A 57671-nucleotide genomic window follows, 5' to 3' on the forward strand; every position below is an offset into this window, starting at 1 on the left:
TGGAGGTTTTTCTCTACACTTTTAGATTATTTCTCGGATTAAACCGTGAAAGTACATCCTTCTTCCGTTCAACAGACACTTCTGTGTATATTTGGGTCGTGCTGACATTGGTATGTCCGAGAATTTCTTGGACTGATCGTAAATCTGCACCATTATTCAGCAGATGTGTAGCAAAGCTGTGCCTGAGATAGTGCGGTGTTGATTTTTTGCTAACCTTAGATAAGTCCCTGTATTTAGAATAAATATCCTCAATGGAGTAAATGGAGAGTCGATCACCATATTTGTTAAGGAACAGAGCATCAGATTGGGGGTCGAAATGTTCGCGAGCATGCAACCATGTTTTAATTTTATGGATGACTTCGCTACTTGAAATGTAGAGCAGCCGCTCCTTACGACCTTTTCCAAAAATCAATACGGTTTTCTCTTCGAGATCGATGTGCTCCATATCAATATTCACTAGTTCTCCAATACGAATTCCAATCACATAGAGCAGTTCAATAATAGCATCGTTGCGAAGGTTGATTCTTCTTCTAAAACTCGTGTGTAATTGTTTCATGTGCTCTTGAGGTGCATTTAATAACTTCTCAACCTCATTGACAGAGAGTGTCTTTGGAATACGTCTTGCCGTTTTGAATTTTTTTCCGAAACCAATAATTGGGGACTCGATTATATCTCCGCTTTGAACCAAATAATTAAAAAATGCTTTGAAGCATATGTACTTTCTTTTAATGGTCGAGTCTTTAAGTGTGTGTTCACTGTTTAATTGTTCCAGATACATTCGTAAATTTTCTCTGGTTACATCATGAATATGTTTAGTATCAAGCCATTCTACAAGTCTGTTGAGATCAGACAGATAGGCTTTAATGGATTTAAGGGATAGATTACGCTCCACGCTTAAATAAGTCTCATATTGCTTAATATAGCTGTTTAGGTTACTTGTACTAAGTCTCATGATGCCTCCTGATGTCGATTTCATATGTTGCCAATGGCCCGACCTACATTATTACGCATTGAACTCCATTTGTGAAGATGCCCAAAGGCATATATGCAATATCCGAAATTAGAAAACACAAAAAAGAGCCGGATTCCCTCCGACTCGATACGCTCGCACTTATATTATTTTGCGGAACAGCTCCATCACTTCATCCTTGGATGGTTGATAGGGATTGCCTGGTGCACAGGCATCTTTCATCGCGTTATCGGCAAGCAGTTCCACATCGGGATCTTTTACACCCAGTTCAGACAGTTTCTCAGGAATGCCTACTTCCTTCGATAGCTGACGTATGGCCTCAATAACGTAATCGGAACACTCCTCATCACTTCTACCCTTCACATCCATACCAATTGCCTTAGCAATATGACGGAATTTTCCGGGTACATGCTTGGCGTTTAACTCTTCCACATAGGGGAGTAACATTGCGTTACAGACACCGTGCGGCAGATCATATACGCCACCCAGTTGATGCGCCATCGCATGGACATAACCTAATCCTGCATTATTAAAAGCAATCCCGCCAAGGAAACACGCATACGTCATATGTTCCCGCGCTTCCAGATCACTGCCGTCTCTCACGGCTCTAGGCAAATATTCAAAGATCAATTCAACAGCTGCTGCAGCTGTCGCACTTGTCACTGTAAATCCACCCGGTGTAACCATCGCTTCTACGGCATGGGTCAACGCATCCATTCCTGTGGCCGCTGTGAGACTTGCAGGTTTGCTGAGCATCAACTCTGGATCATTAACCGACAGGGAGACCAGACTGTTGCGGTCCACCATCACCATCTTCACTTTACGTTCCTCATCTGTAATCACGTAGTTAATTGTCACCTCGCTCGATGTGCCCGCTGTTGTGTTAAAAGCCACAAGTGGTACGGACTTATGTTTCGATTGATGCAGTCCTTCATATTCACGGATATGCCCACCGTTCGTAGCTACAATACCAATCCCTTTGGCAGCATCCTGCGGTGAACCTCCGCCTATCGATATAATGGCGTCACAGCCATGATCCTGGAATACTTGAAGTCCATCATGTACATTCTGACATGTTGGATTAGGCTGAACCTCATCATATACAACATATTCTAACCCTGATTTTCTTAGTATAGACAGTACCTGTTCAGCAACGCCTGAAGTAATCAATTGACGATCACTTACAACCAGCGCCTTGCGGATACCCATCTGTTCAATCATCTGACCTGCTTCCTGTAAACAGCCTCTACCCATCAAGTTCACGGGCGGAACATAATATGCATGTGTTGCCATTTGAACCAGCCTCCTGTAACCCCTGATTTACTATCTCCATTGTAACTGAATCCGTTTTCAGATATAGTGAAATAAATCACAATGAGTCCGATAAATGTTACACTGAAGGTTGATTTTTACCTATAATGAAAAAGACGACCCAGACACCCGAAGGTCTCCAAGCCGTCTTACTTATCTATCTTAAAGCTTTATCCACAACTTATACCTTACTGAAGGTACTATTACTAAAAGCATCCTGACGAAGGCTTACAGCGCCTTATCGTTCACGCCGTCAAGCCATGCCTCAATATCGCCAATTACGGAGGATACACAGCCATCCTCGAATGGTGAGTTCAATCCAGCCAGTTCAACCAATCCGGTGAAGGACAGGCTTCCTCCCGCTTTGCACAATGTCAGATAGTCGGCCCATGCGGACTTCATGTCCTCATTGCTGCGTTTCCAGAACTGGAATGCACAGATTTGTGCCAACGTGTAGTCAATGTAGTAGAACGGCGATGAGAAAATGTGACCTTGCTTATGCCAGAAACCACCCTGCTCCAGATACGCATTATCTTTGTAATTGATGTGTGGCAGATAGGTCTTCTCAATGTTGCGCCATGCCTGCTTACGCTCCGTTGGAGTTGCATCCGGATTCGCATACACAAAATGCTGGAATTCATCCACAGCTACACCATACGGAATGAACAACAGACCGGAAGACAGGTGATCAAACTTGTACTTGTCCGTATCTTCTTTGAAGAACAACTGCATCCACGGCCATGTGAAGAACTCCATACTCATGGAATGAATCTCAGCAGATTCATATGTCGGCCAGTTGTATTCAGGCACTGCAAAATCACGGCTCTCATACACTTGGAAAGCATGACCTGCTTCATGTGTCAATACATCAATATCACCGGATGTACCGTTGAAGTTAGAGAAGATAAACGGCACTTTGTAATCGTTCAGGAACGTACAATATCCGCCGCCCTGTTTACCTTTTTTGCTTACCAGATCCATAAGCTCGTTTTCAGTCATCATCTGGAAAAATGCATCCGTCTCTGGTGATAATTCAGCGTACATTTTTTTACCATTATCGATAATCCAGTCCGCGTCACCTTTAGGTGTCGGGTTACCCGTCTTGAAGCTGAAACCCTGATCGTAATAATACAGCGTATCCACATCAATCCGATTACGCTGGCGCTCTCTGAGCTTGGTCGCCACAGGTACGATATAATCACGAACTTGCGCCCGGAAGTTAGCTACCATCTCTGCATTGTAATCCGTACGGTTCATGCGATCATAACCGAGTTCCACATAGCTTGGATAACCCAGTTTCTTCGCGATTTGTGTACGCACTTTAACCAGTTCATCGTAAATGCGATCGAATTCAGCTTCATGTTCAGCCATGAAAGTGTATCTGGCTTCCGAAGCACGCTCCCGCATGGAGCGATCCGTGGACAGTTCAAATGGATGAAGCTGTGGCAACGTGCGCTCTTCACCTTCGAACGGAATTTTGGCAGATGCGATCAATTGATTGTATTCTGTGGAAAGTTTGTTCTCCTTCTGGAGTTCTTCAATAATTTCCGGACTGAATGTTTTCAGTGAAAGATCCGCCAGTTGGAACAGCTGTGAACCCCATTTTTGTTCCAACTCGTTGCGGAATTTGGAGTTAACCAGTGCACGGTAAAAATCTGTAATATATTCCTGCACAATTGGTGCATTCTCATCCAAAAATTCGTTCTCCGCCTTGTAAAACTCATCATTGGTATCAATGGAATGACGGATGTAGACCAATTGGGCTTGTGTCTCAAAATCACTGCGCAGCGCGTTAATCTGATCCATGAACCCACTCTGTTCTTCAACCGTTGCCGCAGCTTCAAAACCGCTCAACAGCTCACGGAAAGATGTCTTGATGTGTTCCAGATTCGGACGTGTATACGTATACTCACTAAATTTCATTTATGTACACCCTTTCCTGTTTGGCAGAATTTCGGGAGTATCCCGAGTTAAACTACCCCCTATTATACAAAAAAGCAGCTAAAAAATCCCATAATTACGAAAAATATTTGTCCATCGGTCAAATTGTAAAACATGAATGGTTACATATATTACGTACTTATGTAAGGTCAGTGCCTCACAATTTTCCCCACACAAATAAGCCCGCCTCGCGTTAGCGAAGCCAGCTTATAGGTTGTCTCTCTTCTTTTCACATTTAAACAATACTAGCTTTGGTCTTTATCCATAATCTGATAGAACCAGCCCATTCCGACCATGCCCACGACCATAATAACAGCCATAATAATGATATATGTCATGAATGTAACCTCCCTGCTTCCGTATATTCATCACACTACTACTAGTGTACACGGTGAAGCGCCGTTTGAATTGACCGAACATTGACAAAAATACGAAATCTTTAATTTTAATAAATGGATTATTTCCCCGATCACACTAAATCATACGTACCTCGCTGCACGGTGCAAAGTTTCATCCGCCATGCTTACGGTGTATACTATACTTCTATGAAATGGAATTTGGATTTTTACGCAGAAAGGTTGAAAGACATGTCAACTCGCATCCCCTTACGTCAGCTATTTCTTACTGTTTTATTAGCCCTTATGTTATCTGTTTTAACCGCCTGTGCTGATGGAGAAGCCCATCTAACGGTAAATATGGATGGATCAACGGATCTGGATCTCAATCTCAACGTAAAGGACTCCGCTCTTGGAAAAATTGGACAAGACAATCTCATGCCTCTGATCGCAGATGCATTGAATCGAAATAACTTCCAGGCAGAGGTTTCGGAACAGGGGGATCAGAAGCAGCTCACAGCGACCACCCATTATGAAAAAAGCAATAAAACCAGCTTTGATACGTCCAAGTTACCACAAGGGATCAAGGTTGAACAATCAACTTCACCCGGCTTCTTCACTTCCAAGATGCACATTACAGCAGAAGCCGACCTCATGGAGTCCATGCCCGATGGTGAGATCAAAAATCAAATTAACAAGGTGCCTAGCTTTCTTAAAAACCTCTTGTTAAAAGATGTTAACCTTGACTTCAAGTTGTCTTTGCCCATCAAGGCAGCCGATTCCAATGCCGATCAGGTGGAGGATGGCGGAAAAACGCTCATTTGGCACGTTTCACCCCTCCAGATGAATAAACTGGATCTGACTGTACAGGTTCCCAATATTCGGAATATCATCATAATTGCAGTCATTGGCCTATTATGTATCGCTGCTCTGCTCATTTGGTTTTTTGTTCGTCGCAGACGGGCCAGACAGCGCCATAGTGCAAGATCACATCGCGGAAAAAATTAATTCTTCACACCAATTTTATTTGTGACTTGCCAAACGGTGTTATGGATAGTAGAATACATCCGTACTGTGTGAACGGTTAATTTTTTATTAAGCAAAGCTAAAGAGGTGACAGGTTTCATGAATATCCGCGAATGCCCACTACCTGGTATCGGAGTAAAGTACCAGTTTGATACAAAGGGCGGCCATCAGTTAGTCATTATTGTGCATGAGGACGGACGCCGTGAATTATTCTCCGTTGATCCACAAGACAACGAAGAACTCACTCTGATTGCAGATTTGGAAGATGACGAATGTGTGACTCTCTCCGGTTTAATCGGAGGCTGGTCGTAAATGACAGAATAACCTGTACCTTGAATTTCAAGGCGCAGGTTATTTTTCTGTTACGTTACCCTTTGAGAGCGAATATATGGAACCCAAGTATTCAGTACGCGGCTAATCTCCGTGGAATGAAACGGTTTGCTGATAAAGTCCTGCATCCCGCATTTCAGACACTCCTCACGGTCACCGGCGCCTGCAAAAGCTGTAATCGCTGCAATAACCGGTATTTCTGGGTGGCTCTGTCTGATGTGGCAGGTCGCTTCAATCCCATCCATAACTGGCATTTGAATATCCATAAACACCAGGTCATATTGAACCTTGTTCAATGAATCAACGGCCTGTGCACCATTCTCAACGATATCACATACTCCGCCAAACTTGCGCAGCATCTCCTCCAACAGATGACTGTTGACCGCTTGATCCTCAGCAATCAAAATTTTGATGTCATGGGCAAGACTAGCTCGATCCAATTGCAGTTCATCATTCGCGGTGATGTCAATCGGGTCATTACTTTCCTCTAACCACCGCTCCACTACGAGGGTGAACTGGAATTCTGCCCCCTCACCGATCTCACTCTGTACGCCAATCGCTCCGCCCATTAACTCCACCAGTTTTTTGCTGATCGCAAGCCCCAGACCTGTCCCGCCAAACTTGCGATTGATGGCCGGATCAAGCTGTGAGAAGGATTGGAACAATTGATGCTGCTTTTCTATTGGAATGCCGATCCCTGTATCTCTCACCTTAAAGGTCAACATCAGGTTATCCTGACCATGCTCATCTGAGAAATCAGCACCTACGCTTACCATAATACGGCCCTGCTCTGTGAATTTAACGGCATTACCCACCAGATTAATCAAAATCTGCCGGATTCGTGTCTCATCCCCTCTAATGCGTTCAGGAATGTGATCCGACACTTCATAATAGAGTTCAATATTTTTCTCTGATGCCTTCAGTGCAAACAGCTCGATCACCCCACCCAGCATCGCCTTAATATCTACAGGTGCGCGCTCAAGATCCATTTTGCCTGCTTCGATTTTGCTGAAATCCAAAATTTCGTTCAAAATGTATAAAAGGGATTCGCCGCTATCAATCATGATTTCCGCAAAGACTTTCTGTTCATCATCCAGCTCGGTTTCCATTAACAGATGGGCCATGCCCATGATGCCGTTTAATGGCGTACGAAGCTCATGACTCATGATGGCGAGAAACTCGGACTTTGCCCGGTCTGCATGCTCTGCTGCTTCCTTGGCACGTATGATGTCCTTAACAGATGTCATATCACGGAAAACCAACACTGCCCCGCGGGTTCTACCCTGATCCATAATCGGCTTCAATTGGAACTCCGCCAGGAAACTGGATCCATCCTGTCTCCAGAATACGGATTCGGTACGCGGCAGACCTCGTCCCTCACGAACAGCCTGTAGAATTGGTGTATCCTTGGATGGGTAGGGGATGCCTTCGCTCTGCATTTGGATCATCAACTGTTCTAGTGCTTTGCCATTCATTTCACTTGGACAGAAGTTCATGATCTCCGCAGCGGCCGGATTGGCAAAGTTCAGATTCCCTTCCAGGTCCAGTCCAATAACCCCCTCAGACATGCCATTCAAAATCAATGCCCGTTCATAACTAAGATTCTCGATTTCCTCGACGTAACGTTTGGACTCAGTAATGTCACTCGTAATCCCGTAGACCCCAACAACTTTGTCCTCAAGTATAATAGGAACATTAATCACATTTGTTTCAATCCGCTGCCCATTTTTGTGAATTAAACCTATCTCGTAGCTCTGTGCATTGCCCTTCACCGTTTCCTCAAAATGATATCGAGTCTTCTCCAGATCCACAGGATCAATGAGGTGATCAAAAGGCCGACTCAGCAGCTCCTCCTTGGTGTGTCCTGTCAACTGTTCCTGACCCATATTGGCTTTCAGCAGATTGCCTTCCAGATCAAGAGAAGCCACACCTAGGGGATTACAGTCAAATAACGATCTGTACTCCTGCATACTTAACTGTTGTTGCTGGCTGGCTGTGATATCCCGGGTTACGGCGACCATCTCCATTAATTCACCTGAATCGTCATATACATAGTGCGTAATCGTATCTGCCCATACCGTAGATCCATCCTTATGTAACAGGCGATAATTGAGCCGTTTGGGAGCCAGACCCTTTCTCTGCTCTTCTACGTACGCTTCAACCAAAGGCACATCCTCCGGATAGATAACGAATGTTCCCGGCTTACCTATGACTTCTTCCAACTCATAGCCCAACATGCTTTTACATGCATTTGATACATATTTAAATGTACGACTTGAATCGACATCATGTATTGCAATCAGGTCTAGTGAAGACTCCGCCAGCAGCCGAGAGATGCGACTGCTCTCTTCCAATTGTTTACGTTGCACAATGAGGATTTCCTCTGCATCTTTTTGTTTCGTAATATCAGCAGCTTGTACCAGCAAATACAAGGGCTCACCATTCGTTTCATCCCTAACAATACAAGCTCTAATGGTTGCCCATAATAACGAACCGTCCTTTCGTTTCAGACGAACCTCCGTCTCGTACATCGGACTTGTTTCATGGGTCATTTCCCAAAACTTGCTGCGGAATTCCTCCATATGCAGATCTTCTTCGTAGATCATATGTATGACCGAAGTATCGATCAGTTCATCTTCACTGTATGCAAGCATCTCGCAAAATGCAGGATTAAGCTGCAACCACCGTCCATTTACATGCGATGCGACAGCAATGCCGATTGGTGCGTACGTATACAATTGTTCGAACAGATATCGGCTCTCTGTAATGGATTTCGACATTACATGTCCTCCTTTATGAGAATCTGAATGTATTCCGTATGAATAGATCGACCTGAACATAACTTCATCTATAGAGTACTACCCCAAATGCCATGATTGATAAACGAGATCGGACAAAATTGCTGCATGAATCGACATATACTACACAATACCCGTGCTCTCCCGATTATACAATGTTGAATATTCGAATAGGAACGGAGGTTATGGATCATGATCATTGTTGCTAATCAACCCGCCCAGCTGAACCGCTCGGAATGGTCTGATTTTGAATGGTATTGGTTACAGCAACTACAGAATCGTCCTACAAGGTATGTGTACCAATCCATGGATCATCTTCGTTTTGAGTGGGACCTGAGGGGCTCTCTCGTGGATGCAGCGGAAGGATTGGATCGAAGTGGTGTGAGTTTTGCATCCTTTGAAAAATCCAGATGTAATCCTGCCTACTGGAATCGTAATGCGGAAGGTGGGTTCGAACTAAGATCAAACGTGTCCCCCGCCGACGGTATCCGGGATATCTGGAGGAATGGACAGTTATATGCCTTTGAATGTGCAACAGCTACCGTTATTGTGCTGTATGGTGGCGTGCTGGGGAGCATTCGCGAAGACGCCTTTAATTCCCTGTTTCGAAATCTGTTGCTCTTTGACTGGCATTATGACAGTGACCTGCGATTAACTGAAAAAAACGGTAGTGAAACCGCCCTGCCAGGAGATGTGCTGTATTTCAAAAATCCGGATGTTTCTCCGGAAACCCCCGAGTGGCAGGGAGAGAATACGTTCATGTTGCGCGAGAACTTGTATTATGGTCATGGCATTGGTATTGCAAGTGGCGAAGAGATTATACGAACCCTGAATCAGTTCCGCGTTCCAGGTAGCCGGGTCTCCGCCTACTTAATGGATATGGTGATCTATCCGGACTTCTTTTATTTATCCCGATTCGCCAAAAACAGCCAGAATAATATTGCCGCTGGTTCTACGCCTGTATTACCCGGACAGTTATATGTACGACTTGGTGGCAGCCGTTATTTACGCAGCTGAACTACTAATGATGACAAACAAGCCCAATACAGCAGCAGTTAACCTGCCACCTCATTGGGCTTTTTTTACATTCAAAAGATCATTACGGTATCAATATTCGCCTTACCTTTGTGCTACATCGAGGATCTCTCCTGTCAGTTTAAGCAATCGGGTCCAGTTGCACAACAACCTGTTTACCACTTACCTGAACACCTGTCGTTTTGCTACCGAATTCAGCCAGCGATTTGCTCAGTTGCTCAGCCCACTCCTTGCCTACAACTCCTTCTTTGGCTCCATGCACCTGGATGACGAGTTTTACCGAATCACCCTTCTTCAGAATGCGCTCCGCTTGAGATTGCTTCGTCTCCCGGTCATGATCCTCCATCGCAAGGTTCAAGCGAATTTCCTTTACTTTACGTTTATCGGGGGATTTACTCGCTTTTTTCTTCGCCTGCTGCGCTTCCGCTTTGGCCGCTCCAGCTCCAATCAGCTTGCACGGTGGCGGACTCGTCATCAAGGACAGGCACACTAGATCTACCTTATGCTGCTTCGCAAGTAGAAGTGCTTCCTGCGTGGACATCACACCCAGATCTTCACCATTCAGACCCGTAAGCTGCACTTCGGCTGCTTTGATCTTTTCATTTTTGATCATGATTCTTCCTCCTCTACATCAAAAGCCTGTCCTGACCATTTACGGATCAGAGCAGGCTAGGATGGTGTTGCTACTTATTTGTAATACATATCAGCGTACAAATACGCCAATCGGTTTGATTTACAGTGTGTTGAATGCTTCCGTCAGAACCGGTACAATTTGTGATTTGCGTGATACTACGCCTTTCAAGATAGCTCTGCTATCAGACAGCGTCACATTGTAGGCTTTCTCCACAGCTTTAGTGGATGTACCATATGCCAAAGCTACGGAATCGTTGTTCAGAATGTCTGTTACGACAAATACAAACAGGTCGAGACCTTTGCTGGAAATGATCGCTTCAATAGCTGCTTCAAGCTCAGGTTGCTTCACGAGAACATCATTCACGTCAACGGCATTAACCTGTGCAATTTCCACTTTGGATTGACCCATTACGAATTCTTTGGCATCCAGGGAAATTAGTTCAGCAATTGTTTTTTGGCTCAGATCCGCGCCGGCTTTCAGCATGTCCAGACCATAAGTGTCTGCATCTACACCAGCAATGGTAGCCAGTTCACGTGCAGCGGCTACGTCCTGCTCTGTGCAAGTCGGGGATTTGAACAACAGGGAATCGGAGATAATTGCAGACAGCATCAGGCCAGCAATCGGTGCACTCACTTCGATGCCATTTTCTTTGTACATTTTATTCAAAATGGTTGCTGTACAACCTACAGGCTCTGCACGGAAATACAGAGGTCCGCTTGTCTCAAAGTTAGCAATACGGTGATGGTCGATAACTTCAACAACAGTCACTTCCTCAATATCGCTTACACTTTGCTGACGCTCGTTGTGGTCAACCAGAATAACTTTGTTTACTTCATTTGCAGCTGTTTTAATCAGACGTGGTGCTGCAATTTTGAATTGATCCAGTGCAAACTGGGTTTCACCATTGACTTCGCCGAGACGAACAGCTTCAACGTCCTGACCCAATTTTGTTTTGAGATCCGCATAGGCAATTGCCGAACAGATGGTATCCGTATCGGGATTTTTGTGACCGAAGATTAACGCTTTTTCCATATTCATAGCCCTCCGTCAATTCTGATTTAGAATAATACATGTCATATTTCAATCATACCCTACTGATTATAGCGCTAATAAGGCTAAATTCCAATCCCTTTACAGCGAATTAATTGCAAATCATTCTCAGGCAAGTCATTTTGGAAAATAACCAAACTTGGTCATTCCCCTCAAGTCGATATGGTATGTATCCTATTTATTCCATCGTACAACCTTATAAATTAGCATACAAAACTCTGATACGCAACGAAAATATTAAATCTCAGGCTCTTCCGCGCTCTGCCCTTGCCGTACAAAAAAGGTCTGTAGACTGCCGTCCTCGCTAATCTCCAGCAGGTTCAATTGTGCTCCGTAGGCACAACCACCATCAATGCCAATTTTGTCTCCGCTCGGGTCAAACCAAATGCCTGTCTCATCATGCAAATGCTTCACGGGGGTGTGTCCAAATACGACCGTCTCTCTAATCGTCGTTGGTCTGGAATAGAATGATTCACGAATCCAGATGAAGTCCCGCTCGGACTGGCTTCTCCAATCCTCGATATCCGGGTTGATCCCGGCATGCACAAAAATATAACCCGGAATTTCGTACACCAGCGGAAGCTGTTCCAGAAAACGAAGATGGTGTTCATAGTGTGTACGTATCCACTTTTTGGCTTCAGCATAAGCTTCCCAATCTATCTGTTGCTCATCATAAGTAAGCTCCAAATCCAGATAACTTGCCATCGTCTGTAATCCACCATTACGGATCCAGTGTTGATCATATTGCTCAACATCTTGGGTTAACGCCTTGACCATCATGGCATCGTGATTGCCTTTGATCACCATAATATGGTGCTGTTGTTGAAGCTGCATAATCTGTTCGATGACCTGTTTGCTGCTTGGACCTCGATCCACATAATCACCGAGTAAAATCAATTCATCCTGCTGCGGATTATAATCTGCAAGCTTAAGCAATGCATTAAATTCATCGTAACAGCCATGAATATCACTAATGACACATCTGCGCATGTGAATCTCTCCTCTCCCTGATCACGCAAGAGTATAACCGGAACCTTGCATGAGCAAAGTTCCAGTCTGTTTAGAGTAGTTATTCCCGCTTGCTCACCATTAGTCCTGCTTGAGTCCAAAGGCTTCTGCAATCAAGCCGAATGAGCGCAGACGTGCTTCAAACGAATGGACCGCTGATGCAATAATGACTTCATTTGCTTCATGGCGTTCAGCCATTGCGGTAATTTTGTCTTTCACCTGATCCGGTGTTCCCACGATGGAAAAAGAACGACGTTGACGAATCTGTTCCATCTCCATCGCTGTGTATGGATAGTTGTTCACCGTCTCCAGAGATGGGAATGAACTTTGTTCAAGACCTCGTCCAAGACGTAAGAAGAAAAGCTCATTGCTGCGTGCAAGTTCAGCAGCTTCTTCCTCTGTCTCCGCGCAGAATGCCGAGACAGCAATCATTGAATGTGGTTTGTCATTCAGGATGGACGGCTTGAAATGTCTGCGGTAATGTTTCATCGCTTCTTCGCCGCCTGGTGTTCCGAAGAATTGGGCAAACGCATACGATGTCCCTTGTGCCGCAGCAATTCTTGCACCTTCGGAGCTGGAACCCAGCAACCACACTTCTGGTACCGTGGGAACCGATGGTCCGGCTACCAGAGATGCAAACCGATGATCCTCGGGCAACTGCTCGTGGAAGTATCCGCCCAGATCCGCGATCTGTTGTGGAAAGAATTGTACATTCGATGATTTCCCTTCATTCAGAGCTCTGCTGGCAATTGGCATGCCGCCCGGTGCTCTGCCAATCCCTAGGTCAATCCGCCCCGGATGCAAAGCTTCCAGCAGACGGAAATTCTCTGCAACCTTATAAGCACTATAATGAGGTAACATAACGCCACCGGAACCTACGCGAATTCGATCCGTATGTGCAGCCACATGTGCAATCATAACTTCAGGACTGGAGAAAGACAGCGCACCACTACCGTGATGCTCCGACATCCAGAAACGGGAGTACCCCAATTGATCCGCATGTTGTGCGAGTTTCACCGTTTCCTGCAACGTATCCTGCACACTTCGTCCTTCATTGATATGTCCATGTTCGAGTACACTCAGTTTCATATATATTCAATCCTCTCGTCTGTTAGGTTCATAAGTACTGTGAATATGAGATCTGCAAATATTACGCGCTTTTGCACACTTCATTCTCGCTCATTCCATTGTAACATTAATTATTACAGTTTCAAACTTTAGTTATTCTCTTTATTACCACACTTGTGCAAGAAACATGCAAAAAAAACGCCACCAGCTTTTGAACTGGTGACGTTTTTGATCTGACCTATTGCAGAAAATTGATTTATGGTGCACGTTTTGGTAACAACTTCACATACTCGTCAGACAGTTTCATCAAGCTGAGCACATGTTCATAATCGGCACGATACGGTTCCAAATTCGTTACCGGTTCATATGTCTTCAACGAATAGGCTGTTCCATCGTCAAAGCCCGCACCCGGGATAAACATAATGTCATCGTTGACAAATGAACCCGTCGGCAAGTAATACCGGATACCGAAGGCATTGTGGTCCATGTTGAGCAGATCATGTCCGAAGGCAGTGAACTTCTCATCTTGAAGGGAAACACCCATCAAGTTCATGATCGTTGGCAACATATCCAACTGACCGCCTGGCTGCTCAATCACTTGTCCTTTGGTCTGTTTCGGCGTATGAATCATTAACGGAATGTTGAATCGACTTACTTTACCGTCATAAGTGACGCCAAGATTGGCCTGAATCTGCTGTGTAATCTCTTCATCAGCAGGCAGACCGAAGTGGTCTCCGTAGAGCACCAACGTTGTGTTATCCCACAAACCGTTCGCCTTCAACTCATTAATGAGCTGACCGACCGCGTAGTCCGTATAGTTGATCGCTTGCAGATAATCGTAAAGCAGTTTATTCGTGATGTTCGCTGGAATCGTGATCCGTGCACGATCAGCGGGAACCGTAAACGGTGAGTGGCTTGATGCCGTAATGAACTGAGCATAGAACGGCTGATTCGCAGTCTGATGCGCAGTCATTTTTTCCACACCTACACGGTACAACTCTTCATCCGATGGTCCAAAGTCATTGAATCTGTCGTTCTCAAAGCTGGGCTTGTCGAAGTAACGAGTGAATCCGAGTGCCGGATACATCTTGTTCCGGTTCCAGAAAGTAACGTCATTCCCATGGAACGTCTCTGACTCATATCCCTTTTCCGCCAGTACCTTGGGAAGACTCGGCAGTTCACGGTCACTATACCCTGCTGACATGGGAACAACTCCGGTTGGATAGATAGACGTGTTCGACATGAACTCCGCGTCTGATGTGTTTCCCTGTCCGATCTGTTGGAAAAAATGAGAGAAATAATAGCTTTCTTTGGCCAGATCATTCAGTACCGGTGTTAACTCCTGACCGTCTAATGAAGCATTAATCGGGAAATTCTGAAAGGACTCCAGTTGCAGTACAATCAGATTACTGCCTTTGGCCTGACCAAAATATTTGGCTTTCACGGCTGAGCCGTTACTTGGTTTATCCTGATACGGATACTTGCTAACCAGCTCATTGATCTTGGCAATTGTTTCGTTAATGTTGCCATTGGCAATGGCCTCATTCTCTTTGCTCGTCAGAATGGCAGACGATACCTGATAGTTCAGGAAACCGAGGTTCTCGGCCCGCACCAGCTCGTTATCAATCGTTTCACCTTTGACAATAAAACTGCCTGACAGCACGATGCAGAATGCAGCGGTAAGCGCAACGCCGAGCTTGCCCCAGTAACGTCTGCGAATTCTGCCAAACGTCAAACCGCTATCGCGATAACTGCTGTAGTTACGCCCGCCCGCACGTCTGCGCATAATCAACCATACTGGCAATGCCAGTACGATGTCTGCAAAAAACAGAAAGTGCGTTGGTCGTACAAGAGGCCCTATACTTCCCCGCACTTGAGCAACTTGCCCCAGTTCACTAAGCACAGTATAGGTGGGTACCGAACTGAAATGAACGTTATACAGCGTAGCCGCGAACAGCACCAGAGAAAACAGAACATTGAATCCTCCGTATACTGCTCGCTTCCAGCCTTTGGGCACGATCAGATCCAGCAGGCATACCACAGTTAGTGCGCCTAATGCGTCAGTTAACAGACCGATGCCAGACAGACCCTGGAAAAAGAAATACCGCAGCAGTGACAGCTTCAACAGCATAAGAATGAATAACACGGTGAATAAGGTCCGTGTTGGAGTTCGTTCATTTTTGGAATTATACATGGTCGCTTTCAACCCTTACCCTGAAATTTTACGTTCATTTTACAAAACGCATATTTCAGTATAACAGTTTTCTGGTTGCTATTCCATGGAAGTTCCGTGTAAGACAGGGTGAGCGTTACGCAATTGTAGAGATATCCGTGTTCTGCGTGTCCGCTCCCTCTCTCTGTCCCTTAATGGCTGCTTGTGCAGCAGCAATTCGTGCATAAGGGATCTGTTCAGGCAAACAGCTTACGTAATCCAGACCAATGCGGTGGCAGAACGTAATCGACTCCAGATCTATAACATTTTCTCCACAGATCCCTGTCTTCAGATGAGGTTTTCGAATTCGACCTTGGACTACAGCCATCTCCACCAGTTGTCCGACTCCCTCAATGTCCAGCACATGAAATGGATTATTCGTTACCGTACGAGAGTCCGTATCACGTTGAAGGAATCGCTTCTCGGCTTCTTGGCGACTATATCCAAACGTCATCTCTGTCAGCTCATCCGCGCCAAACGTGAAAAAGTCTGCCTGGCGAGCAATGTGATTCGCCGTCAGCGCTGCTCTCGGAGCTTCGATCATCGCTCCCACTCTATAGAGACAATGCCGCTTCTCCTCACCAAGTACTTGGTCAGCCACATGATCCACCAAATCTCTCATCACCTGAAGTTCATGTACATGACCGATCTGCGGGATCATAATCTCGGGACGCACCCACCAGCCTTGCCGGATCCCTTTCACCGCTGCGCGGAATATCGCTTCCAGCTGCATATCAACGATCTCCGGGAACACCGTACTCAGCCGACAAGCCTGTTGCCCCAATGTCGGATTATGTTCATACAATTCACAGACTCTGCGAATGACACGCTCCAGTTCCTCCAGTTCTTTCTGATGGTCTTTTTTCTCCTGCCACTCCTCTGCTTGTAACCACTCACGTCGTTTCTCCAACACTCCCAGATCCGGTAACAGTTCATGCAACGGCAAATCGAGCAAACGTATCGTTACCGGGTATCCATCCATCGCTTCAAATATCTGTTCAAAATCAGACTGCTGCATCGGCAACAGACGCTCCAACCCACGCCTGCGTTCGGATTCGCTGTCAGCCAAGATCATTTTTTGTACAAATGGTAACCGCGCAGGTGATAACAGCATGTTCTCCGTCCTGCACAGACCTAGCCCCTCTGCCCCCAGTAGCCGTGCTGTCAGGGCATCCTGTGGTCGATCAGCATTGGCCAGTACCTTCAGCTCTTTCACATCATCAGCCCAAGCGAGCAGTAGTTGCAGATATGCTGATAAAGGTGGACCTGAGTTGTTATAAGCTGGACATTCATCATTAGTTACTGGCTGGATCTGTATGGGCAGATGTCCATTGCTCGCTTCGCTGTTAGAATCTGTGTAGTGTTGCTCCAACACTTCCGTGATATGTCCAGGCTCAATGCGTAACAGTGCATCTTCCTTGGTGATGAGTCCTTCATGGACAAAATCCACAGTACTCCTCAGTGTGGCTGTGGAGGATAATCGTGCGGGCTGGATATGCACAACATACAACGCGCCGGCAACAATCACAAAGGTGATTTCCTGCACTTCTCCATTACGCGTCTCCAACTGGTCTCCAATCTCTAGCAAACTTGTGTACAGCTCAGGTTCGTTCCGTAAACGCTCCAGGCCGTGATCTGTTTGGCTCGCGTTCCCGGTTGGGACGTATCGTCCTGTAATTCCCTTTTCTCCTGTAAGTGGGCTACACGTATATATTGTTCCGGTCCCGCTTGATTCTCCACATTTTCCATGCATCATCGTTTGTATAAGAACAGGAGCGCTTTGCTCCGAAGAGATGTAATATGATTTACGCACGATCTCGTCCTGAGATCTGGATACTATAATACGCTGTGAATGATATACCGCACGTACTGCTTCTTTAAATTGAATTTGAACATCTTGAGGAAAAGGGTTACGCCCCTCCCCTTCAATTAAATATTTAAACTTGGTAATGGTTAATTCAAGTTCCTTTTCATCCCGACTCTTGACATGACTCGATATTTCTGTGAAAAATTCAGACGGAATTGCATGTACCAGCTGTCCATATTCCTTTAAGTAATCTAGATAACATTGGAGTGCATACAACCGGTCACCGGTTTGATGTGCGAGTCCTTCCACAGTAACATCATTCAGACCAACATTGAGCAGTGATCGTGTCGCAGTTGCTGATGCTCGATCCTGGTCCTTACGTACCGCGAGTAGTAGCGGGTTCTCCGAATGTCCGATGAACTTGCCGGTTTGCTGTTCCAGATGCCGGATCGCGTTAATAATCTCTTCCTCTCCTTCACTGGAAAGATGTCCAAGACGGGTACAGAACTCGCGACAGCATTCCGTTGTGACTACAAATCCGGCCGGGACAGACCACCCTGCATGGATTAGCTCTGCAAGATCAGCCCCTGTACTGCCCATTAGCCCTTTCATCTCTGCCGTACCTTCTTCCAACAGAATTACCCGTTTTGTCATTACAGCTCTCCCATCCGCCATTCATGGCTATGCTTGAAGACTTCAAACTCTGCGTTACAGATCAGCCTTCATTCTAATGGTATGTCGCAATCGTTCAGTCAAGGACATTCGCTTTTGCATTTTGTGCTCGTTATCCAGTTTTTTTGTAAACGCTACACTAAAATAAGATGAAACAAGCCTTTCGAGTAGTTGCATTGGCTCATTCATCAAAGTAAACAACAAAGAAGCCCCTTCAGCTAAGCTGGAGGAACTTCACATTTTCTAGTATTCACTTACCTCAAACGTCAGCACCCGATCAAACAGGATATAATCCTTCCGACTCTTAAAAGGTCCTTTGTTATTGTCATGTTTATCAATGGCATACGATGCCTTGCCACTTCCAGCTTGCTTGGCTTCATACCAGTCGATAAAATCATTTACTTCTTTCATGCTTAGGTCGAATTCCTTCTCCAAGCCTGTTGTCATGGTAACGACAAAGATGGCACGGTTAGTGGAAGGTTCCTCTGGTTGTTCCGGAGTTGTAGGTTCTTCTGGTTCTGGTGTGGTTGGTTGCTCTGGTTCAGAAGTATATGCATTAAATTCAAAAACTTTTAACGGTGCACTGGCGTTTGTGTTAACTAGACTAATTTTACTTACACCCGATGCAATCTCAGGTAAAGTTACTAAAGAACCATCGGTCGTACTAACTGTAAAATATCTAACGTACTGTCCTTTACTATCTAACAGTTCAATTACGATATTTGTATTTCTATCTGCTTTCAAACGATAAGATATAACAGTCTGTGGGGATTCAAAATCATAATAGATATGATCTAAAGTTCCTGTAGGTCCCGGGGTACTCTTATCAACAGAAAAAAACGTTTCCTCATTATTGTCAGTAGCTTCTGTACCTATTAAATATCCTCCAGTAAATCCTCCACTGTTATAGAGCCTCTTCCCATCAAGCAGTCCACCACTGTAATCTACTGCAGCTTTCACAGTTTGATTGGGTGCAAGTACAAACAGCAAAACAATTGCTCCAATAAATAAACTAATATTCTTAAAAAATGTTGTTTTCACATGAATCCTCCTAAAGTGTTTATGTACAAACTCACTTTAGTGTACATAGGTTCATGTGTCTAAACATAAACTTGCTCATCTATAAAATTCAGCTAAATTCTTGAAATTTTATTTTTTTATTGGATATAAATCTTCCTAGCGCTCCTAAATTATAAATTAATGAATTTCCTATTCCCATTCACCTTTTTTGACGTAAGTTGCATCATAAGCAACAATTACATTCGTTTTATCTGTTACCTTTTGCATATCATCGAACACAACTTCTTCTTCGCCGTAATCTACTAAACTCGAATCAACTTTCTCGAAGACCCCACAATCCTTCACATAAATTATATCTGGATGGTTAGAATCATATCGTAAGCTTTCAGGAAGATCTTCATCCAAAATTTCATACGATTCGGCGACCGTAGTCGTTGATATTGCTGTAACAGGGGCCATTCCAATAACAGCTATTACTAAAAGCGAGGCCCAGATTTTTTTCTTCATAGGATGTCTATTCTCCAGTTCATTTTTCCTATATTATACAATAAATCAGATTAGTAGAATATTTTTTTATTTTTCTTCGAGTTTAATTTAATATTGAAACCAGCTAGTTTGTAGTTTTAACTCCCACCCCACACGCCATAAATCTCAGTACATCCTCAATCTTCTTCCCATGAGAGATCACACCGTAGTTCATCCACGGCATACGGCATGTTCTATCTATATTCTCATGCATTTTCCTTGAATCGTTTAGGCTGATTTTCACTGTTATTTAGCAGGTTCATCATACTTTAAAGTCGTATGAATTCACCAGCATTCGCAGAGATTGTTATTTTTTCGTGATTTTTTTGTAGTTGTGTTACTCTGGCCTTAAAGGCTAGAGTACTTTTTTAGTTCCCGGCTGAAATAATTTCTTCTAATTTGATCCAACTGTAATCCTCATCACCTCTTACAAGCTTAATTCTCCTGTTGGTTTTTTCAATCGATGTAACAACCCCGCGCATAACTTCATCGTCGAACGAATTGAATACAGTCAAAGTGATAGATCTACGAAAACACGTTACATGCAATTTTAGTCAGCTATTTAAAAGCTCGACTTATTTTAAATTTCAGGATAATTTTGTAATTCTCTTGATCTTCAGATGAAGAGAATTGTCCTAGCATCCGATGCATAATTTTTTCTATGATTTTTTCACCCAATTTATAACTTTCTACAGATTCATTATTTATTTTTAATTTGTTTTCTACACAAATCACAAAATGATTATCTTCTATATAAGTAAATAAATTAATTTTCTGCTCTCGATCTGCATATTTCAGTATGTTCGACAGAAAATTATCAAATACACGCCCAATATTTTCCATATCTATAGTAATCATGACATCCGTAGGGGAACCATTTACAAGCACCTGAAATCCTTCCGCTCTGAGTACAGTTGTAATATCTGACAATACATCATGAATTGATTCCCGAACGGAAAGGGTTACTAAGTCTGCCTCCCTCTCTTTATCTAATAAAAAATATGAAAACAGATCGTCTGTACGATTCTTAAGTTGGAGAGCCTTTTGATACGCACTCTCGATTTGAGACCTTGTTTCTACACATAAATCTTCTGGTGTATTACGGGCAAACTCTAAATACATGATGAGAGATGTCAGTGGCGTACGCATATCGTGAGACATTTCGGTTGCAAGATTTCTACTCTCATTTTGCAAATTGTCTATCCTTTCTAACCTGCCTAAAAATGCTTTACGTAGTTCCTCTATACTTTCCGCAATCATCGCCAATTCATCATACCCTCGTACCGTTATAGAGTAGTCTAATGAGCCGCCTTCAAGGATATGAATTTCATTATTAATTGTGCGCAAATATTTGATCCCTCTACGTATTCCAAATAAAACAATGGTTATAAATAACATTGCGGACAGCAATATTTCAAGCATGTAGGCCACATTATAGTAGTGGGAAAAATAAAATCCATAGATTGAAACGTTACCTGTCCCATCCTTAAATTGTACTGGGTAAGAGTTCCGTCGATCATAATCAGTTTCAGGCTGACTTCCATATGCTCCTTCGTCATCAGCATGGTACAAGGAATCATATTGAAGCACCTGGTTCTGAAATACGTATAAAAATAAATTGCTCTTCTGACTCTTAATCCAGTCTGAAAATGCAATACGATCTGTCGTTGACAGATCGTTTGCTGAAACATATTCTGAAAATTTTTGGACGTAAACTTGAGATTCGGACTTTAAACGCTCATCAGAAGTAAAATAATGATCCATAACCCGATTGCTTATGGACTGCAAAAGTAAAAAACAAAGAACACTTATGGTGAGAGCAATAATTATTAAAATTGTCAACTTTTTAGATATAGTAAGTTTATGAGTGGCCAAAACGGTAACCTCTTCCCCATTCTGTTAAGATATACGCAGGTTTTGCTGGATCGTCTTCGATTTTCAATCGTAATTTTCGGATGTGTACTACTACCGTATTATTTGAACTGTAGAAATAAGGTTCCTTCCAAATACTCTCATAAATATTTTGGGCAGAGAAAATTTTATTTCTTCTGGTCATCAACAGTTTGAGTAGACCGTACTCCAGATCGGAAAGCTCAATCTTCTGACTGCCTTTCCATACATCGTTAAATTGTTCACTTACTTTTAAGCGTCCTCCGATAAGAAATGTTTCGCCATAATCCTTTTTATCTTGATAAATCGTATACCTACGCAACAAAGCAATAACTCTTGCCAGAAGCTCCTGTTCAGAAAAAGGTTTAGTTAAGTAATCATCTCCACCAGCAAGCAAACCTTCCGTTTTGTCCAAAGTTCCGGATTTAGCAGTTAGAAAAAGAATAGGAACATTGTATCGTTCTCTGATTCGTATACAAGCCTCCAGTCCGTTTATTCCAGGCATCATAATATCCAGAATTACCAAATCCAATGACTCATTTACTAATTCAATTCCCTGTTCTCCATCTTTAGCTGTTGTTACTTCATAACCTTCACGGACAAGAGACATACGTAATAGATCACGAATTTCCTGATCATCTTCAACCACTAAAATCCGGCTTGTCATAGTTCACCTCATACTTGATTTAACTTTTAGCTATCCGTGCGAAGCAATGGCTGTGTACTGCAACGGAAAGCTCCGCCGAAAGAACGAGAAATTTCGTAATCAATATATTCTACTTTGATTCCTCTTTTCTCAAGCTCTTTTCCAATTGTATTTTTGAATGCAATGTCCGTAACATATACTTCGCTACTGATTGGCAATCCATTTACCGCCAAATCTTGAGCATCCTTGTAACTCACTTCGATTTTGTCCCAATTTTTAAGTTCTTCTGGGAGCCCATTGGCTAACGAATCCATGCTAACAATCATTAATCCATCTCTTACAAAACTGATAGCACAATCCAGGTGCAATGTGCCAGGCTCTAGCTTCACCTCAACCACCTTATACCCTGATGGTGTCAAATAGTTTCTGAGCCAATCAATACCGGCTTTGTTTGAAGCTAGACCAGAATTACCGACGAATACAGTCTTTCCATACACGAGAATATCTCCACCTTCAAGGTAAGGACCGGCAGCAGAGTTGATTCCTTTAGAAACGTCTGGTTGTGGGACAGCTACATGCGGAACGTTATTTTGGGCTGCTTCCTTATCCAGAATACTTCTAACAGGTAAAACCTCAAGTCTCCGGTAAGCCGATTTAAATGAACCTTCAATTAGATGATTTCCGATTGTGAAGAATGGATCTCTGACAAAGAAATTAGTTACTCCTTCGCCACCTGTAATGCCATCTTTCACAGCCCCTAGTTGTTTTTCCTTTTCAGTTAAAAGGCGTGGACGTTGAACCTCAACCCCGTATTTTTCAAGAATCTTTTTAAGGTCTTCACGCTCTTTCTCCCACTTTTTCTGTGCCTCTACCGGATCCGTATTCATAGACATGCCTCCTTCAGGCATAGGCATGTCTCCTTCTGGAAAATCATCAAAATTGAAGTGCATAAAAGCTTCAGATTGTGTCAATACAACTCTTTTTAGCGTGGCGAATTCACTCTCTACATATACATTGTTTTTCTCACTTTTTGTAGTCACAGTTCCATTCACTTCCGTAACTCTATTAACTTTAGACACACCAGTCGCCCCTGCCACTGGTAATATGCTAGCTACCAGTACAAGTGATAATGCTGTTGATCCAACCCACTTCAAACTCTTTTTTTTCATATTAATGCCCTCCTAATAATTTGTTTTAATGCTTACAGTTTGAATTATAGAGAGCAATTCTTAACAGTTTATGAAGGCATACTATTTTAATTTAAGCAGATGAGATTCGGATATATTGCTTCTAATGGTACTTATAACTTTCTTAACTAATATTAACAAACAAAAAAGATACTGTGGGTGTTATGCCAATAGCGTCATCTTTGACCGAAGCTTTCGGTTCAAATCTTTAGTGCCACAATTATCCCTCTCCTTCAATCTTCTTCACTCGTGGCATGAACATAGATGAACTTGCACAGCTCTTATTTTATAAGCCCGAGCGCATTACAGACTTTATAGATAAGAAGCGAATCATGCCTTTTAAAATTGCAATATCTATCGCCGACACAATTGAATGTAATGTGAAGACACTGTATGAATTAATTTCAATTGAGCTAATTTGAAGCTGTCTGTTTCAACAATCAAAAAGGATATAGAGTCTTATCTTAACTAAGAAAAGTCCTATATCCTTTAATATTTGTTCCGTGTATATTTAAAATCACATGTTCGTGGAACCATCATCTTAACTAAACTGCCAAGTAATCCCGAATTTATCTGTTAAGCCACCGTATAATTTGGACCAAAAGGTTTCTTGAAGCTCCATGACTACAGTGCCGCCTACTTTAAGTTTATCGAATGCAGCTTTAATTCCATCCATGTCAGCATTAACTAAGGAAAGGCTTATATTATTTCCAGCAATAAATGGCGAACCTTGAAAAACATCAGAGAACATTACATTGCTTCCATCAATATTAAGTCTTAAGAGCATAACTAAATTTTTGGCTTCTTCAGGAAGCGGATAGTCTGGATAAGGAGCATAGCCAGAAACTCTACTACAGGAAGTTATGCTTATAGGAACTGGTGGTTTCAGTGAACATACTGACGGAACGCTAATGACATCCATCTCTACTACAAATTAACATATCTCTCATATATTTCATCATTTAGCCCATATACCGCAGTATATCGTCGATTTTCTTCCCATGAGAGATCACACCGTAGTTCATCCAGCTCATAAAATCCACCTCATACACATTGCCACTCTTCACCGCAGGCAGACATTTCCATTCATCCCTTTCGAGCAGTTCGCGCTCATCTCCAGGTTTGGCCGAGTTTCCAGTGTCAAATGTAATCAACAAGTGATCCGCATGAAGCTGACTTAACAGCTCCAATCCAATGAAAATCCTCCGCTCGTGTCTTGTCCATTGCTGCACACGGGAGTGCGGAGTCAGTCCAAGATCCTGATAAATTACAGGTCCGACGTAGCCCTGCTGATCCCCATAGAGAGTAATATCCGAAGCGGATATGCGTAAAAAAGCTACAGTCTGACCACGCATATAACGTGCTAACCGACTCTTACCTTCCATTGCCTTGTCCTCATACGCACCAATTACATCTTGGACCCGATTCGCCTTTCCCAATACATCGGCTGTCGATCTCAGAATGGAGCGCCAATCTTCTCCCAGATGTTCTACGTAAAACGTAGGTGCTACCTGTTCGAAGCGGTCCAGATTCCATCGATCATATCCCTTGTTCAATATGATAAAGTCCGGTATATTGCCCACATTAAATTGAGCATCCTGCTGGCTTACATCGAATTCGGGTACATCATCCAATCCCAAATAATGCTGTCTCCCCCAAGAATGATGGGAGCATTGCAGTACAGGTTTTACGCCAAGAGCCAACACAAAGTCCTCCAGGTAAGGAGCAAAGACACGAACCTCTTGACGGTGATGACGGCGGTATAACCCAGGTGAAATACCAGCATATTGCTTAAATCGGCGGCCAAAATAATACTCGCTGCTAAATCCCACATTCTGTGCAATTTCATGGATGCGATCATCCGTCAGCTGCAATAGTTGCTTCGAGCGTTCAAGCCGAACCGCATTTACATATTCAAGCGGGAGTTTGCCCGTAATCCTTTTGAATTGCCGAGTGTAGCTGGCTCTGGTAAGACCAATATCTGCCGCGAGCTCATCCACGGTTATCGTCTGATCGTAGTGGTCGCCAATATAACGAATTGAACTTTGAAGACGGGCACGGTCATCGGGTACTTCTGTTTCGGGGGCACTCTGGCGAAGCAAGGCACGGAACCACTCTTGGAAACGAAGCTGTACCTCCCATTGCTCCAGCCAATCGCCAGTGACCTGTTGACGCAGTATTTGTTCCAAGGCTTCCAGACAGGAACTCCACGGAATGTAACTGAGTTGCATAAGCGGTAATAATGTCGGAGAATCCGGACTTTGGGAAAGTTCCTGCTGCTCCTCCGTGTTTCTTCTCGACAAAGCGTTCGAAGTCTCTTCGCTTAACTCAGCCACCATCAGATCAAGCTTATAGTATTGCAATTCACTTCCTGTCCCAGGAGAACCTTCTATTCTGACGGATGTTCCAGCCGGAACAAACATAATCATTCCTTTTTCCAGATGAGATTCCCGATCTGAGCAAACTATTGAACCTTTCCCAGACGTTACAACAAATATAGCGTGTGAAGTCGACATTCTGTATAACAAACGTTTATCGATATGAGATTGATGGTGATCTACGTATTCCATATGCTGAAGTGAGCATAGCCAGGGCTTGGGGATCAGTTGTATTATCGTGGGGCACATGTTCATCTTCCTTAACTGAGAATTATTATCATTTAAAATAGTGTATACGAAAAAAGAAAGCTCTTCAACCCTGGCTGAAGAACTTTCTTTAAGTAATCGATTCAATTATGGAGTCAATTTTTCCAAGAGATCATCAATTTTCATGGAATTTGCTGTAATCGCACCTGATTGCCATTGTGATCTTTCCATGATGTACACCTGATTGTTTTTAACGGCCGAAAGAGATTTCCACAATTTGCTGTCAAGTACCTTCAAGGCTTCCTTGTTCTCAGGAGAAGACCATTCACCATTGGATGGGAACACAATAAGATGATCTGCATCAAGTTGCGGCACGGCCTCTTCAGACAGAATTTCCTGATATTCTTCCATCTTGTTAACCAGAGGATGAGGTGTTAGACCAAGCTCGGAATAAATAAATCCGGTAAATCGATTCTTCACACCGAACAGTGCCAGTGTATCATCGTTAACATTCAGTCGGACAACTGCGACAGTCTCGTCTCCAACCGCTTCCTGCAACTTCGCCTTAGCATCTGCAATCTTGGCCTTAAATGCCGCAGCAACTTCTTCACCCTTGTCCGGTTTCCCTACAACATCGGCAATGGTTTTCAAAATTTGATTCGAATCCTGCAGTACGCTCTCAGGCAGACGATATGTCGGTGCCACCTTGGAGTACATCTCATATTTCTCCATATCTACCCCACCATCTACAATGATGAGATCCGGATCATATTCCAACAAAGCTTCAATACTCCCCGTAGTATCAAATTGAGGAACATCCAGTCCTAAATAATCCTGTACACCCCACATCGGGTTATACCACTGCACTACAGGTGTAATATCGAGCGCCTTCAAATAATCTTCCACATATATTCCAGCAATCCGCTGTGGTTGAACCGGAATCGTCACATCTCCAAATTCATCCTGTACAACTCGTGTCGCAGGCTCTGTCTCGTTTCCAGAAGTATTTTCTCCAGAAGCCGCACTTTCAGTTGCAGTTGCAGGAGTCTGTTCCGCATTCGTAGCGGTATTTGTACTACATCCTGAAACAACCAGACCCATGAGCAGTAATGTAATCGTCCACCCTTTGAAACCTTTAACTAAACCTACCATGTTACCCTTCACCCCTATGTGATCTGTTGATGTAACCGTGAGAATATCTCACATATAATGATTATCATTCTCATCGATTGCTTAGGTGAATTGTACCTTATGCCTCAGCCGACCCACAATGTACATTTGATGCTGTTTTTTTATACAAACGAAAACAACCCTGTTGGTCCTCCCCCGCTTATCGCAGGGGCAACCTGCCTTGACGATAACTTTCCAACAACTGATCCACAAAGAAATCGTTCGCCGTACCCTGTAACAATGCAGCACCAATTAAACCCATATCATCACTCACATACCCCGCTAACTCAGGTTCGCCGGTGAGAGCCAAGGTTTGTTTAAACGCCTGTTCCCTGCATGCGCGCAGCACCTCTTCTTCAGCTACTGCGTTATCTTGAGCCCATCGTACAAAAGCTTGCATCCACTCGTCAGCAAATGCAGAAGCATCCCTTTCATCCAAGTAAATTTCCACATCCAATCCTTCGAATGTCTGCTGGGTCAGAATCCGTCCCTCGTTAAGATCCAACAGTAGCTTCTCCACATCCGTTTTGCTCATTGATCTCTCCTCCAGTTCCTCGTCAAGTCAGATACATCTCTGGTATAACAAAACGTTTCATCATCTGCTTTGGATCGGCTGTAAAATGATCCAATTGAAGTTCCTCATATTCGCTAAGGATACTTTCAAAGATACCAGCGATCACACCACAATCTGCCAAAGCATTGTGCCTGTGAATTCCATCTGTATTCAGATCGTAATACCGAATCAGAAAATCTGTAGAAACGACCTCGTTAACCTCAGGATGAATGTAGGTGAACATCGCTTTTGTATCGAGCACCGGGTTGGTCAACATCGGAAGCCCATACTCATCACAATGCCGCTTCAAGATGGGTAGGTCATACTCATATCCAGCTTGTGTCACAAGAACGTTATCACCAATAAATTTCTGAAATTCCTGAAATGCTTCTACGAACGACGGAGCCTCCAACATTTCCTCATTCGAAATTCCTGTTAATTTCGCCACAGGTTCTGGTATTGGTTTGTTCGCGCGTGTAAGTGAAGAAAATGTTGTCTTGCATTGATGACCTCTTTGGTAATGCATCGCACCAAATTGAGTCACACTCTCCACCACAGGATTAATACCTGTACCTTCGAGATCAAATATGCAGTACATTCTATCCTGTAATGAAGATACGCTTAGATTTTCAATAAAGTATGTATCCGGCAACAACGTAATTTTCATCCGTCCCACTCTCTCCTCTCAACTATCATCCTGGCTAATGCCTGTCTCATATATAACTCCGTCACTCCCACAATCGGGTGACCTGGACCAACTTGCGCGTTCCATCAAACTGCAACTTATAGATATCCGGCATTGTAGTCTTCTCCCAGAAATCATAACCGTAGGAAGAGTCATAATGTTGTAAAATAAGCGTCATTACATCTCCATGGGTTCCGATGACTACCTTGTGACCCGCATGTTTATCCAAAATTTTCTCGATCACCGCTACTGCCCTTGAGCGAGCCTGTTCACCAGACTCTCCTCCAGGATACGCATACGTAGGATCACGGTACAATCGTTGCTTGGCTTCACGAAAATTATGATGCTTCACATCCGAACTCGACAACTGGCGTTCACGCAAATCTTCCTCTGTAACCACAATTCCACCTGACTGATCTGCCAGAATCTGAATCGTATCCACCGCGCGCCTGTAAGGGCTAGAATAGAACAGTTGAATCTGCTCCCCATGGAGCAGACTGGCAACCGTTCCCGCATCTTGATGACCTTGCCCTGTCAGTCCACGCTCGCGTTCCTGTCCTTCAACATATCGAGACTCCGCATGTCTGACAAAATACAAAAACGTACTGGCCCCATTCATCATCCAGCCGCCAACCCTTTTTTCTTCTCAATGACAATCAGGCAGGTACTGTCTGGCAAAGGCGCAGGTTCACCATTTTCCTTCATGAAGATCATTCGTTCTCCAAGTGCTTCCGTGTACCCCTTCTGAAGGAAATGTTCGAAAGTGATAATCTCGGCTTGTTCACCCAGTGCTTCTCGAATACAGTTCTCATAGGCTGTCGGCGTGAATATACCGAACTGTTCCTGAATTTCATGCACATAGGCCTCTTCGCCCCACGTATACGTGTAGAGAAATTCCATCGCATCGTTGATCGGCAATACGGCCTCATTGTCTGAGATCCGCTCATATTGAATTGCACGTCCCTGAAAATCCTCTGCATACCGCTCCAGCCAGCGCATCCCATCCGGTTCCTGGAAACGAATCCGGCGCTTCTGTGCCTCCGGTTCACTCATGATCCCATCCCGAATCAGAATTCTTCCTCCAGGTGACAGCACACGGAATGAACTTCTCAGCGCTGCTACAACCGTATCTGAATTAAATCTTCGACCGTCCAGTTCAATATAGGAATATAATTCATGCAGAATGGATGAAAAAATAACCGTATCTACTGTGCCCGGCTGCACATATTGCTCCAGTTGCAGGGCATCCCCCTTCATAACTTGCCAGCGATGTCCCTCGCGCTGTTTTTTGCGTTCCAACGCTTCAATGACATTGGCTGAGATATCGATACCAATCGGCTCCACTTCCGGTTTTTCCTGCTCAATCAGATCCAGTAGAATCCCTCCACCTGGACCGATATCCAGTACCCGTTTACCAACGATATAGTTGAGCAGTACTTTTTTATAATCACCGGAGCTGTTCATATCGGACAAATACGTCTCTTCGTTGTGGAAACGATCATACGCATCCCGGCGCAATCCGAACAGGTCAAATAACAGCAGTACAGCCTTCTCGTATAATGGTGACTTTTCCGCTTCAATACAGAATGCAATCAGCTTCTCAGCCGCTGGGGAAAATTCGAAGGTCACAAACAGTGTATCGGGCAGATCCGTATGACGTTCAATGCGATGGGTTAGATGGGGATAGACGATCTGCTCCCCTGCCGTAATCTGTTCCCATGTATACTGTTCCAAATATTTTTCAATCATTCGTTTCTTGTAAATATTGAGCTTCTTGACACCCTTGTAGTCGTAATACATCGTATTCATCAATGGTTCGAAGCTAATATGGCGAACGATTTCAGATCGACTCTCCTTGGATGTGGGGTTCATACTTTCGCTGCGAAGCGTCAACAGGAACACCTTTACCATCTCCTGCAACGAAAAATCCTGCATGGCAGACTCCACATACCACAGAGTACGATGAGCCAGCGGAGCCAGCGCCTGTTCTACATCCAGTTCCGTTTGGAGCTTGGCGTAAGCCTTATCCATAGCTTCTCCCTGCCGAATGGATGAACTTCTTAAGCGAGATAACCGTTCCTTCACGCTCCAGTCCTCATGATTCGGTCCAGTGATAATCCAGCCTACAATTCGCTGTACCTCAGCCTGAACCTGATTCCATAACGCTGAATCAACTCCTGCGATAATGCACTCATTTAGTGCCATCAGTATGGTGTGCAACTCATCTGTAGTAAGCCATCCTTTGACGATCAAGGCGTGGAGCGAAGCATTCTCGGCAAATGGAATCTCGCCGCGTATGTATTGACCAATAAGTCCATGCGTAGCAATCAGAGTACGAATAACCTCATGTCTTGGTGTGTGTGAATTCAGCGCATCATGCTCGTTTATATCCGCATTTTTACTTAAGGCATCGCCCGGAGATCCAAGTTGATTTAAACTCGTCTCCCTGCTCTTACCGATGTCATTATCCAGGTGGTCTGCCTCTGCGTATAGATCATATAACTGAGCGGACCCCAAATTATGTACAAACAAGTTAACGCCCTGCTTTTGCCATACCCGCCGCTGCTCCAATGATCCGGCCTTCGCCGTCTCTGACCAGATTAATACGTCCTCCATAATTTCTCGCACCCAAAAAGAAACCTGAAGCTCCTCCAGCACGTGAAGTGTACGCTCTGTGTAGTCCAGCACCGGATTTGTTCCCTCAAGTTCGGCAATGGAATGAATGCGTTCGAGGTTAATATGGGGCTTCTCTGCTGCTGCCAGCAGTTGCAGCCATAATGGCTGGGCTTCCGGCGTGTTTCCTGACTTGTATGATTGTATGGCCTTTAATGAATGCAGCATGAATATGTCCCCTCTCTTTATCTATCCTTTTTATATAATATAGTTAGATTCGTCTAACCGACGGATACGTTCCTGAACAAACTTGAGCAGCTGTTCCACCTCTTGAGCGGGCAAATCCTCGTCAAGACGCGCGGCAGCAACTGGCAGCATCCAGGACTCTATTGCTTCACGTGTAATCCCGGAAAGTTGCATATAATGATGGATATAAAATTCGACCAGCGATTCACGAGCCTTTTCAAAACCCATTCGTATAACTGGCTCTGTATCTTCCGGCAATGTGGCACTCATTAATATTACCCAGCTTCGAGCCACATCACCCGCAGGATCACCGGACATTCCAGTCATCCAATCAATGACCCAGTATTGATCGCCAGCCTCACTGAGCATAACATTATCAGGGTGAAAATCGCCATGACAGATCTGCTTTTGATCAGGCAATGTTGTTAAGTAAGAAAGGACTTGCGCTTGATCGTCCTCCGACAATAATCGAACATTGCGAATCGCTCCCGATAAAATCTGCTTCTGTAAGGGAAGTGTCCCTTCATCATCTCGCTCGTAATGAAGTCTGTAATGGCAGTCAGCCATTTTAAACGCCAGCTGCTCTAGTAACTCCGGTTGCTGAATGATAAGTGATAACAGGGTAATCCCCTGGATTCGCTCAAAAACAATGCCAGCACGCGACGTAGTATATTCTATCAAGGATACTGCCTGTGGGACGGGGAGTCCTTTTTTGTATGCCAACTCACTTATTCTAAATTCATTCTGGACGGCTTCGTGAGGAAAATCCATTCGATATAACTTCATAATGTGCTCGTTCGAATACGCATAGATTTCCGCAGTTCTTCCTTGACCGATTCGCTCCATATCTACCCTCCCTTTACTCGAACTCACTGCCGCCATCCCCCCACTGTGGTGCTCGAATTGTGAGGCGTTCCGTATGGAAGCTCTCGGGTATCGTTAACATGATCGGATTAAATGAAGACGATTCTGGCATCGTTATACCTACTCCTCCACTTGAAAAATAGAATCAATGATCAGCGGCAAATTATCCCTTACGGACACTGCACCGAACACTGAACGAGCGTGTACCCCCTGATCCCCAAATACCTCCATCATCAGATCCGAGAATCCATTCAGCACTTTATGATGCTCCTGATACGAAGCGGACGCATTGATAAAGCCCTGCACTTTAACCACTCTCTTCACCCGATCCAGTGAAACCAGCACGTCTCGAACGACAGCGAGTACCTCCAGTCCGGCATTTCGGGCAAAATCATATCCCTGTTCTGTTGTGAAGTCTGCTCCCAGTTTGCCACGTTCGGAGGTATCCGGTCCTTTCCCGGATACATACATAATTCCATTCACAATAACGGCATTGGCGTATTTCGCTGCGGGGGCACTGGCCTGTGGCAAAATGATCCCCAGTTCATTTAATCTCGCTTCAATCATCGTATATTCTCTCCCTCTTTTATGGTCCTCACGGAACCCGATTCCTTGTATTCCTGCCTATAAACTCTTGGTGATACCTGAACGGTACGTTTGAACATCTTGCCAAAATGAGAGAAGTTACTGAACCCCGCAAGCCAGGCGATGTCTGTAATGGATTCTTCACTTTCTCGCAGTAAACGCTGTGCTTCCTTCACCCGTAACAGATTCAGATAATCACTGAAGGTAAACCCCGTCGTTTGTTTGAACAATCGACTCAGATAATGCGGACTAATGCGAAACATGGCCGCCACCTCCGGTAATGTCAGTGGTTTCTGATAGTTCTCATTCAGGTAACGTACAACTGCCTGTGTCTTGGGATGAAGAACCGGCTCACGATCATCGGAGCTTAACCTGCCCAAGTGTTGATTACGATAGGCATGCAGCAACAATTCAATAGCCCGGTGACGGAGCAACAGGTTGCTTCCAGGTTGAGGACAAAGCATTTCATCCACCATTTCGCTAACCATCCGTTCCAGAACCTCAGTGACTTGAGATGGAAACCTTACAATAGGAATCTCCCAGCAAAAGGGTTCCTTCAAGCCTTCAACTAACTCCCCGGAAATAGCCATGGTTGCAAAAAGCTCAGGCTTCATATAGAGTACCATCCGTTCATGGTCAGGCATGCCACTCTCCAATGTTTTATGAACCGTATTTCGGTCAACAAACACCAGATCACCAGCCTTTACCCGGTAGGTCCGGTCCTTAATGAAATAGATACGCTCACCAGACAACAGGTAATATAACTCATAATGATCATGCAGGTGGTCATCCGTCATCGAGAAATATCCAATGCGACGATCATATTCGATGTGCAGTAAGTCCGAGGGATCATGAAAATCTGCACTGAAAGGTTCTGTCATATCGCCCTCTCTCCTTTTCATAAATTATAGCAAAATATGCGGCATTTGAAAGCGGTTACGCATAAAATGCGGCGAAAGAAGTACTCCCTTGTTATAGTCTAGAGCTATATTCAAGGAGGCGATAGACATGAGTAACAAGAAACGTTATGTTTTAGTCGGAACCGGCGGCCGCGCCGAATTTTTTTATGGTGCTTTGACCCGGGATTACAGGGATACATCCGAGCTTGTCGGCTTTTGTGATATAAATCAAGTCCGTATGAACTACGCGAATCAACTGTTGAGGGAAAAGTACGAGTATCCTGAGGTACCCACTTATCCTGCAGATCAGTTTGATCAGATGATTGAGAACGAGAAGCCTGACTATGTCATCATAACGAGTGTTGACCGCACCCATCACAAGTACATCATTCGTGCGATGGAACTTGGTTGTGACGTTGTCACCGAAAAACCGATGACCATCGATGAGGAGAAATGTCAGGAGATTCTGGATGCTGTCAAGCGGACTGGCCAGAACGTAAGAGTCACCTTTAACTACCGTTATGCACCGCACCATACTAAGATTCGGGAACTTATTCTGAATGATACCATCGGGAAAGTTACTGCCGTTCACTTTGAATGGCTGCTGAATACCCGCCACGGGGCAGATTATTTCCGCCGTTGGCATCGGGACAAGCGTAATAGCGGCGGATTACTCGTGCACAAATCCACCCATCACTTCGATTTGGTGAATTTCTGGATTGGCTCGCAACCGGATACCGTGTTTGCATTTGGTGATCTGATGTATTACGGCAGAGAAAACGCAGAAGAACGCGGTGTAACGCAATTCTACAACCGGGCAACCGGCAACCCGATCGCAAAGGATGACCCTTTTGCACTGCATTTGGATTCAGACGCACATATGAAGTCCATGTATCTGGATGCCGAATCGGAAGATGGTTACCAGCGCGATCAGAGTGTATTTGGGGATGGCATCAACATTGAGGATACAATGGGTGTTCTTGTGAAGTATCGGAACAAAGCCATTCTGACCTACTCCCTCGTTGCCTACCAGCCATGGGAGGGTTATCGCATTGCCATTAATGGCACCAAAGGCCGGATTGAAATGAACATTGTGGAGCAATCCTATGTCAATTCATTGGGTGACAAAAGTAAAGAAGGTGCTTTAATCGGTAAAACGTTGCGGGTTCTTCCAATGTTTGATGCGCCATATGAGGTTGAAGTGGAAGAGAAAGCAGGTGGACATGGCGGAGGTGACCCGGTTCTGCTGAATGATCTGTTTGGAGAGCCTGTTGAAGATCCGTTCCATCGCGCTGCTAACCACGTGGACGGTGCCAGATCCATTCTGACTGGGATTGCTGCCAATCGCGCCATCGCGACAGGCTTGCCTGTCAACGTCAATAATCTGGTTCGTTTCTAAGTCTCCCAGGTCTGCACTATATAAGTTGAACTAAACATTTACACGAAACGGAGAGGACAGAAAGGACCTGAAGAAGCGGAGCGTTCGCCTTTATCCCCGGATTTCCCCTTTATAAAAGGAATCAAAAAAATCTGGGGATAACAGCGATCGGAAGGTTGTTCTGTCATCGGAGTGTGCAGTGTAAATATTCTTTAGTTCAATTTATATAGATTATTAATTTCATTTAAAGGCTGCGCATATCACGCAGTCTTTTTTTATATTTCTATAATTAATACTGCACGCAAGCTGACTCGGTAAGAACCTTGTCTCCGACTTCTATAACGGGACCGTTCGTATCTTTGAATCGAATCAATAAGCAGACACTGTGAGGAGGAACATATGACAGAAGAGATACTGGATCGGCTGCGCAACATTTCGATGATGGATCAAGTTCAGCCAGTTAAACCGGAAGATCAGCAGTTATTACAAGAATGGCATGCGTCGGGTATCCGGTTTGCGGCATCGGGCGGACAACTGGAAGCTACGTATTATGCAGCAGTAGAGAAATTGCTTGCTTGCATCCTGCCCATGGGAGACAGTAATCCTATTTTACAAGAAGGTGGCATCTATCTGGGATGTTGGTTAGAGAGTACAGGTACCATCAATGCGGAGCTGCTGTCTCGCCTGCTTCCTTCCGTGTCCGAAACAACGTACCTCGCATTTGCCAAGCAGCAAAGAGCAGATGGATTGCTCCCGTATAAACTCACGGCAAACGGACCCTCTTTCCGGCAAATCCAGTTGGTCACTCCGCTGGCACGCAGTGTATGGAACCACTATCAGCTTCATAGCAATCATGGCAAGCAGTCGCCTTTCCTGAACACGATGTATAAGGCTATGGTTCGTTACGATGAGTGGATTGCACGCAACCGTAATACCCGAGGAACCGGCTGTGTAGAGGCCTTCAGTACGTTTGACACCGGACATGACTTATCCCCGCGTTTCTGGCATGTTCCGGATACACCTTATATGAATGATGCTTCTGCCTATCACCCGGATTCTCCGATTCTGCCTTTTCTGGCACCAGATCTGACTGCCAATATCTATTGTCAGCGCATGTATCTGTCCCGTATGGCGGAAGAACTGGGAGAATCGGGAACGGATTGGAAAGCAAAAGCCGAGTCCAGTCTGGAAAGTCTCTTCCGTTATTGTTACGACGAACAGGATAGGTTCTTCTATGATCGGGACCGTAATGACGAATTGGTCAGAGTCCAATCCGATGTGCTGCTCCGCGTGATGGCATGCGAGGTGGGCGACCGTGAATTGTTCGATAACCTACTGCGTCGGTACCTGTTGAATACAAGCAAGTTTTTCGCTAAATACCCGTTTACATCGATTTCAATGGATGATCCCAGATTTGATCCCTTTTCCTCCTATAACAGCTGGGGAGGGGCATCCAATTTTCTGAGTCTGATTCGGGCACCACACGCATTCGAGTATCATCATCGATATGTAGAACTGACTTGGGTAATGCAGCCTATCTTGTCCGCTCTATCCAAAGATAAGCGATTTGGTCAGGTACTAAGCCCGTGGACCGGAGAACAAGGTTTTACCGAGACTTACTCCCCCTCTATCCTCTGTCTCCTTGATTATGTGGAGCGATTATGCGGAATTATGCCTGTTGGATCGAATGAGCTCTGGTTTACCGGACTGCTCCCCATCGACATGGATCATGGTGAGATCGTGTCTGGCAATACGGCTTATAGCCGAAAAGTCAACGGAGTAGGATATGAATTGGTCAACACGCCTGATCGCATGACGGTATATCTGGACGGCAAGGTTCATCTGGATGGCCCGTCAGGGATTCGACTGGTGACGGATCATAGTGGACATCTGGAAGGCATCATTGGAATGAGCGTCCGCACCGTCGAGGGGGAACTTTTCTATCAAGGAGAGTGCATCCCGATTCGGATCAAAGGAAATGAAATGCAGCGTTACGCCGATGGAAATTTGAAAACTGAACGCGATATTGGCATCATCCATCCTACGTATCGATAATTGTTTGTATACAAAAAGCGCAAGTTGCAGAGGTTTACTGCCCCTGCACTTGCGCTTTTCCCTTTTGCGCGTTTATATTTCTTTATTTCTTATTCATAAGGACACAAGATAGAAATTGACTACCACTGCGGAAATCATTCTCTCTCTGGTTACAGAGGAGATGAGTTTCGCCTTACACCTTCCGGTTCCACGCCGGGTGACGATAAAATTCAATCGTATCAATATAATTTACCGTGAACTGCTGTTCCACATCCGATAAGTTCAACAGCTTGCGGTCGATTTGCTTCATCCCCATGACCACATCGTGCCTTAGCAGGTCCATCGCAATTTTGCCTACAAACCCGCCTTCCATCTCTTTATGTTTGGCACGGAACTCTTCATTGTAGATCAGTTCAGGCGTGAACGCCGCTTCAACGAATGCATTAACAAGCGTAAGCTCATTGCCATCCATCTGTACTGCCAGATAATAATTGCCACGCTCATCCTTAATGAGGTCTTTATACATTTCTACGATCATGTGAATCACTCCTCTATTATAAAAGAAACCCCGTTAGACTTAACGAACATGGGCTATCAAACGTACACCTTCCGACCCCGTGCCTTCATATACTAGGTACAAATGGCGAACGGAGGAATACTTATGAGCTGGCAGCATCTCCATACCGGAAAAACACTTCAGCAGCGCCTGGCAGAACTCCAGGGGCACCTTGCAGAACTGAATACTCCACTCTCCGGGTTGGAACCGGGACGTATTCGTCGTGTCTATCCAAGGCAGTTTATCAAAGTAAACCGTCAGTTATTCATTCCTCTCAGTCTGAATTCCATTCGGGTATTTGATATTCCTCGAACACGGCGAGGCGTCAGAGTGGGAATCCGCACGACTTTCCCTTCCAAGAATGCATTTAACAATATCAGACTTGTGGGCGTGGGACTGGATTATCTTGAACTCCAGGGAAAAGGCAGAGTCCCTTCCCGTATATTATTTCCTCTCTCCAGCGTCGAGTCGATCTATCGGCCAACCACCGGAAGAAAAAACCTGAAACGGCCTTGTAGGCGGAAGTAAAGCTGGTTCTTTTCGCAATCCATGCAATGGTTCCCAAATGTCTGCATACGGGTGCTCCCTTCCAATATATAATTATAACCCATGCAACCACTTATCTGCTGAAGAATCATTTTATGTCAAAAAGCGGTGAGAACAGAACTGCTTCTGTATCTCACCGCTCAGCCAGTTACGGATCAAGCTGACCCTTCACATGTGTATATCAGATGCCTGTCCATACATCCTTGGCATAACGACCTTCCTGCTGAAGCTGATTAAGCCAATCTTCTGCTTCCTTCGCGGACTTGCCATGAATATCAGCGTATGCCTGCTGGAGTGTAGCTTCCACATCAGGTGCCATCTTGCTACCATCACCGCAGATATACAGATGCGCACCCTCTTCAAACAAAGGAATCAGATGACGGGCATCGTCTCTCATCAGATGCTGTACATAACATTTCTCCTCCCCGTCTACACGGGAGAAGGCCGTATGAAGTTTCACAAGCCCTTCTTGCTGGGCTGCTTCCAATTCATTTTTGTACAAATAATCATGCTCGGGATTCCGGCATCCAAAGTACAGATGGGCTTCGCCAACCTCTTGACCTTGTTCCTTCAATACATGCCTTGCCTGCAAGAAACCTCGGAATGGAGCAACACCTGTACCAGGCCCTACCATGATAACGGGAACCTGTGCATCCTCCGGCAATTGGAACCCGGATTCCGGTGTCCGCGTGAACATGACGATCTCGTCACCCGACTTCAGGTTAGCCAGATAGTTGGACGCAATACCTTTGTATTCTCCCTGTCCACTCCATGCCGGGGCGCTCACAACACTGACCGTAATACTCGCTTGATCGGGCTGAACACGCGGTGAGCTGGAGATCGAATAATATCTGGCTTTTAATGAAGGCAGTAATTCAAGGAAGCGCTCAAACGGCAGTTCACATGCTTCATATTTCACCAGATAATCCAGCATGGAGATTCGTTTGTTCCGCACTTCGTCCATATACACAGATTCATCAAGCAGCGCTTCAAGTTCTTTCTTATGCGGTGGACATACGGTGTATGCTGCCATTTCTCTCAACTGCGCACGCGTTGCAGCTTCCTGAAGCTCAACGCTATGACTGAGCAGATCATACAGGTTCACCGGTTGATGCAGCGGCAGATGCGCGGCACTGCGACCGGATGCATCCAGAACGAGATGCTCCGTTCCGGTGAATCCATAACGACGCAATACACGTTCCACAAGTTCCGGTGGATTCTGCGGCAGAATGCCCAGGTGATCCCCTTCCTTGTAGGTTATGCCTTCAGGCAATTTGATCTCCAGGTGACGTGTGCTTCGTTCACTGCCCGCGTCGTGAAGCTCCCTGTTCTCAAGTACTTCTGCCACATGAGCATCATACGTATCCGCAAGCGGTGTTACGGCGAGTCCACTGACAAACTGTACAGACAGTGAGCTGCGTTCGCTATTGGAGCTTGTGTTTAGCTTCAGTCCCATCGTTCGTGCGAGATCCGGCCATAATTGCTCTGTCCAATCACCCACCTGTTTCTCAAAATCTCCGCTAGCATCTGACTCACCCAGCGGTGATAACCGCTCTGCTCCTCTGGAAGATAACTGTTCATCTATTAAACGAGGAATACGCTGATAGGTGCTGGCCCAGTTGTGGTCACCACATCCAAGAACGGCGAAACGCACACCTTTGAATTCATTGGCATCCGCATGTTCAATCCACTCGACAAACATCTTGGCATTACTTGGCGGCTGACCGTTATAGGATGCACTGACAATAATGACGGCACCCTCCTTTGGCAGTTTGCCAACACGATCATCCAACGCAGCGACCTCACTCCGGAAACCCTGATATCTGGCGGTATCCGCAATTTCACGTGCAATGCCTTCAGCTGTACCCAGATTGGAACCGTACAGAACAAGCATCGGTGTGTGGTGGGCATTGGCTGCATCCGGCTCCGTTCTTTTGGCAACCGGCTTTGGTTCTTCGACCGCTACACCCGGAACAGCCATGACTGGCTGCCCGCCACGCGCACGTACACGAATTGTGAAGTTATCCGGTTTAAGCGTCAGCGTTTCTTTCACTTTTAACTGATAATCCGAATGATCTATGAAGTCAAAATGCTTCAACACCATGCCCAGTACCAGCGTTGCTTCCTGAAGTGCAAACTGCTGACCAATGCAGGCCCGTTGACCATTACCAAAAGGTTTATAGGCATCATGCGGCACTTTGCTCGGATCTTCAAACCGTTCCGGGCGGAATTCCTCTACGTCGTCTCCCCATGCTTCGCGGTCACGATGCAGCTTGGGAATAAGTACACTGACGCTGTCTCCTTTTTGCAAAGGATATTGACCCGCAAGTACCGTGTCCTCTTTTGCATACAGGGAAAATGCCGGGGCCGTTGGCCATAACCGCAATGCTTCGTTCAAAACCATGCGAACGTACTTCAGATTGCGAACCTGGTTGTACGTGGGAACCGGATCTTTCAGAATCTGATCCACTTCTGCTTGGGCCTTAGCCAGCGTATCCGGATTCTTCATCAGATAATAAACGGCGAAGGATAACAGTCCACTTGTGGTCTCATGTCCAGCGATCAGGAATGTAATAATCTGATAACGGATGTTCTCATCATCCAGCGTTTCTCCTGTCTCCGGGTCCTTGCCGCTGAGCATGTGGGACAACAGATCATCTGCGCCTTCCTGCGGTTTCTCTTTACGCTCGGCAATAATGTGATCCACCAAGGAGAACATGGAACGGATATCCTGTTCAAACTGTTTCTTTTTGGTGATCATCAGCTTGTCTTGCAGACGCAGTCGCTGCAATGAACTCATGGATTCATCCAGCGCACGAACCATACTCGTAATGAATGGATGTGGTTCTTCCCGATAGAAGCTGTTAAACCGATAGTTGAACCCACACAGGCCAATCGTGTCGAGCGTAAGACGTGTCATATCATCCGGAACGTTAACCGTCTCATCCGGGTTCAACCGTGACCATTTCTGAACCAGCTGCACAGCCAGATCAATCATTTTGTTGTGATATCCCTGCATCGCACGTTGACTGAAACTTGGCAGCAGTACGTTATGGGCTTTTTTCCAATTCGGCTCCTCGGTCCAACTCGTAAAGAGTCCATCTCCTGCAAAAGCACGAACCTTCGCAAGAGGTGCCCACACACGTTTGTCGAATTTGGATTCATCCGTTACCTCGGCGACCAGTTTGTGACCTGAAATATACAATTCACTTCGCCCAGGGTACTCCATTCGAAAGATCGGCCCATATTCCTCAGCAAGTTTCACCAAAGATTGCACCGGCTCTTCAAAGTTCAATTGCGGCAAATTGCCCAGTGGGCCAAATGTCTTCGGTTGAGGCACTGAAATTGGTGGCATGACGCTCACTCCTTCTTCCCAAGTTAAGAGTTCTACAACTAAAAATAATGACTTGATTTACAGACGCGATTACACTTACTCTTCAGATCAACAGATTCAAGTTATTTTTTGCACATTTTCATATTTCATCCAGATAACGATAAAACCATCAAAGAACCAACTGACCGAAATGGTATATTGGTCATTTTTGATTAAAAAAAATGGAGCCCTTCGTTATCTTCTTTTACCCTAACATTTCCAGTTCTAATCTTCAACAGTCCCAAAGTCATAGGACCTCAGGACAGGGATTACGGTATACTTATGATTTCTTCAACAGAATCTGAATAGCCGACTCCATCTCTAATGGAGCAACTGTCGTTTCATAACGGCCATGGACGTTCCCACTGCGGTCAATCAGGAATTTGGTGAAATTCCATTTGATGCCGTCACCTTGATACAATTCTGGATGCTTCTCCTTCACAAAGGTGTCCATCCACTGACCTTCCTGCGTGTCCAGATCATAACCTTCAAACGGCGCTTCTTCAATCAGATAACGGAACAACGGATGCATGGATTGCCCAACGACCTCAACCTTCTCGAGGATCGGAAAGGATATCTGAAACTGACTCCTACAATACTCGGCAATCTCAACGCTACTGCCAGGTTCTTTCTCGTTAAACTGGTTGCATGGGAACGCCAGAATCTCCAGCCCCTGATCACCATATTTCTCATACATTTGCTGAAGTTCACTGAACTGGCGGGAGTAGCTACACCGACTTGCTGTATTCACAATGAGCAGAACCTTCCCTTTTAAAGAAGAAAAATCACCGTTGTGTCCATCCATAAACGGATCTTGGTAAGAAAATATACTCATCTGTATTCATCCTCCTCTTTCTCTTCTGTATCTCATATGAATTCTCTCTTGAGATGGATTATACACCTCCATTATTAATAGGTGAAATATATAATTAATATAATTTTAATAGTTTTTAACTATAGTAGACAAAATAAAAAACTGCCCTCAGCAGTCAAATACTGCATCTTGGACAGTTATCAAAATCATAATGTGCCATCACACTCAGCACACCTTTAACCCATAATTAAACCATATACAATGCCTGGTCCGTGTACCCCAATGGTTAAATCATTTTCAATATCGGAAGATCGGCTTGGCCCCGAAATAAAGTGAATGCCTGCTGGAAGATTTTCTCTTCCCGCTTCATCAAATCGATCCAGCGTCTCACCCAGTCTGGTGTACAGTCGATCTACTGGAATAATGATGATGAGTACCGTAGGCAGCAGACTGACTGAACGACCTTTTTCCGGTGAAGAAAGCACAGTGACCGAGCCTGTGTATGCAGTCGCATAATCCGCCATGACCACACCGATATCCGCCTCAGCTGCCCGGGCCTTCCAGTTCTCATCCGCTTGACTATTCCACACTGAGATCTGTACATCCGGTAACTGCTCTTCCAATCCGAGATCCTGTAACGCCTGTTCATTCTGCCGAATGATATATCTGGCACTCAGTTCATGAGATTTGCTCGCAATAAATTGAGATACTTCTTCCATGTTCTGAACCCGGGCAATGTGGGCGCCTACACTCACAAAGTTATCCGTAAATGCTTGAATACGCTTCGCTTCATCCCATTCCAATTCAGTCCAAAAGTCGGGTGCTCCCCGAAAGGGTTGGGTCGGCGCATGGCGTTGCCTTGGTCTTCTCAATTTCGAAGCAATGTCATTCATGAACTGCTCCTGTTTCTCCATGGACTTCTTCTCCAATTGTGCAAGCCATTGCTGATGTTCAGTGACCATGCTTAGTACCCTCCCCTTCTTCTCGTTCACGAATAATCTGCTCCATACGGCTGCGAACGGAAGAATCCATGGTTGGTTGCTCCTGGTTCAGTTCCTGATCCAGCTTGTTCCATTGTTGCCGGAAGGATTTCTTGGCGAGGCTTGGCGCAACCCGATACTTGTTCCAGCCTTTGAGTGGACCCAGCTTGAGAGAAATGCCGTTGTTGCGTACAACTGCCTTCTGCCCGATCTGTCCGAGACGTATGGCGGCACTGAAGCGTTTGGAATTGGATACAACAGCGGCAAATCCCTTCATGCCCATGCTTTCCATTTTGTTTCCATGGCCGTCTTCCACTTTACGCCTACGTAGATAAACGAGCATATCATGTAATGGAATTTTAACTGGACATGCTTCATAACAGGCTCCGCACAGACTCGAAGCACCCGCAATATCGTTCCATTCATCAATGTTGCCATTGAGTGCAGGTGTCAGCACCGCGCCAATCGGACCACTGTATGTTCCGCCATAGGCATGACCTCCAATATGGCGATATACCGGGCAAGCATTCAGACAAGCACCGCAGCGAATACAATTCAGCAACTCCTGGAATTCAGGATCACCGAGCTGAAGGGATCGACCGTTGTCCACGATAATAATGTGCATTTCATCTGGCCCATCCGCATCCGCTGTACGGCGAGGACCTGTGATGCCTGACATGTACATCGTTAGTTTCTGACCTGTTGCAGAACGCGGCAACAAGGTTGCCATGACCTCCAGATCCGTCCACGACGGGATGATCCGCTCCATGCCCATCAGTGTAATCTGCGTTTTTGGAACAGTGGATACCATACGGGCATTACCTTCATTTTCGAACAAAACCATGGAACCTGTCTCTGCAATCGCAAAATTGCAGCCGGTCATGCCGATATCCGCTTCGAGGAACTTCTCGCGCAGCTTTTTGCGAACAAATCCGGCAAGTACCGTTGTGTCCGGCTCCAGAATTTCACCCGCTTCCTTCGATAACAACTCTGCAATCTGATAGCGGTTCTTATGGATGGCTGGAATGACAATATGAGATGGGGCTTCACCTGCCAACTGTATGATGTATTCACCCAAATCAGTCTCAATGGCTTCAATGCCCGCCGACTCCAACACATGATTCAGATGCACTTCCTCCGACACCATCGATTTAGACTTCACCACCGTAGAAGCTTGTTTGTGCGCCGCAATATCCAGCGCAATCGCCGCTGCTTCCACCGATGTATCTGCAAAATGAATATGAACCCCGTTTGCACGGGCGTTATTCACAAATTCATTCAGATAATAATCCAGATACGCAATCGTATGCAGACGAATCTGACGGCCACGTTCCCGCCATTCATCCCAATTTCCATGTTCTTCTGAGGCAGATTTCTTCCCGTTACGCAATCGTTCTGTCGTGAATTTGACCGCTTTACGCAGAAAATCATCATTTAAGGCCAGTCCGGCACGTTCTTTGACCGTAGTATCCATAACTCCCGGTTGGCTCATCCTGTTCGCACCCCCTCATACAGTAGTTCCGCCAGATGCATCACACGCACCGGTTCATTCCGATAACGCAGATTACCTGCTATATTCATCAGACAGGCCATGTCCAGACCAACCAGCACTTCAGCTTGTGTCTCTTTGACATGATCAACTTTCTCCGTCACCATCGCTCCTGAAATATCGGACATTTTGATGGCAAACGTACCCCCGAACCCGCAGCAATCCTCAGCGAATGGAAGTGGAACCAATTCCAGACCTTTTACTTGAGAGAGCAGCGCCATCGGCTCATCCTTTACACCAAGCAGACGGCTGCCGTGGCAGGATGGATGATAGGTTACTTTGTGCGGAAAATGTGCGCCCAGATCGGTTATCCCGAGTACCTGAACAAGGAATTGAGTAAACTCATAGGCTTTGGCTTCCAATCGTTTTGCCTTTTCCAGCCACACCGGTTCATCCGCGAACAGTTCCGGATAATGATGAATCATATACGTACACGATCCGGATGGACAGACTACAAAATCACTGTCGTCAAACGCTTCAAGAATCGTCTTGGCCGCTACCCGAGTCTCATCCCAGTACCCGCTATTGTAGGAAGGCTGACCGCAGCAGGTCTGAATCGGCGGAAAATCCAGCCGAACGCCATGAGCGGCGAGCAATCTGACCATGGCTTCCCCCACTCGGGGATAGATGGCATCGCTGAGGCAGGTAATGAATAAGGAGACCTTCATAATTACACGCTCCTATTAACTGATTAGTAGATAAATTGACTAAGAATATTTACAATGAACACTCCGTTTCGTGTAAATGTTTAGTTCAATTTATATAGATAAAATCCAAAAGATTAAACCGTGATGATACCAATATCGTATCCGCTCAAACGTTCTGTCTGTTCAGCCTCCAATGGCTGATCGGTAACGATCGTATGGACTGCATTTAACCCGGATACTCGGGCAAAAGCACGAACACCAAATTTACTGGCATCTGCAAGTAAGATGACCTGATCGGATATGCCAACCATCTTCTGCTTCAGCTTTGCCTGGAGTTCATTGGATTCACTGATTCCTCCACCTTCGAGATGTACACCTTTGCACGACATGAACATTTTATCCACGTGATACGTTTCCAAAGAACGCTCCGCCAGCGGCCCAACAAAAGACAACGAGCGCGATGCCAGCTGGCCCCCTGTTGAGATGATCTCAACCTTGTCACGGCTGCTGAGTTCAGTGGCGATTTGGATCGAGTTGGTTAAGACCGTCAGCGGGAAATCCGGCATATTCGCTGCCATATAACCTGCCGTTGTGCTCGCATCCAACAGAATGCGATCACCCGGATGAATCATCGCCAGAGCCGCTTGTGCAATCCGTTTTTTCTCTTCCGCATGGGTTGTCTCCCTGATCCGGTAAGGGATCTCCGGTTGATCTTCCTTCACACTTACTGCACCACCGTGAGACCGGCGCAGTCGTCCTGCCTGTTCCAGCCGATCCAGGTCACGCCGGATGGTTTCCTCCGTCACCCGGCAGCGCTCACTAAGCTCGGATACACGCATACTGCCCTTTACATTCACCATCTCCACAATCCGGTCATACCGCTCGGCTGCCAGCATGTTACACCTCACTCCCCGCTTGTGAATTAGATGAAGCCGTCACACGCAGAAATCTGCCGTAAGCATCTTCCCAGATTGATCCGTCCTGCGGCTCATACACAGTTACCGGAAATGAATCACGAATGGCCTTACGAGCTTCCCAGATATCTTTAAAAGCTCCGCTCGCCATCCATTGCACAGCCATATTCCCGATGGCACTTCCCTCTGCTGGACCTGCCCATACCGGCTTACCAATGGAATTTGCAGTCCACTGACATAACAGGCGGTTCTGGATGCCTCCACCGACCATATGCAATCCTTTGAACGCCTGACCCGACAATTGCTCCGTCCATTCCAGAACTCTTCTATACTTCAATGCAAGACTCTCCAGAATTGCCCGGGCAATAGCCCCCTGATCCTCTGGTACCACTTGCCCTGTATCACGGCAATACTGACGTATACGGGTCGTCATATCTCCTGCTGGCATGAACAGTTCATCATCCGGGTCAAACAAACTGGCAAATGGAGGTGCCTGTTCCGCCTGCGCCAATAACGCATCATAGCTAATTCCCTGCCCCTGGCGCTCCCACTCCCGCATGCTTTCCTGCAAAATCCATAAGCCCATAATGTTCTTCAGCAGACGGAATGTTCCGCCCGCCCCGCCTTCATTCGTGAAGTTCAAGGCCAGACTCTGGCTACTTATCGCAGGATGATCTATCTCCGTACCCATCAGGGACCAGGTTCCACAACTCAGATAAGCAAATGAACGTTCCGTTGCAGGAACAGCCACAACAGCTGAACCCGTATCATGCTCCGCAACAGCGATCACAGGTATCGGGGACAATCCCAGATCGTTACAGATACTGCTTCGCAATTGTCCAACACGGGTACCTGGCAGCACGGCTTCACCAAACAGTTTCTCCGAAATACGAATATGCGCCAGCAACTCACTATCCCACTGCCCCGCTGATGGATTGTATAATTGGGTTGTGGTTGCATTCGTGAACTCATTCACCGCTTCCCCTGTCAGGAAATAACGTAGCAAATCCGGAATCATGAGAAAACGCTCTGCTTCATGAAGTACCGGGGAACCGCTGCGTTGAAGCGTTGCCAATTGATACAAAGTATTAAAGCTAAGAAACTGAATCCCTGTACGTTCGAAGATTCGCTGGGAGCTCAGCTCTTGGCGCACCTGATCCATCATGCCGTTAAACTGTGTATCACGGTAATGATACGGGTTACCCAGCAACTCACCATTACTGCCAAGCAGACCGAAATCAACGCCCCACGAATCGATCCCCAGGCTCTCTGGTTTTTCTCCCTGCTGTTTCACAAGTGTAAGCCCTTGCAACAATTCATGATGCAATCGCAGAATATCCCAGTGCATCCGCTCGCCAACCTTCACTGGTTCATTCTTGAACCGATGAATTTCGCTCGTTTCGATCCCTCGATCATTCAGATGTCCCAGTAACGCTCTCCCGCTCCCAGCGCCCAAATCATAAGCCAGCACACTCACCGCGCTTCACCAACCTTTCGAACCCATCCTATTTTCCAAACGGTATCACTTGATTCAGACCGTAACCCTGTACTTTATTCTGTATTTATTGTTTGTTTGTTTTTGTTTAATACTGTTTTACTTTATTTTACGAGTATATCACCATTGTAAGCGTTTGAATACCCTTCGGTTTTTCTTTCTTTTGGGTATACCAAAAACGACTCTCTCCCACTTGGGAGGAGCCGCATTTCTTTTTTTACGTATAAAATTGACCTTTGCTTACCCCCGACTGGGGTTGTACATCTCTCTCAAAATGCTTGAAACGTGTCCCCTGATACGTCAGCATCCCTCGATCATTTTCCACCATCATACCATAATGGTTTCCGCCAACAATCAGTTCAGTGCGCTCCCCATTGTCGAATTCAAATGTAACATAATACCGGGTAGTCGCACTGCTATCGCCGCTTCCACCTGAGACTTCCGTTCGTTTAGCCACCACTGTTGAGTGCAGGGTTAACAAGGCTGCTGCGTTATTTGACATCCCTGAGCGTATGCCTGAAAAAATAACAAAAACAATGACTCCCGCAATGATGAGAAATATGGCACCAATGAAAATCGAAGCAAATGCATTCATTGCAGCAAACTCACTAAATCCCGAAAAAAAACCACCCTGATTGCCTTCAAAACCTGGTACTCCATTCATGTCGTCAAACACACCAAAGCCGTCTACGCTTAATCGGCCCATCGATGAGGACACGCTCGTTAACGCCATTCATCATCGTTCCTTTCCCCTTGCAAAAATAAGATGCACCGCCCCCCACGCAAGGAAGGCGGTGCATGCAGACAACCCGTTCTGCCTTGTCCGTATACTATATGAACCAGATCAGGAATACAGACGTTCAAGTTCGTCGACCAGACTGCCGACATAAGCAACCGCAGAACGAATCGGCTCAGGTCCGGACATATCCACACCCGCAAGCTTCATTAACTCCTGTGGCGTGAGACTTCCACCAGCTTTGAGTGCATCAAGCCAGCGATCTACCGCAGGCTGTCCTTCTTCACGAATCTGCTGTGCAGCCGCTGTGGAAGCCGTCAAGCCTGCCGCATAGGTATACGGATATAGTCCCATATAATAATGAGGCTGTCTCATCCACGTGAGCTTGGCCCCTTCATCAATTACCAGATCAGGTCCCCAGAATTCGGAAAGGATGTCTCCCTTGAGTTGACTCAACGTCTTCGCCGTAATGGGCTCATCATTGGTTGCGCGTGCGTACACCCTGCGCTGTAATTCACCCTCCAGCAGATGTGTAACGAAGTTATGGTAATACGTGTTCAACAATTGCAAAATGACCCAGCGACGCATTCTCGGATTATCGGAACGCTTCAATAGATGATCGGCCAGCAGCATTTCATTCATGGTCGACGGCGCCTCAATGAAATAAAGAGATGGCCGTGTATTCGTAAGCCGTTGGTAACGTCCCGCAAGCATGAAGTGGCCTGCATGCCCCACTTCATGGGCAAGTGTAAATGCTCCGCGCATATTGTTTGCCCATGAAATTAAGATATAGGAGTGTGAACCATATATAGAGGAGCAAAATGCCCCTGTGGATTTGCCTGCATTATCTGCGTAATCCACCCAGCGATCACTGAATGCGCGCTCTACGATCTCGCCGTACTCCGGCCCAAGCACATCAAGTGCTTCTCGAATGAGTATGCACGCCTCATCATATGTAATGGCAGGGCTAAATTCAGGATCAAGCGGCGCCTTCAGATCACAAAACATCAGTTTGTCCAGACCCAGCTCACGTTTCTTAAGAGCCGCCAGTCTGCGCATATGAGGTGCGAGTTCCTGCTGGATAATATCCAGAATATTATTGTACATCTCTTTGCTCACTTGCTGTGGGCTGAGAAGCATATCTGTAACATCGTCGTAACCACGCAGCCTGGATAAAACAACCTGTTTCTTCACCTCGGTTGCATAACCTTCTGCAAACGTATTTTTGTAATCATTTAATGTCGAGCTGAATGCAGCATAAGCAGAACGGCGCAGCTTTGTATCAGACGACATCTCATAATTATTTTCATAGAATGACCAGGACAGTGGACGATTATTGTCCTCTCCATCAAGAGCATCGTCAAACGTCATGTCTGCCAGTTTACCGCGAAGATAGATACGGTATGGCGAATCCAGTACCTCTCCTAATGAAGCGAGTACCTTCTCTGTCTCAGGCGTAAGCCGATGTGCTTTTTCTCGAATCAAACGCTCCAAACTGCGCGCATACGGCTCCAATTCCGGAAGCTCTTCAAGATAACGTTCAACTGTTCCCTCCGGCAGATCAACGATCTCCGAATTGACAAAAGACAAGGACGACGACAGATTTGATAGGATATCTCCTGCCTTGGCTGAATTCTCAATATTCACCGGATTCGTGCTGTCCTCTGACTGCTTCAAGCGGGCATAAGAAGCCGTCTTGCCGATCCGCTCCTGCAAAGCTTCACGCGCATCCAGACAAGCCAGTAATTGTTCAGCGCCTTCGCCCAGACGTCCTTTGAACGTTTCGATCTGGGCAACAGCCTGAGGAAGTGATCGAAGCTCCTGCTCCCACTCTACATCGGTTACAAACAAGTCTTTCAGATCCCAAGTGGTTTCTGGGTTTACCTCAGCACGTGTACGTATTTTTTCCATCTTTAGTTGTCATCCTCCTTGCATTTCCAATATCTCTCATCGTATCATATTCCAGTTCAAGGGAGTATAGATTGGAATAAAGATTATTCACACTTACCACTCCGATGACAGAACAACCTTCCGATCGCTGTTATCCCCAGATTTTTTTGATTCCCTTTTCAAAGGTGAAAATCCGGTGATAAAGGCGAACGCTCCGCTTCTTCAGGTTCTTTCTGTCCTCTACGTTCTCATGTGAATGTTTAGTTCCATCTATATAAAAGGGGTATCTAGGATAAAGGCCACTATATGCTTCCGATGTAGCTTTGCTTCTTCAAGCTATTTCTGTCCTCTACGTTTCGTATAAACTTTTGCTCATGTGACCAAAAATTAAAAGCAACTAAAAAACCGCCGGGTAATGGATCGAATCCATTTACCCGGCGGTTCATTATAGAACTTACTTATTTAGCTTTCTTTCCAGATTACATTTTCACCGTAATTTTTACCCCAGTTATACATTGCGTGCAGGACGGGCATCAGACTTTGACCGTGATCGGTCAACGTATATTCCACCCGAGGTGGTACCTCTGCATACACCTTGCGTTCAATCAGTTTGTCTTCCTCCAGCTCACGTAGCTGGTTGGTCAGCATCTTCTGAGTAATATGAGGGATTAGGCGTTTCAGTTCACTGAAACGTTTGGTGCCTTCCAGACCCAAATGCCACAAAATAATCAGTTTCCATTTGCCACCAATCACCGCAAGGGTCAGTTCCTTCTCACAGTTGATTTCTTTCAGATTAATCCGTTCCTTCACTTCGGACGCCATGGCTCCGAGCCCCCTCATCTTCAATCTTATATCGCTTATATTACACATATCACGGGGACACTTCACACGAGGTAAGCTTTCCGCTCCATGCATGATGTAATAAGTACATTCATTCGATACAGCTATCTATTAATTCTACTACAGCCTGGTCGGGATGCAAAGTTTAACTGTAAATCACGGATAAAACCTATACAGATGAATGATTATGTATCGCAGAAAAGACCAGAACCCTTCATAATCAAAGGATTCCGGTCTTTCATCTATTCATTATTCCAGGTTCGCGTGGCGGCCAAACATATCCGCTCCGGTCATACCCTTCATTTCCATCATCGTAAGGATGAGAGCATCCATGCCGATTAACAGTCCTTGTTCGAACAACGAGCCCATCGGCTGAATGGTTACTGCCGCTCCGGAAGTTGCTGTGTCCTCTTTGGCTGAAGCCGGAAGGCGCACTACCGTAGTTGCCAATTTCCCAATCGTGGACTCCGGCTTAATTGTAATGAGTCCTACAGGTGCACCTGCTTGACTGGCCTTCTGAGCCATGGCTGCCAGACTGCCTGTTTCTCCTGAGCCTGAGCATAACAAGAGAAAGTCCTTCGAGCTGATCCCAGGTGTAACTGTCTCACCCACCACATATACACGAAGCCCCATCTGCATCAGTCTCATGGCAAAAGCCTTTCCCATAAGTCCTGACCGGCCTGCTCCTGCTACAAAAATCTGTTCTGCAGCCAGAATGTGCTCAGCCATCGCTTGCATCTCTGCATCGTCGATCTGGCTTAACGTACGTTCCAGCTCCTTCAAGATGTCAGCTGCGTACTGTGTTTTGCTCATCTGCTTACCCTTGTTTAACGAGACGTTGCATTTCAGCTGCAACTGCCGCTTTGTCTGCTTGTCCTGTGATACCGCCGCCTACAATAACCAGATCCGGTTGTGCTTTGATTACTTCTGGCAATGTTTCCAGCTTGATTCCACCAGCAACAGCCGTTTTAGCATTTTTCACAGCTGCTTTGATCGTTTGCAGATCTTCGAACGGGCTTTGTCCTTCAGCTTGCAGATCATAACCTGTGTGTACACAGATGTAATCTACGCCAAGCGCATCAATTTCACGAGCACGTTGTTCAAGGTTAGGCACGTTGATCATGTCCACAAGAACTTGTTTGTTTTGTTTCTTCGCTTCTGCTACTGCACCTTTGATCGTACTGTCATTGGTTGCCCCAAGCACAGTGATCAGATCCGCACCAGCTTCAGCAGCTTTCATGATTTCATAACCACCAGCGTCCATGATTTTAAGGTCTGCAAGAACTTGCAGATTAGGGAATGCTTCTTTCATCGCTTTTACGGCATGCAAACCTTCATTAATAACGATTGGAGTACCAATCTCAACGATATCAATATATTGTTCAACCTCTTTAACCAGTGCGATACCTTCAGGGATATTTACCAAGTCAAGCGCCAATTGCAATTTCATCATTTATTTCTCCTTTGTTGTTCAAGTATGAGTCGTTCCTGTAAAAATAATAATCAGATATTTAGCCTGCACCAATTGGTCTGTTCAGATGCATGCAGTGTTTGTTTTGGCTACTCACTCATTGTAGACCCTGACTATCCATTCAGGAAGTACGCACTTTGAAGTGGGGTAGTTACTTGCACGATACTATTGATAATTTTTCGTTGTTAGGTGAATTAAATATAGAATTAATGCTCTATTTCAATCCGCCCGCTTACAGCAGAACAGCAGTCTAATCATCCAATTATATATTCAATATAAAAGACCCCGCCACATGGCAGGGTCTTTATCTTTATCGTTTCATTTTCAATCCAGCCAGAGCTGGTTTAGAAATTTATCATTTTACAGATATACAGGTTTCACGCATACAGGCTTGGATACACCTGTGCTGTGACCTGTGTATTTCAGACGTCCGCTCTCCTGATCCACCGTGAATGACACGATGTTGTTGGTATCGCGGTTAGCGGCGATCAGCAATTTGCCGTTAGGTGTCAGAGCAAAGTGACGCGGATGCTCACCTTCAGCAGATACATGCTCAACCAGTGTCAGGTGACCTTTGTCTGCATCTACTGCAAATACAACGATGCTGTCATGTCCACGGTTAGATCCATATACATAACGTCCATCATTGGAAACAGTGATTTCCGCTGTTGTATTCTCTTTGCCATCATATCCATCAGGCAGTGTGGACACAGTGGAAACCTCTGTCAATGTGCCCGCTGCTGCATCATATTGGAACGAAGTAATGGAAGAATCCACTTCGTTGATCACATACGCGAATTGACCATTCGGGTGGAACGCCAAGTGACGTGGGCCTGCTCCCGGATGTGTTTTGGTTTCACTGTGCAGCACAAGTTCATTTTTGTCTGTATCGATGGAATAGATCGCGATGTTATCTGCGCCCAGATCCTGTACCATCATGTATTTACCATCTGGGCTGAAGAATGCGGAGTGAACATGTGGCTTGTCCTGACGCTCCGGATGCGCACCTTGTCCTTCATGTTTCTTCTCGTCCAGAAGCGCTCCAACTTCACCGTTATCCGTCAAGGCTTGCAGACCTACCAGACCACCGTGGTAGCTGGAGAGGATCAAGTATTTGCCGGAAGGGTCACGCTGGATGTGACATGGCGGAGCTGAAATGGAGTTATTCCGGTTCATCAACGTTAATTTTCCTGTAGAAGGATCAATGCTCAGAGCTACCGCTTCAGACATTTTGTTGCCTTCAGCTGACGCTGTTTCACCAATCGCATACAGTTTGTTTCCTTCAGCATCCACGTTGACAAACGTTGGGTTTTTCACGCCCGCGATGCCATCAAGCTTGGACAAGCTGCCTGTATCCTCATTCAATTCATATGCATAAATGCCCTCATTTTCCGCTTCGGCGTAAGAGCCGGCCAGTACGAGCAAGCGTTTTGATTCACTCATTACAGTTTCCTCCTCTATGTGTATGTAATCTTGTTGCACCTCTTCTATAATAAATCTGCCATATCAAAATAGCAATCCGCTGTCGCTGCCCATCAGGGAAATCCTTAGTTAAGCAAGGCGATTACTACACATCATCCTACTGAAATCCATTCATATGAGATACATCTTCTGCTATGATAAGATAGGTTTTTCATCCAGAAAGGACTGAATTGCATTGCTTCACTCATTTTTACTCACCTTATACCATGTGTTCCTGCCGATCTCACTTCCCGTGATTGGGGGTATTCTGTTAAAACGCTTCAAAAATTGGGATACCCGGTCGCTCTCGACCTTTTCCCTTTATATTTTGAGCCCTGCGCTCATCTTCAATACATTGTTGCATGCAGAGATTACCTGGACGGACGTCACCAGCACGTTCTGGTTCTCTATTATTAATCTGATTGCTCTGTGGGCCCTCGCCGAGCTATTAAGCCGGGTTTTCCGTCTGGGTGCAAGCGAAAAAGCGGGTCTCACCCTCGTCTCCACGTTTACAAACTGCGTGAATTACGGGCTCCCGCTGGTACTGCTTGCCTTTGGTCAGCTTGGACTGGACAAGGCTTCGGTCTACGTTATTGGACAGATGATTATTGTTAATACGGTAGGTATCTTTTTTGCCGCGCGATCCGAATTCACGGTGAAAGATGCGATTCTGTCCGTTTTCCGTATGCCATCCATCTATGCTGCTGGCATCGCCATTGCGCTGCGTGCGTCCAATCTGAGCCTGCCTGAAGCGCTGGATGGAGGGATCTCCATGCTGGCTGCGGGCTACTCTCCTGTCGTTCTCGCTATTCTGGGAGCACAGATGCTCAGACCAAAAGGTGCAACGGTGCCTTGGTTGCCCAATGTACGCCGAGCTTTCTGGACCGGGCTTGTAGTCCGTCTCGCAGCTGCGCCAATCCTGTCCTGGCTGATACTGACCGCTCTTCAGGTCGAAGGTACGTTGTTCAGTGTGCTGCTGATCCTCGCATCGATGCCGACCGCAGTGAACGCCGTTATTTTGGCTGAACAGTTCAATGCTTCTCCGCAGTTTGTATCCCGCTGCATTCTGTGGACCACCGCTGCATCCATGTTGATGCTGCCCATTATGATTGTGATGGCTTCCTGATTAATACCGGAGGTGATACCGAAGCGATATCCGCTTGTCGGCGTTTCTCCAGCCGGCGTTCATAACGCCGGTTGAGCGCTCTGACGTAAAATAATTTTACGACAAAGTACGAAATTACACCCAGAATGACACCAAGCACGGACATGCCTGCCAGAATATCCAGTCCACCAAGCAACAATTCACTCACAGCCGACCAGTTCCCGCGAAACAGCTCCATGAATGCACTCTCATGTACAAGCCCCTGTCCCATGCTGTGAGCAGGCAATATCCATGAGCCAATTTGTTTGGCGAGTGGCATCAGAATAATAGGTAAAAACGTAAGTTTCCCGATCACATTACCAACAATCGCTGCTGGCACCGAACCTCCAGACAGTCGCACAATCGGATAAAATACAAGATATATCAGGGAAGCGGTCGAGATCACAATCAGTTCCAGTCCGAACCCTATGGCAAATCCGGTAGATACTTTATGGGCACCTCCGGGAGCACGTAACAATTTGAGAAAATTCAGCTTCATAACACGTGTTAAACGTACCCAGCGGTTAGTCTTGCGCTTCTGTGTGTTCATACCGAATTACTCCTTATTTTACACAAATGACAACTTGAATCGTCTATTCTTCAGTATATGACACCGCGTTAGCACCTGTAGTAACAATAAGCGGTTGTGTCTCCATCTGGACATTACCTGCCACCGCTCGGGAGATCATACAGGAGGATTCAGCCTTATGCGCCAAGCGCTCAGCCTTGGTCAGATCCGCCTCAGAGGCATCTGCGCTGAGCACAATCCGGGGTCTATGTACGATCCGTTCGTACGTAAATACGTTATTTGTAACATCTACCGTTGCTTCCGATTCAAGCGTTAATTCATCCGGCGTAATATCCGAACGCTCCAGCATCGCTGCCAGCGTGATCAGGTAACAGGTGGAGGCTGCACCCAGCAGCATCTCGTCCGGGTTAGTTCCCGTACCGGGTCCGCCCATCTCCTGCGGAATCGATATGACCGTTTTTAATCCACCTGCATCGATTGTTCCCTCACTGTTACGCCCACCATTCCATACCGCTTTCAGATGAAAAGGATGTTTCATGACATTCATTCCTTTCTTGTTTACACACGTATACACGTAATATTCTGCTCGATCAATGCGCTAACGTGCTCTTCATCTACACCCTGATCTGTAATCACTTTGCCCACACTGCTCATCTCAGCAACTCTGGTAAACGCCTGTATGTTAAATTTGCTGGAATCTGCTAGTAGAATGACCTCATCCGCAATATGGATCATTTTCTGCTTCACCAAGGCCTGTAATTCATTGGATTCACTGATGCCTTTGGTCAGATGCACCCCTTTGCAAGACAGAAATACTTTATCCACATGATAGGCATCAAGCGAACGTTCCGCCAGCGGTCCTACAAAAGACAGTGACTTCGAAGCCAATTGCCCACCTGTGGCAATCACACGAATCTGCTCCTTGTTACTCAGCTCTGCGGCGACCTTAATCGAATTGGTTAATACCGTCAGTGGAATGTTTGGCAATCCTGCCGCCATATACCACGCCGTTGTACTTGCATCCAGGGCGATCCGGTCGCCGGATTCCACCATTTTCACCGCTTCGCTTGCAATTCTGCGTTTCTCTTCTGCATAGGCTACAGCCCGTTCCGGATACGGAATCTCCGACTGTAACTCATCCTTGTATTTTACGCTGACCGCCCCGCCATGGGACCGTCTGAGTCTGCCCGCCTGTTCGAGCTTGTCCAGATCACGACGAATCGTCTCTTCCGTCACCCCGCAGCGCTCACTAAGTTCGGTCACACGCATGCTGCCTTGCGTATCCACCCATTCCACTATTTTCTCATACCGTTCAGCTACGAGCATATTCCTTCACTCCAAACCGTTGATTATCCAGTTAATCCTGTTCATCCATCATACCACAGAGCGATGACAAGGAGAATTTGGACCATGTGCAAAAAGAGGGAGCTTTCGCCCCCTCCATTCCAGTCTTGAAGTGTATCTTATTTATCTTCTGCCATAGGGAACCAGCCTGGCGTGTGGATGATTGCATTCCACAATCCGTCAGGGATAACCAGACGTTCCTGATCCGATTTGGTCAGAATCGTCTCAATGTCTTCTTCACGTCCGCTCTCGATTTTCTCAACCCAATCCGGCTCAATAATCAGCTCACGTCCAATGGCAAGCAA

The 57671-nt window shown here is 45.6% G+C and carries 51 protein-coding genes and 1 pseudogene (1 of these 52 running past the window's edge); 7 read left to right on the forward strand and 45 right to left on the reverse strand.

All coding sequences use genetic code 11. The annotated features are described in order from the left end of the window. Nucleotides 1–13 precede the first annotated feature (13 nt). The 3 genes from AC6CIF_RS00005 to AC6CIF_RS00015 form a co-directional block, all read right to left on the reverse strand. Complete coding sequence (locus tag AC6CIF_RS00005) at nucleotides 14–952, reverse strand: tyrosine-type recombinase/integrase (protein ID WP_498197171.1); 939 nt, start codon at nucleotides 950–952, stop codon at nucleotides 14–16. Nucleotides 953–1111: 159 nt separating this feature from the next. Beyond that, nucleotides 1112–2263, reverse strand: a complete 1152-nt coding sequence (locus AC6CIF_RS00010) for an iron-containing alcohol dehydrogenase (protein ID WP_498197173.1) — start codon at nucleotides 2261–2263, stop codon at nucleotides 1112–1114. A 246-nt stretch (nucleotides 2264–2509) separates the two neighbouring features. After that, entirely contained in the window at nucleotides 2510–4204 is a 1695-nt protein-coding gene (locus AC6CIF_RS00015) for a M3 family oligoendopeptidase (RefSeq protein WP_076217123.1), read from the reverse strand. Nucleotides 4205–4809: 605 nt separating this feature from the next. On the opposite strand from AC6CIF_RS00015, the gene AC6CIF_RS00020 reads away from it, so the two are divergent. Together AC6CIF_RS00020 and AC6CIF_RS00025 are read left to right on the forward strand one after the other, a co-directional pair. Next, nucleotides 4810–5565: a hypothetical protein gene (locus AC6CIF_RS00020; RefSeq protein ID WP_498197176.1), complete on the forward strand. Its 756-nt coding sequence runs from the start codon at nucleotides 4810–4812 to the stop codon at nucleotides 5563–5565. 117 nt (nucleotides 5566–5682) lie between these two features. Continuing rightward, complete coding sequence (locus tag AC6CIF_RS00025; protein ID WP_017688899.1) at nucleotides 5683–5895, forward strand: cation:proton antiporter regulatory subunit; 213 nt, start codon at nucleotides 5683–5685, stop codon at nucleotides 5893–5895. Between the two features lie 50 nt (nucleotides 5896–5945). On the opposite strand, the gene AC6CIF_RS00030 is transcribed toward AC6CIF_RS00025, so the two are convergent. Beyond that, nucleotides 5946–8693 carry a PAS domain-containing hybrid sensor histidine kinase/response regulator gene (locus tag AC6CIF_RS00030; RefSeq protein ID WP_498197179.1) on the reverse strand — a complete coding sequence of 916 codons (2748 nt, stop codon included), beginning with the start codon at nucleotides 8691–8693 and terminating at the stop codon, nucleotides 5946–5948. Between the two features lie 210 nt (nucleotides 8694–8903). Here AC6CIF_RS00030 and tgl point away from each other — a divergent pair, with 210 nt between their 5' ends. Continuing rightward, nucleotides 8904–9728 carry a spore coat transglutaminase TGL gene (tgl, locus tag AC6CIF_RS00035; RefSeq protein WP_498197181.1) on the forward strand — a complete coding sequence of 275 codons (825 nt, stop codon included), beginning with the start codon at nucleotides 8904–8906 and terminating at the stop codon, nucleotides 9726–9728. Between the two features lie 139 nt (nucleotides 9729–9867). Here tgl and infC read toward each other — a convergent pair whose 3' ends face one another. From infC to AC6CIF_RS00150, 23 genes and pseudogenes are all read right to left on the reverse strand, one after another. After that, entirely contained in the window at nucleotides 9868–10359 is a 492-nt protein-coding gene (gene infC, locus AC6CIF_RS00040) for a translation initiation factor IF-3 (protein ID WP_498197183.1), read from the reverse strand. Between the two features lie 120 nt (nucleotides 10360–10479). Next, nucleotides 10480–11412 (reverse strand): manganese-dependent inorganic pyrophosphatase, encoded by a 933-nt coding sequence (locus tag AC6CIF_RS00045; protein WP_498197186.1) that lies wholly within the window; start codon nucleotides 11410–11412, stop codon nucleotides 10480–10482. Between the two features lie 255 nt (nucleotides 11413–11667). Then, a complete protein-coding gene (locus AC6CIF_RS00050; RefSeq protein WP_100528824.1) occupies nucleotides 11668–12420 on the reverse strand; it encodes a metallophosphoesterase family protein in 753 nt (250 codons plus the stop codon). 99 nt (nucleotides 12421–12519) lie between these two features. Continuing rightward, nucleotides 12520–13527, reverse strand: a complete 1008-nt coding sequence (locus AC6CIF_RS00055) for an LLM class flavin-dependent oxidoreductase (RefSeq protein ID WP_498197188.1) — start codon at nucleotides 13525–13527, stop codon at nucleotides 12520–12522. Between the two features lie 235 nt (nucleotides 13528–13762). Next, on the reverse strand, nucleotides 13763–15700 hold the full coding sequence (locus tag AC6CIF_RS00060; protein ID WP_498197190.1) for an LTA synthase family protein: 1938 nt from the start codon (nucleotides 15698–15700) through the stop codon (nucleotides 13763–13765). A gap of 115 nt (nucleotides 15701–15815) precedes the next feature. Next, entirely contained in the window at nucleotides 15816–18179 is a 2364-nt protein-coding gene (locus tag AC6CIF_RS00065) for a putative PEP-binding protein (protein ID WP_498197192.1), read from the reverse strand. A 261-nt stretch (nucleotides 18180–18440) separates the two neighbouring features. Beyond that, nucleotides 18441–19238 carry a hypothetical protein gene (locus tag AC6CIF_RS00070; RefSeq protein ID WP_237175792.1) on the reverse strand — a complete coding sequence of 266 codons (798 nt, stop codon included), beginning with the start codon at nucleotides 19236–19238 and terminating at the stop codon, nucleotides 18441–18443. 168 nt (nucleotides 19239–19406) lie between these two features. Then, on the reverse strand, nucleotides 19407–19724 hold the full coding sequence (locus AC6CIF_RS00075; RefSeq protein WP_498197194.1) for a hypothetical protein: 318 nt from the start codon (nucleotides 19722–19724) through the stop codon (nucleotides 19407–19409). A 386-nt stretch (nucleotides 19725–20110) separates the two neighbouring features. Beyond that, on the reverse strand, nucleotides 20111–20290 hold the full coding sequence (locus tag AC6CIF_RS00080; RefSeq protein ID WP_076217134.1) for a YolD-like family protein: 180 nt from the start codon (nucleotides 20288–20290) through the stop codon (nucleotides 20111–20113). A 10-nt stretch (nucleotides 20291–20300) separates the two neighbouring features. Beyond that, nucleotides 20301–21617, reverse strand: coding sequence for a sensor histidine kinase (locus tag AC6CIF_RS00085; RefSeq protein WP_498197196.1), 1317 nt, complete (start codon nucleotides 21615–21617; stop codon nucleotides 20301–20303). After that, nucleotides 21604–22299 carry a two-component response regulator YrkP gene (gene yrkP, locus AC6CIF_RS00090; RefSeq protein ID WP_076217136.1) on the reverse strand — a complete coding sequence of 232 codons (696 nt, stop codon included), beginning with the start codon at nucleotides 22297–22299 and terminating at the stop codon, nucleotides 21604–21606. Before yrkP ends, AC6CIF_RS00085 begins: the two co-directional genes overlap by 14 nt. Nucleotides 22300–22325: 26 nt before the next feature. Next, nucleotides 22326–23447, reverse strand: coding sequence for a dimethylarginine dimethylaminohydrolase family protein (locus AC6CIF_RS00095; RefSeq protein WP_498197198.1), 1122 nt, complete (start codon nucleotides 23445–23447; stop codon nucleotides 22326–22328). A 559-nt stretch (nucleotides 23448–24006) separates the two neighbouring features. Next, a complete protein-coding gene (locus tag AC6CIF_RS00100) occupies nucleotides 24007–24387 on the reverse strand; it encodes a VOC family protein (RefSeq protein ID WP_498197200.1) in 381 nt (126 codons plus the stop codon). Between the two features lie 40 nt (nucleotides 24388–24427). Further along, entirely contained in the window at nucleotides 24428–26098 is a 1671-nt protein-coding gene (locus AC6CIF_RS00105) for a helix-turn-helix domain-containing protein (RefSeq protein ID WP_498197202.1), read from the reverse strand. Nucleotides 26099–26197: 99 nt separating this feature from the next. Beyond that, on the reverse strand, nucleotides 26198–27202 hold the full coding sequence (locus AC6CIF_RS00110; protein WP_498197204.1) for an ABC transporter substrate-binding protein: 1005 nt from the start codon (nucleotides 27200–27202) through the stop codon (nucleotides 26198–26200). A 178-nt stretch (nucleotides 27203–27380) separates the two neighbouring features. Beyond that, nucleotides 27381–27755 (reverse strand): immunity protein PIM1 family protein, encoded by a 375-nt coding sequence (locus tag AC6CIF_RS00115; RefSeq protein ID WP_498197206.1) that lies wholly within the window; start codon nucleotides 27753–27755, stop codon nucleotides 27381–27383. Nucleotides 27756–27777: 22 nt separating this feature from the next. Further along, on the reverse strand, nucleotides 27778–28440 hold the full coding sequence (locus AC6CIF_RS00120) for a 3'-5' exonuclease (RefSeq protein ID WP_498197207.1): 663 nt from the start codon (nucleotides 28438–28440) through the stop codon (nucleotides 27778–27780). A gap of 61 nt (nucleotides 28441–28501) precedes the next feature. Beyond that, a complete protein-coding gene (locus AC6CIF_RS00125) occupies nucleotides 28502–29080 on the reverse strand; it encodes a histidine phosphatase family protein (protein ID WP_498197209.1) in 579 nt (192 codons plus the stop codon). Beyond that, entirely contained in the window at nucleotides 29077–31299 is a 2223-nt protein-coding gene (locus AC6CIF_RS00130; protein ID WP_498197210.1) for a class I SAM-dependent methyltransferase, read from the reverse strand. Before AC6CIF_RS00130 ends, AC6CIF_RS00125 begins: the two co-directional genes overlap by 4 nt. A 30-nt stretch (nucleotides 31300–31329) precedes the next feature. Continuing rightward, on the reverse strand, nucleotides 31330–32199 hold the full coding sequence (locus tag AC6CIF_RS00135) for an aminoglycoside phosphotransferase family protein (protein ID WP_498197212.1): 870 nt from the start codon (nucleotides 32197–32199) through the stop codon (nucleotides 31330–31332). Continuing rightward, nucleotides 32189–32293: pseudogene (locus tag AC6CIF_RS00140) on the reverse strand (GNAT family N-acetyltransferase); the annotation flags it as partial. The gene AC6CIF_RS00135 and the pseudogene AC6CIF_RS00140, both read right to left, overlap by 11 nt. Before the next feature lie 8 nt (nucleotides 32294–32301). Beyond that, the gene (locus AC6CIF_RS00145; protein ID WP_498197213.1) at nucleotides 32302–32748 is read right to left on the reverse strand and encodes a RidA family protein; all 447 of its coding nucleotides are present in this window, start codon (nucleotides 32746–32748) and stop codon (nucleotides 32302–32304) included. Next, on the reverse strand, nucleotides 32745–33647 hold the full coding sequence (locus AC6CIF_RS00150) for a helix-turn-helix domain-containing protein (protein WP_498197214.1): 903 nt from the start codon (nucleotides 33645–33647) through the stop codon (nucleotides 32745–32747). Before AC6CIF_RS00150 ends, AC6CIF_RS00145 begins: the two co-directional genes overlap by 4 nt. A gap of 127 nt (nucleotides 33648–33774) precedes the next feature. Here AC6CIF_RS00150 and AC6CIF_RS00155 point away from each other — a divergent pair, with 127 nt between their 5' ends. Together AC6CIF_RS00155 and AC6CIF_RS00160 are read left to right on the forward strand one after the other, a co-directional pair. Continuing rightward, on the forward strand, nucleotides 33775–35064 hold the full coding sequence (locus AC6CIF_RS00155) for a Gfo/Idh/MocA family oxidoreductase (protein WP_498197216.1): 1290 nt from the start codon (nucleotides 33775–33777) through the stop codon (nucleotides 35062–35064). Between the two features lie 378 nt (nucleotides 35065–35442). Further along, nucleotides 35443–37098: an MGH1-like glycoside hydrolase domain-containing protein gene (locus AC6CIF_RS00160; RefSeq protein ID WP_498197218.1), complete on the forward strand. Its 1656-nt coding sequence runs from the start codon at nucleotides 35443–35445 to the stop codon at nucleotides 37096–37098. Between the two features lie 172 nt (nucleotides 37099–37270). On the opposite strand, the gene AC6CIF_RS00165 is transcribed toward AC6CIF_RS00160, so the two are convergent. Further along, entirely contained in the window at nucleotides 37271–37615 is a 345-nt protein-coding gene (locus AC6CIF_RS00165; protein ID WP_091031464.1) for a hypothetical protein, read from the reverse strand. Between the two features lie 123 nt (nucleotides 37616–37738). Here AC6CIF_RS00165 and AC6CIF_RS00170 point away from each other — a divergent pair, with 123 nt between their 5' ends. Beyond that, the gene (locus AC6CIF_RS00170) at nucleotides 37739–38161 is read left to right on the forward strand and encodes a hypothetical protein (protein ID WP_076216115.1); all 423 of its coding nucleotides are present in this window, start codon (nucleotides 37739–37741) and stop codon (nucleotides 38159–38161) included. A gap of 199 nt (nucleotides 38162–38360) precedes the next feature. On the opposite strand, the gene AC6CIF_RS00175 is transcribed toward AC6CIF_RS00170, so the two are convergent. The 13 genes from AC6CIF_RS00175 to AC6CIF_RS00235 form a co-directional block, all read right to left on the reverse strand. Next, nucleotides 38361–41534, reverse strand: coding sequence for a bifunctional cytochrome P450/NADPH--P450 reductase (locus tag AC6CIF_RS00175; protein WP_498197220.1), 3174 nt, complete (start codon nucleotides 41532–41534; stop codon nucleotides 38361–38363). Nucleotides 41535–41832: 298 nt separating this feature from the next. Continuing rightward, a complete protein-coding gene (locus tag AC6CIF_RS00180; RefSeq protein WP_498197221.1) occupies nucleotides 41833–42387 on the reverse strand; it encodes a glutathione peroxidase in 555 nt (184 codons plus the stop codon). Between the two features lie 215 nt (nucleotides 42388–42602). After that, nucleotides 42603–43328, reverse strand: a complete 726-nt coding sequence (locus AC6CIF_RS00185) for a LutC/YkgG family protein (RefSeq protein ID WP_498197223.1) — start codon at nucleotides 43326–43328, stop codon at nucleotides 42603–42605. Next, nucleotides 43318–44838: a LutB/LldF family L-lactate oxidation iron-sulfur protein gene (locus tag AC6CIF_RS00190; RefSeq protein ID WP_498197224.1), complete on the reverse strand. Its 1521-nt coding sequence runs from the start codon at nucleotides 44836–44838 to the stop codon at nucleotides 43318–43320. The genes AC6CIF_RS00185 and AC6CIF_RS00190 overlap by 11 nt, the downstream gene beginning before the upstream one ends. Beyond that, nucleotides 44835–45563 (reverse strand): (Fe-S)-binding protein, encoded by a 729-nt coding sequence (locus tag AC6CIF_RS00195; RefSeq protein WP_091031478.1) that lies wholly within the window; start codon nucleotides 45561–45563, stop codon nucleotides 44835–44837. The genes AC6CIF_RS00190 and AC6CIF_RS00195 overlap by 4 nt, the downstream gene beginning before the upstream one ends. Nucleotides 45564–45676: 113 nt before the next feature. Beyond that, the gene (locus AC6CIF_RS00200) at nucleotides 45677–46438 is read right to left on the reverse strand and encodes a DeoR/GlpR family DNA-binding transcription regulator (RefSeq protein WP_498197226.1); all 762 of its coding nucleotides are present in this window, start codon (nucleotides 46436–46438) and stop codon (nucleotides 45677–45679) included. Nucleotide 46439: 1 nt separating this feature from the next. Further along, nucleotides 46440–47933 (reverse strand): rhamnulokinase, encoded by a 1494-nt coding sequence (locus AC6CIF_RS00205; RefSeq protein WP_498197228.1) that lies wholly within the window; start codon nucleotides 47931–47933, stop codon nucleotides 46440–46442. A gap of 235 nt (nucleotides 47934–48168) precedes the next feature. Next, nucleotides 48169–48684 (reverse strand): DUF2500 domain-containing protein, encoded by a 516-nt coding sequence (locus AC6CIF_RS00210; protein WP_340020124.1) that lies wholly within the window; start codon nucleotides 48682–48684, stop codon nucleotides 48169–48171. A 111-nt stretch (nucleotides 48685–48795) separates the two neighbouring features. Further along, nucleotides 48796–50598 carry an oligoendopeptidase F gene (gene pepF, locus AC6CIF_RS00215; protein ID WP_498197230.1) on the reverse strand — a complete coding sequence of 601 codons (1803 nt, stop codon included), beginning with the start codon at nucleotides 50596–50598 and terminating at the stop codon, nucleotides 48796–48798. 441 nt (nucleotides 50599–51039) lie between these two features. After that, nucleotides 51040–51399 carry a winged helix-turn-helix transcriptional regulator gene (locus AC6CIF_RS00220; protein WP_036608849.1) on the reverse strand — a complete coding sequence of 120 codons (360 nt, stop codon included), beginning with the start codon at nucleotides 51397–51399 and terminating at the stop codon, nucleotides 51040–51042. Between the two features lie 267 nt (nucleotides 51400–51666). Beyond that, entirely contained in the window at nucleotides 51667–52230 is a 564-nt protein-coding gene (hxlB, locus tag AC6CIF_RS00225) for a 6-phospho-3-hexuloisomerase (RefSeq protein WP_498197233.1), read from the reverse strand. 4 nt (nucleotides 52231–52234) lie between these two features. After that, a complete protein-coding gene (gene hxlA / locus AC6CIF_RS00230) occupies nucleotides 52235–52867 on the reverse strand; it encodes a 3-hexulose-6-phosphate synthase (RefSeq protein WP_036670570.1) in 633 nt (210 codons plus the stop codon). 381 nt (nucleotides 52868–53248) lie between these two features. Beyond that, a complete protein-coding gene (locus AC6CIF_RS00235; protein WP_498197235.1) occupies nucleotides 53249–54331 on the reverse strand; it encodes a lactonase family protein in 1083 nt (360 codons plus the stop codon). A gap of 214 nt (nucleotides 54332–54545) precedes the next feature. On the opposite strand from AC6CIF_RS00235, the gene AC6CIF_RS00240 reads away from it, so the two are divergent. Beyond that, on the forward strand, nucleotides 54546–55475 hold the full coding sequence (locus tag AC6CIF_RS00240; protein WP_036670567.1) for an AEC family transporter: 930 nt from the start codon (nucleotides 54546–54548) through the stop codon (nucleotides 55473–55475). Here the strand turns inward: AC6CIF_RS00240 and AC6CIF_RS00245 are convergent. The 4 genes from AC6CIF_RS00245 to AC6CIF_RS00260 all read right to left on the reverse strand — a co-directional run. Continuing rightward, a complete protein-coding gene (locus AC6CIF_RS00245) occupies nucleotides 55453–56043 on the reverse strand; it encodes a DUF2062 domain-containing protein (protein WP_498197237.1) in 591 nt (196 codons plus the stop codon). The two genes, AC6CIF_RS00240 and AC6CIF_RS00245, sit on opposite strands and share 23 nt — an antisense overlap. Before the next feature lie 43 nt (nucleotides 56044–56086). Then, complete coding sequence (locus AC6CIF_RS00250; RefSeq protein ID WP_498197239.1) at nucleotides 56087–56560, reverse strand: OsmC family protein; 474 nt, start codon at nucleotides 56558–56560, stop codon at nucleotides 56087–56089. 20 nt (nucleotides 56561–56580) lie between these two features. Beyond that, nucleotides 56581–57348, reverse strand: coding sequence for a DeoR/GlpR family DNA-binding transcription regulator (locus tag AC6CIF_RS00255; RefSeq protein ID WP_340982760.1), 768 nt, complete (start codon nucleotides 57346–57348; stop codon nucleotides 56581–56583). A 137-nt stretch (nucleotides 57349–57485) separates the two neighbouring features. Beyond that, nucleotides 57486–57671, reverse strand: the final stretch of a protein-coding gene (locus AC6CIF_RS00260) for an NADH-dependent flavin oxidoreductase (RefSeq protein ID WP_498197241.1). Its footprint extends 945 nt past the window's final position; 186 of the gene's 1131 nt are visible here — the last part of the coding sequence; the start codon falls outside the window, past its right edge; it ends in the stop codon at nucleotides 57486–57488.

It is taken from the genome of Paenibacillus sp. GQ49, assembly GCF_059759055.1.

Coding starts and splice junctions, on each gene's coding strand:
- AC6CIF_RS00150 (WP_498197214.1), bottom strand. CDS start 33,647: ATGACAGAACCTTTCAGTGCAGATTTTCATGATCCCTCGGACTTACTG.
- AC6CIF_RS00095 (WP_498197198.1), bottom strand. CDS start 23,447: ATGAAAAAAAAGAGTTTGAAGTGGGTTGGATCAACAGCATTATCACTT.
- AC6CIF_RS00145 (WP_498197213.1), bottom strand. CDS start 32,748: ATGATTGAAGCGAGATTAAATGAACTGGGGATCATTTTGCCACAGGCC.
- tgl (WP_498197181.1), top strand. CDS start 8,904: ATGATCATTGTTGCTAATCAACCCGCCCAGCTGAACCGCTCGGAATGG.
- AC6CIF_RS00135 (WP_498197212.1), bottom strand. CDS start 32,199: ATGGCGGCAGTGAGTTCGAGTAAAGGGAGGGTAGATATGGAGCGAATC.
- AC6CIF_RS00185 (WP_498197223.1), bottom strand. CDS start 43,328: ATGGTCACTGAACATCAGCAATGGCTTGCACAATTGGAGAAGAAGTCC.
- AC6CIF_RS00065 (WP_498197192.1), bottom strand. CDS start 18,179: ATGACAAAACGGGTAATTCTGTTGGAAGAAGGTACGGCAGAGATGAAA.
- AC6CIF_RS00010 (WP_498197173.1), bottom strand. CDS start 2,263: ATGGCAACACATGCATATTATGTTCCGCCCGTGAACTTGATGGGTAGA.
- AC6CIF_RS00125 (WP_498197209.1), bottom strand. CDS start 29,080: ATGATGAATGGGGCCAGTACGTTTTTGTATTTTGTCAGACATGCGGAG.
- AC6CIF_RS00005 (WP_498197171.1), bottom strand. CDS start 952: ATGAGACTTAGTACAAGTAACCTAAACAGCTATATTAAGCAATATGAG.
- AC6CIF_RS00105 (WP_498197202.1), bottom strand. CDS start 26,098: ATGAACATGTGCCCCACGATAATACAACTGATCCCCAAGCCCTGGCTA.
- AC6CIF_RS00130 (WP_498197210.1), bottom strand. CDS start 31,299: ATGCTGCATTCATTAAAGGCCATACAATCATACAAGTCAGGAAACACG.
- AC6CIF_RS00055 (WP_498197188.1), bottom strand. CDS start 13,527: ATGAAACTGAGTGTACTCGAACATGGACATATCAATGAAGGACGAAGT.
- AC6CIF_RS00110 (WP_498197204.1), bottom strand. CDS start 27,202: ATGGTAGGTTTAGTTAAAGGTTTCAAAGGGTGGACGATTACATTACTG.
- AC6CIF_RS00250 (WP_498197239.1), bottom strand. CDS start 56,560: ATGAAACATCCTTTTCATCTGAAAGCGGTATGGAATGGTGGGCGTAAC.
- AC6CIF_RS00050 (WP_100528824.1), bottom strand. CDS start 12,420: ATGCGCAGATGTGTCATTAGTGATATTCATGGCTGTTACGATGAATTT.
- AC6CIF_RS00025 (WP_017688899.1), top strand. CDS start 5,683: ATGAATATCCGCGAATGCCCACTACCTGGTATCGGAGTAAAGTACCAG.
- AC6CIF_RS00100 (WP_498197200.1), bottom strand. CDS start 24,387: ATGGATGTCATTAGCGTTCCGTCAGTATGTTCACTGAAACCACCAGTT.
- AC6CIF_RS00115 (WP_498197206.1), bottom strand. CDS start 27,755: ATGAGCAAAACGGATGTGGAGAAGCTACTGTTGGATCTTAACGAGGGA.
- AC6CIF_RS00175 (WP_498197220.1), bottom strand. CDS start 41,534: ATGCCACCAATTTCAGTGCCTCAACCGAAGACATTTGGCCCACTGGGC.
- AC6CIF_RS00045 (WP_498197186.1), bottom strand. CDS start 11,412: ATGGAAAAAGCGTTAATCTTCGGTCACAAAAATCCCGATACGGATACC.
- AC6CIF_RS00160 (WP_498197218.1), top strand. CDS start 35,443: ATGACAGAAGAGATACTGGATCGGCTGCGCAACATTTCGATGATGGAT.
- AC6CIF_RS00210 (WP_340020124.1), bottom strand. CDS start 48,684: ATGGCGTTAACGAGCGTGTCCTCATCGATGGGCCGATTAAGCGTAGAC.
- AC6CIF_RS00165 (WP_091031464.1), bottom strand. CDS start 37,615: ATGATCGTAGAAATGTATAAAGACCTCATTAAGGATGAGCGTGGCAAT.
- AC6CIF_RS00245 (WP_498197237.1), bottom strand. CDS start 56,043: ATGAACACACAGAAGCGCAAGACTAACCGCTGGGTACGTTTAACACGT.
- AC6CIF_RS00190 (WP_498197224.1), bottom strand. CDS start 44,838: ATGAGCCAACCGGGAGTTATGGATACTACGGTCAAAGAACGTGCCGGA.
- AC6CIF_RS00060 (WP_498197190.1), bottom strand. CDS start 15,700: ATGTATAATTCCAAAAATGAACGAACTCCAACACGGACCTTATTCACC.
- AC6CIF_RS00015 (WP_076217123.1), bottom strand. CDS start 4,204: ATGAAATTTAGTGAGTATACGTATACACGTCCGAATCTGGAACACATC.
- AC6CIF_RS00255 (WP_340982760.1), bottom strand. CDS start 57,348: ATGCTCGTAGCTGAACGGTATGAGAAAATAGTGGAATGGGTGGATACG.
- hxlB (WP_498197233.1), bottom strand. CDS start 52,230: ATGAGCAAAACACAGTACGCAGCTGACATCTTGAAGGAGCTGGAACGT.
- infC (WP_498197183.1), bottom strand. CDS start 10,359: ATGATCAAAAATGAAAAGATCAAAGCAGCCGAAGTGCAGCTTACGGGT.
- AC6CIF_RS00220 (WP_036608849.1), bottom strand. CDS start 51,399: ATGGCGTCCGAAGTGAAGGAACGGATTAATCTGAAAGAAATCAACTGT.
- hxlA (WP_036670570.1), bottom strand. CDS start 52,867: ATGAAATTGCAATTGGCGCTTGACTTGGTAAATATCCCTGAAGGTATC.
- AC6CIF_RS00200 (WP_498197226.1), bottom strand. CDS start 46,438: ATGCTGGCAGCCGAGCGGTATGACCGGATTGTGGAGATGGTGAATGTA.
- AC6CIF_RS00020 (WP_498197176.1), top strand. CDS start 4,810: ATGTCAACTCGCATCCCCTTACGTCAGCTATTTCTTACTGTTTTATTA.
- pepF (WP_498197230.1), bottom strand. CDS start 50,598: ATGGAAAAAATACGTACACGTGCTGAGGTAAACCCAGAAACCACTTGG.
- yrkP (WP_076217136.1), bottom strand. CDS start 22,299: ATGACAAGCCGGATTTTAGTGGTTGAAGATGATCAGGAAATTCGTGAT.
- AC6CIF_RS00180 (WP_498197221.1), bottom strand. CDS start 42,387: ATGAGTATATTTTCTTACCAAGATCCGTTTATGGATGGACACAACGGT.
- AC6CIF_RS00195 (WP_091031478.1), bottom strand. CDS start 45,563: ATGAAGGTCTCCTTATTCATTACCTGCCTCAGCGATGCCATCTATCCC.
- AC6CIF_RS00170 (WP_076216115.1), top strand. CDS start 37,739: ATGAGCTGGCAGCATCTCCATACCGGAAAAACACTTCAGCAGCGCCTG.
- AC6CIF_RS00075 (WP_498197194.1), bottom strand. CDS start 19,724: ATGAAGAAAAAAATCTGGGCCTCGCTTTTAGTAATAGCTGTTATTGGA.
- AC6CIF_RS00120 (WP_498197207.1), bottom strand. CDS start 28,440: ATGAAAATTACGTTGTTGCCGGATACATACTTTATTGAAAATCTAAGC.
- AC6CIF_RS00155 (WP_498197216.1), top strand. CDS start 33,775: ATGAGTAACAAGAAACGTTATGTTTTAGTCGGAACCGGCGGCCGCGCC.
- AC6CIF_RS00235 (WP_498197235.1), bottom strand. CDS start 54,331: ATGAGTGAATCAAAACGCTTGCTCGTACTGGCCGGCTCTTACGCCGAA.
- AC6CIF_RS00030 (WP_498197179.1), bottom strand. CDS start 8,693: ATGTCGAAATCCATTACAGAGAGCCGATATCTGTTCGAACAATTGTAT.